57 protein-coding genes and 1 tRNA gene (1 of these 58 running past the window's edge) are annotated in these 55385 nt (G+C 68.7%); 37 read left to right on the top strand and 21 right to left on the bottom strand.

The window, feature by feature from the left end; translation table 11 throughout:
- On the top strand, window positions 1-780 hold the 3' portion of the coding sequence (locus QZ258_RS04935; protein ID WP_294179578.1) for a hypothetical protein. The gene continues 699 nt to the left of window position 1, outside the view; the window shows 780 of its 1479 coding nt (coding positions 700-1479); its start codon lies beyond the left edge, outside the window; its stop codon occupies window positions 778-780.
- Here the strand turns inward: QZ258_RS04935 and QZ258_RS04930 are convergent.
- Window positions 777-1181: a phage holin family protein gene (locus QZ258_RS04930; protein ID WP_294179576.1), complete on the bottom strand. Its 405-nt coding sequence runs from the start codon at window positions 1179-1181 to the stop codon at window positions 777-779. The genes QZ258_RS04935 and QZ258_RS04930 overlap by 4 nt on opposite strands.
- Window positions 1182-1242: 61 nt before the next feature.
- On the opposite strand from QZ258_RS04930, the gene QZ258_RS04925 reads away from it, so the two are divergent.
- The 15 genes from QZ258_RS04925 (at window position 1243) to QZ258_RS04855 (ending at window position 15592) form a co-directional block, all read left to right on the top strand.
- On the top strand, window positions 1243-2328 hold the full coding sequence (locus QZ258_RS04925) for a histidinol-phosphate transaminase (RefSeq protein WP_294179574.1): 1086 nt from the start codon (window positions 1243-1245) through the stop codon (window positions 2326-2328).
- A gap of 4 nt (window positions 2329-2332) precedes the next feature.
- Complete coding sequence (locus QZ258_RS04920) at window positions 2333-3451, top strand: thiamine pyrophosphate-dependent enzyme (protein WP_294179571.1); 1119 nt, start codon at window positions 2333-2335, stop codon at window positions 3449-3451.
- Between the two features lie 11 nt (window positions 3452-3462).
- On the top strand, window positions 3463-4428 hold the full coding sequence (locus QZ258_RS04915) for an alpha-ketoacid dehydrogenase subunit beta (RefSeq protein WP_294179634.1): 966 nt from the start codon (window positions 3463-3465) through the stop codon (window positions 4426-4428).
- Between the two features lie 49 nt (window positions 4429-4477).
- On the top strand, window positions 4478-5866 hold the full coding sequence (locus tag QZ258_RS04910) for a dihydrolipoamide acetyltransferase family protein (RefSeq protein ID WP_294179569.1): 1389 nt from the start codon (window positions 4478-4480) through the stop codon (window positions 5864-5866).
- 794 nt (window positions 5867-6660) lie between these two features.
- Window positions 6661-7683 (top strand): metal ABC transporter solute-binding protein, Zn/Mn family, encoded by a 1023-nt coding sequence (locus QZ258_RS04905; protein WP_294179567.1) that lies wholly within the window; start codon window positions 6661-6663, stop codon window positions 7681-7683.
- A 7-nt stretch (window positions 7684-7690) separates the two neighbouring features.
- Window positions 7691-8494, top strand: a complete 804-nt coding sequence (locus QZ258_RS04900; protein WP_294179566.1) for a metal ABC transporter ATP-binding protein — start codon at window positions 7691-7693, stop codon at window positions 8492-8494.
- A complete protein-coding gene (locus QZ258_RS04895; RefSeq protein ID WP_294179564.1) occupies window positions 8491-9363 on the top strand; it encodes a metal ABC transporter permease in 873 nt (290 codons plus the stop codon). Before QZ258_RS04900 ends, QZ258_RS04895 begins: the two co-directional genes overlap by 4 nt.
- Window positions 9360-9743, top strand: coding sequence for a Fur family transcriptional regulator (locus QZ258_RS04890; protein WP_294179562.1), 384 nt, complete (start codon window positions 9360-9362; stop codon window positions 9741-9743). The genes QZ258_RS04895 and QZ258_RS04890 overlap by 4 nt, the downstream gene beginning before the upstream one ends.
- Before the next feature lie 215 nt (window positions 9744-9958).
- Window positions 9959-10195, top strand: a complete 237-nt coding sequence (gene rpmB / locus QZ258_RS04885) for a 50S ribosomal protein L28 (RefSeq protein ID WP_022903747.1) — start codon at window positions 9959-9961, stop codon at window positions 10193-10195.
- Window positions 10195-10365: a 50S ribosomal protein L33 gene (gene rpmG / locus QZ258_RS04880; RefSeq protein ID WP_029145259.1), complete on the top strand. Its 171-nt coding sequence runs from the start codon at window positions 10195-10197 to the stop codon at window positions 10363-10365. The genes rpmB and rpmG overlap by 1 nt, the downstream gene beginning before the upstream one ends.
- A gap of 2 nt (window positions 10366-10367) precedes the next feature.
- Entirely contained in the window at window positions 10368-10673 is a 306-nt protein-coding gene (gene rpsN / locus QZ258_RS04875; RefSeq protein ID WP_294179480.1) for a 30S ribosomal protein S14, read from the top strand.
- A 245-nt stretch (window positions 10674-10918) separates the two neighbouring features.
- The gene (locus tag QZ258_RS04870; protein ID WP_294179478.1) at window positions 10919-11203 is read left to right on the top strand and encodes an HU family DNA-binding protein; all 285 of its coding nucleotides are present in this window, start codon (window positions 10919-10921) and stop codon (window positions 11201-11203) included.
- Window positions 11204-11291: 88 nt separating this feature from the next.
- Complete coding sequence (locus QZ258_RS04865) at window positions 11292-13265, top strand: cytochrome c oxidase assembly protein (RefSeq protein ID WP_294179477.1); 1974 nt, start codon at window positions 11292-11294, stop codon at window positions 13263-13265.
- Window positions 13266-13332: 67 nt separating this feature from the next.
- Window positions 13333-13884, top strand: coding sequence for a PadR family transcriptional regulator (locus QZ258_RS04860; RefSeq protein WP_294179476.1), 552 nt, complete (start codon window positions 13333-13335; stop codon window positions 13882-13884).
- A 76-nt stretch (window positions 13885-13960) separates the two neighbouring features.
- Window positions 13961-15592, top strand: a complete 1632-nt coding sequence (locus QZ258_RS04855; protein ID WP_294179633.1) for an AarF/ABC1/UbiB kinase family protein — start codon at window positions 13961-13963, stop codon at window positions 15590-15592.
- Window positions 15593-15875: 283 nt separating this feature from the next.
- On the opposite strand, the gene QZ258_RS04850 is transcribed toward QZ258_RS04855, so the two are convergent.
- Window positions 15876-16898, bottom strand: a complete 1023-nt coding sequence (locus tag QZ258_RS04850; RefSeq protein WP_294179474.1) for a hypothetical protein — start codon at window positions 16896-16898, stop codon at window positions 15876-15878.
- A 40-nt stretch (window positions 16899-16938) separates the two neighbouring features.
- On the opposite strand from QZ258_RS04850, the gene QZ258_RS04845 reads away from it, so the two are divergent.
- Window positions 16939-18234: an ATP-dependent RecD-like DNA helicase gene (locus tag QZ258_RS04845; RefSeq protein ID WP_294179472.1), complete on the top strand. Its 1296-nt coding sequence runs from the start codon at window positions 16939-16941 to the stop codon at window positions 18232-18234.
- Window positions 18235-18288: 54 nt separating this feature from the next.
- Here QZ258_RS04845 and QZ258_RS04840 read toward each other — a convergent pair whose 3' ends face one another.
- The 3 genes from QZ258_RS04840 to QZ258_RS04830 all read right to left on the bottom strand — a co-directional run bounded on the left by QZ258_RS04840 (window position 18289) and on the right by QZ258_RS04830 (window position 19984).
- A complete protein-coding gene (locus QZ258_RS04840; protein WP_294179470.1) occupies window positions 18289-18936 on the bottom strand; it encodes a heme oxygenase (biliverdin-producing) in 648 nt (215 codons plus the stop codon).
- A gap of 73 nt (window positions 18937-19009) precedes the next feature.
- The gene (locus QZ258_RS04835; RefSeq protein ID WP_294179468.1) at window positions 19010-19318 is read right to left on the bottom strand and encodes a DUF2470 domain-containing protein; all 309 of its coding nucleotides are present in this window, start codon (window positions 19316-19318) and stop codon (window positions 19010-19012) included.
- An 18-nt stretch (window positions 19319-19336) separates the two neighbouring features.
- Window positions 19337-19984 carry a dienelactone hydrolase family protein gene (locus tag QZ258_RS04830; protein ID WP_294179466.1) on the bottom strand — a complete coding sequence of 216 codons (648 nt, stop codon included), beginning with the start codon at window positions 19982-19984 and terminating at the stop codon, window positions 19337-19339.
- A gap of 263 nt (window positions 19985-20247) precedes the next feature.
- Here QZ258_RS04830 and QZ258_RS12405 point away from each other — a divergent pair, with 263 nt between their 5' ends.
- On the top strand, window positions 20248-20505 hold the full coding sequence (locus QZ258_RS12405) for a leucine zipper domain-containing protein (protein ID WP_363182056.1): 258 nt from the start codon (window positions 20248-20250) through the stop codon (window positions 20503-20505).
- A gap of 76 nt (window positions 20506-20581) precedes the next feature.
- Here QZ258_RS12405 and QZ258_RS04825 read toward each other — a convergent pair whose 3' ends face one another.
- The 4 genes from QZ258_RS04825 to QZ258_RS04810 are packed head-to-tail and all read right to left on the bottom strand — an operon-like array spanning window position 20582 to window position 27120.
- Window positions 20582-21700: a Wadjet anti-phage system protein JetD domain-containing protein gene (locus tag QZ258_RS04825; protein WP_294179464.1), complete on the bottom strand. Its 1119-nt coding sequence runs from the start codon at window positions 21698-21700 to the stop codon at window positions 20582-20584.
- Window positions 21700-25008, bottom strand: a complete 3309-nt coding sequence (locus QZ258_RS04820) for an ATP-binding protein (RefSeq protein ID WP_294179462.1) — start codon at window positions 25006-25008, stop codon at window positions 21700-21702. The genes QZ258_RS04825 and QZ258_RS04820 overlap by 1 nt, the downstream gene beginning before the upstream one ends.
- On the bottom strand, window positions 24995-25627 hold the full coding sequence (locus QZ258_RS04815; protein WP_294179460.1) for a DUF4194 domain-containing protein: 633 nt from the start codon (window positions 25625-25627) through the stop codon (window positions 24995-24997). Before QZ258_RS04815 ends, QZ258_RS04820 begins: the two co-directional genes overlap by 14 nt.
- A 29-nt stretch (window positions 25628-25656) precedes the next feature.
- Window positions 25657-27120, bottom strand: a complete 1464-nt coding sequence (locus QZ258_RS04810; RefSeq protein WP_294179459.1) for a DUF3375 domain-containing protein — start codon at window positions 27118-27120, stop codon at window positions 25657-25659.
- Window positions 27121-27352: 232 nt separating this feature from the next.
- On the opposite strand from QZ258_RS04810, the gene QZ258_RS12400 reads away from it, so the two are divergent.
- Together QZ258_RS12400 and QZ258_RS04805 are read left to right on the top strand one after the other, a co-directional pair.
- A complete protein-coding gene (locus QZ258_RS12400; RefSeq protein ID WP_363182052.1) occupies window positions 27353-27565 on the top strand; it encodes a transposase in 213 nt (70 codons plus the stop codon).
- A gap of 83 nt (window positions 27566-27648) precedes the next feature.
- Window positions 27649-28143 carry a hypothetical protein gene (locus QZ258_RS04805; RefSeq protein ID WP_294179457.1) on the top strand — a complete coding sequence of 165 codons (495 nt, stop codon included), beginning with the start codon at window positions 27649-27651 and terminating at the stop codon, window positions 28141-28143.
- A 242-nt stretch (window positions 28144-28385) separates the two neighbouring features.
- Here QZ258_RS04805 and QZ258_RS04800 read toward each other — a convergent pair.
- Window positions 28386-28459: transfer RNA gene (locus QZ258_RS04800), tRNA-Gly, on the bottom strand.
- A gap of 64 nt (window positions 28460-28523) precedes the next feature.
- Between QZ258_RS04800 and dcd the strand changes: the two genes are divergently transcribed.
- Window positions 28524-29129, top strand: a complete 606-nt coding sequence (gene dcd / locus QZ258_RS04795) for a dCTP deaminase (protein ID WP_294179455.1) — start codon at window positions 28524-28526, stop codon at window positions 29127-29129.
- A gap of 35 nt (window positions 29130-29164) precedes the next feature.
- Here dcd and idi read toward each other — a convergent pair whose 3' ends face one another.
- Window positions 29165-29725, bottom strand: a complete 561-nt coding sequence (idi, locus tag QZ258_RS04790; RefSeq protein ID WP_294179453.1) for an isopentenyl-diphosphate Delta-isomerase — start codon at window positions 29723-29725, stop codon at window positions 29165-29167.
- A gap of 20 nt (window positions 29726-29745) precedes the next feature.
- Here idi and QZ258_RS04785 point away from each other — a divergent pair, with 20 nt between their 5' ends.
- Genes QZ258_RS04785 through QZ258_RS04760 form a run of 6 tightly spaced genes read left to right on the top strand, consistent with a single transcriptional unit; the run spans window position 29746 to window position 34879 of the window.
- Entirely contained in the window at window positions 29746-30816 is a 1071-nt protein-coding gene (locus tag QZ258_RS04785; protein ID WP_294179452.1) for a polyprenyl synthetase family protein, read from the top strand.
- Complete coding sequence (locus QZ258_RS04780) at window positions 30813-31724, top strand: squalene/phytoene synthase family protein (RefSeq protein WP_294179450.1); 912 nt, start codon at window positions 30813-30815, stop codon at window positions 31722-31724. Before QZ258_RS04785 ends, QZ258_RS04780 begins: the two co-directional genes overlap by 4 nt.
- Window positions 31721-33280 carry a phytoene desaturase family protein gene (crtI, locus tag QZ258_RS04775; RefSeq protein ID WP_294179449.1) on the top strand — a complete coding sequence of 520 codons (1560 nt, stop codon included), beginning with the start codon at window positions 31721-31723 and terminating at the stop codon, window positions 33278-33280. Before QZ258_RS04780 ends, crtI begins: the two co-directional genes overlap by 4 nt.
- Entirely contained in the window at window positions 33277-33606 is a 330-nt protein-coding gene (locus QZ258_RS04770) for a lycopene cyclase domain-containing protein (RefSeq protein WP_294179448.1), read from the top strand. The genes crtI and QZ258_RS04770 overlap by 4 nt, the downstream gene beginning before the upstream one ends.
- A gap of 2 nt (window positions 33607-33608) precedes the next feature.
- Complete coding sequence (locus QZ258_RS04765) at window positions 33609-34025, top strand: lycopene cyclase domain-containing protein (protein WP_294179447.1); 417 nt, start codon at window positions 33609-33611, stop codon at window positions 34023-34025.
- On the top strand, window positions 34022-34879 hold the full coding sequence (locus tag QZ258_RS04760; protein ID WP_294179446.1) for a prenyltransferase: 858 nt from the start codon (window positions 34022-34024) through the stop codon (window positions 34877-34879). The genes QZ258_RS04765 and QZ258_RS04760 overlap by 4 nt, the downstream gene beginning before the upstream one ends.
- Window positions 34880-34886: 7 nt before the next feature.
- Here the strand turns inward: QZ258_RS04760 and QZ258_RS04755 are convergent, their stop codons facing one another.
- A complete protein-coding gene (locus QZ258_RS04755) occupies window positions 34887-35348 on the bottom strand; it encodes a MarR family winged helix-turn-helix transcriptional regulator (RefSeq protein WP_294179445.1) in 462 nt (153 codons plus the stop codon).
- 79 nt (window positions 35349-35427) lie between these two features.
- Window positions 35428-36897 carry an MFS transporter gene (locus QZ258_RS04750; RefSeq protein WP_294179444.1) on the bottom strand — a complete coding sequence of 490 codons (1470 nt, stop codon included), beginning with the start codon at window positions 36895-36897 and terminating at the stop codon, window positions 35428-35430.
- Between the two features lie 191 nt (window positions 36898-37088).
- Between QZ258_RS04750 and dnaK the strand changes: the two genes are divergently transcribed.
- Genes dnaK through QZ258_RS04730 form a run of 4 tightly spaced genes read left to right on the top strand, consistent with a single transcriptional unit; the run spans window position 37089 to window position 41021 of the window.
- On the top strand, window positions 37089-38954 hold the full coding sequence (dnaK, locus tag QZ258_RS04745; RefSeq protein WP_294179443.1) for a molecular chaperone DnaK: 1866 nt from the start codon (window positions 37089-37091) through the stop codon (window positions 38952-38954).
- Between the two features lie 2 nt (window positions 38955-38956).
- Entirely contained in the window at window positions 38957-39565 is a 609-nt protein-coding gene (locus QZ258_RS04740; protein ID WP_294179442.1) for a nucleotide exchange factor GrpE, read from the top strand.
- Window positions 39566-39581: 16 nt separating this feature from the next.
- Window positions 39582-40583 (top strand): DnaJ C-terminal domain-containing protein, encoded by a 1002-nt coding sequence (locus tag QZ258_RS04735; protein WP_294179441.1) that lies wholly within the window; start codon window positions 39582-39584, stop codon window positions 40581-40583.
- A 15-nt stretch (window positions 40584-40598) separates the two neighbouring features.
- Window positions 40599-41021 (top strand): heat shock protein transcriptional repressor HspR, encoded by a 423-nt coding sequence (locus QZ258_RS04730; protein WP_294179440.1) that lies wholly within the window; start codon window positions 40599-40601, stop codon window positions 41019-41021.
- Between the two features lie 3 nt (window positions 41022-41024).
- On the opposite strand, the gene QZ258_RS04725 is transcribed toward QZ258_RS04730, so the two are convergent.
- On the bottom strand, window positions 41025-41684 hold the full coding sequence (locus tag QZ258_RS04725; RefSeq protein ID WP_294179438.1) for a helix-turn-helix domain-containing protein: 660 nt from the start codon (window positions 41682-41684) through the stop codon (window positions 41025-41027).
- A 63-nt stretch (window positions 41685-41747) separates the two neighbouring features.
- Here QZ258_RS04725 and QZ258_RS04720 point away from each other — a divergent pair, with 63 nt between their 5' ends.
- From QZ258_RS04720 to QZ258_RS04710, 3 genes are read left to right on the top strand one after another with little or no spacing between them, the layout of a single operon-like run.
- Window positions 41748-42797 carry an isopenicillin N synthase family oxygenase gene (locus QZ258_RS04720; protein WP_294179437.1) on the top strand — a complete coding sequence of 350 codons (1050 nt, stop codon included), beginning with the start codon at window positions 41748-41750 and terminating at the stop codon, window positions 42795-42797.
- Between the two features lie 43 nt (window positions 42798-42840).
- Window positions 42841-43920: a class I SAM-dependent methyltransferase gene (locus QZ258_RS04715; protein ID WP_294179436.1), complete on the top strand. Its 1080-nt coding sequence runs from the start codon at window positions 42841-42843 to the stop codon at window positions 43918-43920.
- 36 nt (window positions 43921-43956) lie between these two features.
- Window positions 43957-46113 carry an ATP-dependent Clp protease ATP-binding subunit gene (locus QZ258_RS04710; RefSeq protein ID WP_294179434.1) on the top strand — a complete coding sequence of 719 codons (2157 nt, stop codon included), beginning with the start codon at window positions 43957-43959 and terminating at the stop codon, window positions 46111-46113.
- A gap of 20 nt (window positions 46114-46133) precedes the next feature.
- Here the strand turns inward: QZ258_RS04710 and QZ258_RS04705 are convergent, their stop codons facing one another.
- The 6 genes from QZ258_RS04705 to QZ258_RS04680 all read right to left on the bottom strand — a co-directional run bounded on the left by QZ258_RS04705 (window position 46134) and on the right by QZ258_RS04680 (window position 52126).
- On the bottom strand, window positions 46134-47129 hold the full coding sequence (locus QZ258_RS04705) for an LLM class F420-dependent oxidoreductase (RefSeq protein ID WP_294179432.1): 996 nt from the start codon (window positions 47127-47129) through the stop codon (window positions 46134-46136).
- Window positions 47130-47138: 9 nt separating this feature from the next.
- The gene (locus QZ258_RS04700; RefSeq protein WP_294179430.1) at window positions 47139-48824 is read right to left on the bottom strand and encodes a long-chain-fatty-acid--CoA ligase; all 1686 of its coding nucleotides are present in this window, start codon (window positions 48822-48824) and stop codon (window positions 47139-47141) included.
- 9 nt (window positions 48825-48833) lie between these two features.
- A complete protein-coding gene (locus QZ258_RS04695; protein ID WP_294179427.1) occupies window positions 48834-49880 on the bottom strand; it encodes a low specificity L-threonine aldolase in 1047 nt (348 codons plus the stop codon).
- Between the two features lie 21 nt (window positions 49881-49901).
- Window positions 49902-50117: a DUF1232 domain-containing protein gene (locus QZ258_RS04690; protein WP_294179425.1), complete on the bottom strand. Its 216-nt coding sequence runs from the start codon at window positions 50115-50117 to the stop codon at window positions 49902-49904.
- Window positions 50114-51538, bottom strand: a complete 1425-nt coding sequence (locus QZ258_RS04685) for a DUF6421 family protein (RefSeq protein WP_294179423.1) — start codon at window positions 51536-51538, stop codon at window positions 50114-50116. Before QZ258_RS04685 ends, QZ258_RS04690 begins: the two co-directional genes overlap by 4 nt.
- A gap of 117 nt (window positions 51539-51655) precedes the next feature.
- Window positions 51656-52126, bottom strand: a complete 471-nt coding sequence (locus QZ258_RS04680; RefSeq protein WP_294179422.1) for a hypothetical protein — start codon at window positions 52124-52126, stop codon at window positions 51656-51658.
- 110 nt (window positions 52127-52236) lie between these two features.
- On the opposite strand from QZ258_RS04680, the gene QZ258_RS04675 reads away from it, so the two are divergent.
- On the top strand, window positions 52237-53160 hold the full coding sequence (locus QZ258_RS04675) for an AEC family transporter (RefSeq protein ID WP_294179632.1): 924 nt from the start codon (window positions 52237-52239) through the stop codon (window positions 53158-53160).
- 34 nt (window positions 53161-53194) lie between these two features.
- On the opposite strand, the gene QZ258_RS04670 is transcribed toward QZ258_RS04675, so the two are convergent.
- On the bottom strand, window positions 53195-54031 hold the full coding sequence (locus QZ258_RS04670) for an exodeoxyribonuclease III (protein WP_294179421.1): 837 nt from the start codon (window positions 54029-54031) through the stop codon (window positions 53195-53197).
- Between the two features lie 91 nt (window positions 54032-54122).
- On the opposite strand from QZ258_RS04670, the gene QZ258_RS04665 reads away from it, so the two are divergent.
- Entirely contained in the window at window positions 54123-54317 is a 195-nt protein-coding gene (locus tag QZ258_RS04665) for a hypothetical protein (protein WP_294179417.1), read from the top strand.
- A 9-nt stretch (window positions 54318-54326) separates the two neighbouring features.
- Window positions 54327-54875: an orotate phosphoribosyltransferase gene (gene pyrE, locus QZ258_RS04660; RefSeq protein ID WP_294179414.1), complete on the top strand. Its 549-nt coding sequence runs from the start codon at window positions 54327-54329 to the stop codon at window positions 54873-54875.
- The last annotated feature ends 510 nt before the right edge of the window (window positions 54876-55385 follow it).

Genomic DNA, 55385 nt, shown 5'->3' with positions numbered 1-55385 from the left:
CTCGGTGCGACGCGCGGCGTGCTCATCGAGACGCCGGTGCGGCTGACCCAGACCTCGGTGCGGTCGGGTGCCGAGGCGCAGGAGGGGGCGCCGAGCGGCAGCGCCGAGCGACTCGAGCGCATCCCCGACGAGGCCAACCAGATCCGGATCGAGCGCTACACCGCGCCGGGCGAGCCCGCGCGCTGGGCCGTGTACGTCTCGCCCACCGTCACCTTCGACGTGACCGGCAGCGAACCCTTCGACATGACGGCGAACATGGCGGGGGTGGCGGGCACGAGTCCGGCATCGCTGCGCGCGGTCGAGGCGGCGATGGCCGAGGCCGGAGTCGCCGCGACCGACCAGGTGCAGTTCATCGGGTATTCGCAAGGCGGCATCGTGGCGGCGCGCGCCGCCGAGTCGGGCGCCTGGAACACCGTCGGACTCGAGACCTACGGCGCCCCGATCGGCAACGTCGAGATTCCCGAAGGCGTACACGGGCTCACCGTGCGCCACACCGACGACCTGGTGCCGGCGACGGCGGGACCCGACGGCCGCGACGCGCTCGTGCACGTCGAGCGCCGGGCCTTCGCCCCCGGCGACGAGCTCCCGCACCTCGCGGTGCCGCCGCATCAGAAAGAGAGCTACGCCGCCACCGCGCGGATGATCGATGACGCCGAGTCAGCGCTCGTCCAGGATGAGGTGACCCGTCTCACCCGCTTCGGGCAGGACTACCTCGACCAGGGCGGCGAACTGACGGTATTCGAGTTCCGCGCCGAGCGCGTCGAGAACGGTGCCGGTTAGCGGCGCTTGCCCGTGAAGGGGCGCAACACGATCCCGATCAACCACGAGAACACCCCGAGCAGCAGCGCGCCGAGCACGCCCCACCAGAAGTTCTCGATCGTGAGACCGAAGCCGATGAGCGTGCTGATCCACGCCACCAGCAGAAGCATCAGGCCGTTGACCACGAGCGCGACGAGGCCGAGGGTGAGGATGTACAGCGGGAACGCGACAACCCGCACGATCCCCCCGACGATCCCGTTCACCAGGCCGAAGAGCACCGCCACCAGCACCAGCGTGAGGAAGTACGCAAAAGTGTCGTCCGGGGGACCGAAGGACGTCACTGAGACGTTGTCCACCAGAATCAGAGTTGTCAGCCACAGTGCGAGCGTGTTGATCAGCAGGCGGAGAAAGAGTCGTCCCATGCGTTCATTGTGGCAAAGGCGGGGCCGGGAAGACCAGGGCGCGCGGCTCTAGGCTGAACGCATGCCCGTTTCGCTTCGCCCCGCCATCGCCGCGCTGGCTCCGTATCGTCAGGGCCGACCCGCCGCCGAGGATGCCTTCAAGCTCTCCTCCAACGAGAACCCGTTCCCGACGCTGCCGAGCATCGCCGCGGCGATCGCGAACGCGAGCGTCAACCGCTACCCCGACGGCACCGCCCAGGCTCTGCGCGTCCGGCTCGCCGCGCGCCACGACGTCGAGCTCGACGCCGTGCACGCGGGCGCCGGCTCGGTGTCGATCCTGCACCAGCTCGTCACCGCGGCGGCAGGCCCGGGCGACGAGGTCATCTACGCCTGGCGGAGCTTCGAGGCCTACCCGGGCATTGTCACGGTGGCGGGTGCCACGAGCGTCACCGTGCCGGTGCGCGCCGACGGCTCCCACGACCTGGATGCGATGGCCGAGGCGATCACCGAGCGCACCCGCGTGATCATCGTCTGCACCCCGAACAATCCGACCTCGACGATCGTCGCGCGCGACGAATTCGAGACCTTCATGGCGCGGGTCCCCGAGGAGGTGCTCGTCATCCTCGACGAGGCCTACGCGGAGTTCGTCACCGATCCGGCGGCCGTCGACGGCCTCGAGGTGCGCGGCGATCACGAGAACCTCGTGGTGCTTCGCACCTTCTCCAAGGCCTACGGCCTCGCCGGGCTGCGGATCGGCTACGCGATCGGCGCGCCCTACATTCTGGATGCCGCGCGCTCCACCGCGATCGCCCTCTCGGTGACCGAGGCGGCGCAGCGCGGCGCGCTCGCGGCGCTCGACGCCGAACCCGAACTGCTCGGGCAGGTGGCGGAGCTCGTCAGCCTTCGCGAGCGGATCGCGGCGGCGCTCGCCAACCAGGGCATCCGGATCCCCGAGCCGCAGGGCAACTTCGTCTGGCTCGCCACGGGCGAGCACACGGTCGAGGCCGGAGAGGTGCTCATGGAGCACGGAATCGTCGCCCGCGTGTTCCCGGGAGACGGCATCCGGGTCTCCGTCGGCGAGCCGGAGTCTGTGGAGAAACTCCTAGATGCCACGGCCGAGCTTGTCAGGACCCTCCCACAGGCGCTTCCGAGCACCGGGCTAGGGTAGGCACATGTCCTATACCGAGGCGACTGTTCAACTGCTTTCGCCGGAGGGGACCCTCGTCGAAAACGACGCGACGGCCGAGTACCTGCCGATCGTCCAGGGGATCCCCGAGGAGCGACTTCTCGACTTCCACCGACACATGGTCGCCGTCCGGCACTTCGACATCGAGGCCGGCAACCTGCAGCGCCAGGGTCAGCTCGCGCTGTGGATTCCGAGCACCGGCCAGGAGGCGGCGCAGGTCGGCTCGGGCTTCGCCGCGAAGCCGCAGGATCACCTCTTTCCCGCCTACCGCGAGCACGCGGTCGGCCGCATCCGCGGGCTGGATCTGATGCGTCTCATCGAGATGTTGCGCGGCCTCAGCCACGGGGGTTGGGATCCGGCCGAGACCGGCAACTTCCACCTCTACACGCTCGTCATCGGCTCGCAGTCGTTGCACGCGACCGGCTACGCGATGGGCATGCAGTTCGACGGCGTCGTCGGCACCGGCGACCCCGAGAAGGATGCGGCGGTGCTCGTCTACTTCGGCGACGGCGCCACCAGCCAGGGCGACGTCAACGAGGCCTACGTGTTCGCGGCGAGCTACCAAACCCCGCAGGTGTTCTTCCTGCAGAACAACCACTGGGCGATCTCGGTGCCGGTCGAACGTCAGTCGCGCACGCCGCTGTATCAGCGGGCGGCCGGCTTCGGCATCCCGAGCGTGCAGATCGACGGCAACGACGTGCTCGCCAGCTACGCCGCGACGACGCTCGCCCTGGATGCGGCGCGCGGCGGCGAGGGACCGCGCTTCATCGAGGCGCTCACCTACCGCATGGGTGCCCACACCTCGAGCGATGACCCGACGAAGTATCGCGAACACGAAGACGTCGAGTTCTGGAGCCACCGCGACCCGATCACGCGCTTCGAGGCGTACCTGCGTGGTCGCGGCGTGGCCGACTCGTTCTTCGCCGAGGTCGCCGCCGAGGCGGAAGATCTCGCCGCCGACACGCGTGCCCGCGTCGCCGAGCTCACCGACCCGAGTTCGGAGAAGATCTTCGAGCACGTCTACACCGAGCCTCACCCCGGCGTGGATGCGCAGCGCGCCTGGCACGCCGCCTACGAGGCGTCGTTCGAGGGAGACGCCGAGTGAGCCTCGAGCAGATGACGATGGCGAAGGCCATCAATGAGGGCCTCCGCGACGCGCTCGCGGCCGACGACCGCGTGCTCCTGATGGGCGAAGACATCGGTCGACTCGGCGGCGTGTTCCGCGTCACCGAGGGGCTGCAGGCTCAGTTCGGCGAGTCGCGCGTGCTCGACACGCCGCTCGCCGAGTCGGGCATCGTTGGCACGGCGATCGGTCTCGCGATGCGCGGCTACCGACCGGTGTGCGAGATCCAGTTCGACGGCTTCATCTACCCGGGCTTCGACCAGATCACCTCGCAGCTGGCCAAGCTCACCTACCGCCACGAGGGAACGCAGGACTTCCCGGTCGTGATCCGCGTGCCCTACGGCGGGCACATCGGCGCCGTCGAGCACCACCAGGAAAGCCCGGAGGCGTACTTCGCGCACACGCCGGGTCTGCGCGTGGTGAGTCCGGCGACCGCCAACGACGGCTACTGGATGATCCGTCAGGCGATTGAAAGCCGCGACCCGGTGCTGTTCTTCGAGCCGAAGAGCCGCTACTGGCACAAGGGCGAGGTGGACCGCGGCACGCCCGCCGCACCGCTGCACGAGAGCCGCGTCGTGCGCACCGGCACCGACGTCACCGTCGTCGGGCATGGCGCCATGGTGACGGCGTTGCTGCAGGCCGCCGATATCGCCGTGGGCGAGGGCACCAGCATCGAGGTCGTCGACCTGCGGTCGCTGTCGCCGGTCGACTACGCGCCGCTGCTCGCATCCGTGCAAAAGACCGGCCGACTGGTCGTCGCCCAGGAGGCGCCCGGCCACGTCAGCGTCGGGTCGGAGGTCGCCGCGACGATCGCCGAGCGTGCGTTCTACTCGCTCGAAGCGCCGCCGTTGCGCGTCAGCGGGTACGACACCCCGTTCCCGCCCGCGAAGCTCGAGGGGGACTACCTTCCCGACGCCGACCGCATTCTCGAGGCCGTGGACCGCGCCCTCGCCTACTGACCCAACCGTCGTGGTCCCCGCGGGGACCTGAACCACCAGGGAGTCGACCGTGGCACATTCAGAGTTTCCGTTGCCGGACGTCGGCGAGGGCTTGACCGAAGCCGAAATCGTGGCGTGGAAGGTCAAGCCGGGCGACGTCGTCACCGTCAACCAGGTGCTCGTCGAGATCGAGACCGCGAAGTCGCTCGTCGAGCTGCCGTCGCCGTTCGCCGGCACCGTCACCGAACTGCTCGCCGAGGAGGGCGCGACCGTCGAGGTTGGGTCGCCGATCATCCGCGTCGACTCGAGCGGCGGCACGATCGAGCTGCAGGCCCCCGGAAACGAGGGGGATGCGCTCGGCACCATCGCCGATACCGCGACGACGATCGGCCCGGCCGAGAACGGCGACAACGAGCCCGCCGCCGACTCGGGCTCCGGCGCCGTGCTCGTCGGCTACGGCTCGAAGGGCGCGCACGCCACCACCCGGCGTCGTCGCGTGGGCACGACCGTCGCTCCCGACGGCGGGTCGGATGCGCCGCAGGAGGTCGCCGCCAAGTCGACCCCGGTGAAGCCGAGCTCCGTTCCCGCGGCCTCCGCCGGACCGGTGATCGCGAAGCCGCCGATCCGCAAGCTCGCCAAGGATCTCGAGGTCGACCTCGCGACGGTGACCGCGACCGGGCTCGCCGGGGAGATCACGCGTGACGACGTCATCCGTCAGGCGCAGCAGGCGAGCGTGTTCCGCAACCTCGAGACGCCCGAGTGGGGCGCCGAGCGCGAGGACCGCATCCCGGTGAAGGGCGTGCGCAAGGCGATCGCCACGGCGATGACGACGAGCGCGTTCACCGCGCCGCACGTGAGCGTCTTCACCGACGTGAACGCGACGCGCACGATGGAGTTCGTCAAGCGCCTCAAGAACAACCCCGAGTTCGCCGGGGTGAAGGTCTCGCCGCTGCTCATTGCCGCGAAGGCGCTCATGTGGGCGATCCGCCGCAACCCGACGGTGAACTCGACGTGGACCGACAAGGAGATCGTCGTCCACCACTTCGTGAACCTGGGGATCGCCGCCGCGACGCCGCGCGGGCTGATCGTGCCGAACATCAAGGACGCGCAGGATCTGTCGTTGCGCGAGCTTGCGGAGGCGCTCGAGCAGTTGACCCTCACCGCGCGCGACGGCAAGACGCCGCCGGCGGCGATGTCGGGCGGCACCATCACGATCACGAACCTCGGTTCGTTCGGCGTCGACACGGGAACGCCGATCCTGAACCCGGGCGAGGTGTCGATCCTGGTGCTCGGCGCGATCAAGCAGAAGCCGTGGGTGGTGGATGGCGAGGTGCGCCCCGCGTACGTCACCACCGTCGGCGGCAGCTTCGATCACCGCGTCGTGGACGGCGACGTCGTCAGCCGTTTCATCGCGGATGTGGCGAGCGTGCTCGAGGAACCGGCGCTCCTGCTCGACTAGGGGGTCGTTCCCCCGCGCGGGGGTTGAGCGCTGGCGTGGCTCGCGCGCTGCGTGGCTCGCGAGCTGCGTGGCGCGCGAGCTGCACCCGCAGAGCGCGCGTTTCCGCGTGCCCCGCCCCCCTGCCCACCCCGCCCCCCTGCCCACCCCGCACCTCTGCTCACCCCGCACCCCGCAAGCCCCGCCACACCCCTGCCGCATCCCGCGAGCGGTGCCAAAAGTGCGATCCGGGGTGCGCGCATCCCACGTTTTGCACCGCTCGCCGGGTGCGCGGTGCGGGGCGCTCGCGGTGACTCGAGCGCTGCCCGGCTCGCGCGATGCGGTGGTCGTGGGGTGTGATCCTGCGAATCCGTTCGCGAGCGGTGCGAAAGGTGCGATCCGGGGTGCGCGCATCCCACGTTTCGCACCGCTCGCCGCGTGCCGAGCGCTCAGCGGGACTCGCGCAGAGCGCGCGGTCTCCCGCACCCCTGCCCACCCCGCACCTCTGCTCACCCCGCACCCGCAAGCCCCGCCACACCCCTGCCGCATCCCGCGAGCGGTGCGAAAGGTGCGATCCGGGGTGCGCGCATCCCACGTTTCGCACCGCTCGCGAGGAGCGGGTGCGGGTGTGGGAGCGGGGCGCGCGGCGCGGGGTGCGGGTGCGGGAGCGGGGTGCGGGCGCGGGGGCGGGCGAGCAGCGCGGGAGCGCGCGCGGGCGGCCGGAGAGCGCGTTATTGATAACCGTTTTGACAACGGTTATCAATAAGGTCTAGCGTGGGCTCGTCGTCGATCGTCGGCGACTGGATCAAGGAGTCCCGTTGTCTGCTCGTCTTCCCCTCCTCGCCCTCGGCACGGCGAGCCTGCTCGCCCTCAGCGGATGCGCCACCGCCGAGCCCGCCGACGACGGCATCCTGCGCATCGTGACCTCGACGGACGTCTACGCGGACCTCGTGGCGAGCGTCGCTGGCAACGGCTTTGAGGTCGAGAGCATCATCGAGGGGACGGTCCAGGACCCGCACTCGTACGAGGCGACGGCGCGCGATCGCCTCGCGATCGAGAGCGCCGACCTTGTCGTGTCGAACGGCGGCGGCTACGACCCCTTCATCGACACCATCCTCGACGCGATGGATGACGCGCCGCACTCGCTCGTCGCCGTCGATGTTCTCGGGCTGACCGGTGACGACGAGCACGCTGAGGACGAGCACGCTGAGGACGAGCACGCTGAGGACGAGCACGCCGAGGACGAGCACGCGGACGACGAGCACGCTGAGGACGAGCACGCCGACCACGGCCACATCGAGGGCGTCAACGAGCACGTCTGGTACTCGCTCGACGGCATGATCGAGTTCGTCCACGCGATCGCGGAGGAACTGCAGGAGATCGACGAGGCCAACGCGAGCACCTACGGGGCGAACGCTGAAGCGCTCGAGGCCGAGCTCGAAGAACTGCACGAGCGAGTCGAGGCCCTCGGCGACGAGTACGCCGACGTTGCCGACGAAGTCGTCGTGACCGAGCCGGTCGCCGCCTACCTGCTCGCCGATGCCGGACTGACCGATGTGACGCCGGAGGGCTTCGCCGAGTCGATCGAAGAGGGAACTGACATCTCGCCGGCGATGCTGGCCGCGGTGCTCGAGGAGGTGGAGGGCGGACACCTCGCCTTCCTTGCCTACAACTCGCAGACCTCGGGCGCCGAGACCGAACTCGTCCGCACCGCCGCCGAGGAGGCGGGCGTCGCGATTGTCGACTTCTCCGAGTCGCTGCCGGAGGGGGAGAGCTTCGTCAGCTGGATGGCCTCCAACATCGACGCCATCGAAAGCGCGCTCGCCGCGAACGGGGCATGATCGACCTGTGACTGACACCGTGCCGCGCACGACGGACGCCGCCCTCCGCATCCGGGGGGCGTCGCTCCGTTTCGGCGAGAGAACACTCTGGGACGAGCTCGAGGTGACGATCGCACCCCGCGAGTTCGTTGCCGTGCTCGGTCCCAACGGGGCGGGCAAGTCGAGTCTGCTGCGCGCGATCCTCGGGTTGACCAGACTCGACGGCGGTTCGATTGAGCTGCCGAACGGGCGCGCCCGGGTCGGCTACATCCCGCAGCAGCGTCCCTTCGCCGCCGGCACGCCGCTGCGAGCCCGGGATCTCGTGCGTCTCGGTGTCGACGGCACCCGGTTTGGAATCCCGTGGCCCAACCGCGCCGCGCGTCGACGCGTCGACGAGCTGCTCGCCGAGGTCGGTGCGAGCGACTACGCGCGGGTTCCCGTTGGCTTGCTCTCCGGCGGCGAGCAGCAGCGCCTGCGCATCGCGGAGGCGCTCGCCGGCGACCCCGCCCTGGTGCTGGCGGATGAGCCGCTGCTCAGTCTGGACCTCCACCATCAGCGCACCGTCGCCGGGCTGCTCGAACGCGTCCGACACGAGCGGGGCGCGAGCGTGCTCATGGTGACGCACGACATCAACCCCATCCTCGGCATCGTCGATCGGGTGCTCTACCTCGCGGGCGGGTCGTTCCGCATCGGCACCCCCGACGAGGTGCTGCGTTCCGACGTTTTGAGCGAGTTGTACGGAACGCCGGTCGAGGTGATCCGCACGAAGGGCCGCATCCTCGTGGTCGGAACACCCGAGCTGCCCGGCCACCTTCACGGGGGGCTGGCATGAGCTTCGACCAGATCTTCGACTTCACCGACTACGGGGCGATCCTGGCGCTGGTGGCCAACTCGGTGCTCGCCGGGGCGGTGCTCGGCATCGTCGGCGGGTTGATCGGCGTCATGGTGATGCAGCGCGACATGGCGTTCGCGGTGCACGGCATCAGCGAGCTCTCGTTCGCCGGCGCGGCCGCGGCGCTCCTGATCGGCGTCGACGTCGTGCTCGGTTCGATCTTCGGTTCGGTGATCGCGGCGCTGCTGATCGGCGTGCTGGGTGCCCGCGCGCGGGAACGCAACTCGATCATCGGCGTGCTGATGCCCGCCGGTCTCGGCCTCGGCATCCTGTTCCTGGCGCTGTATTCGGGGCGCAGCGCCAATAAGTTCAGTCTGCTCACCGGGCAGATCATCGCGGTCGACGATCCGGCGGTCTGGCGTTTGATCGGGATCAGCGCGGTCGTGCTGGTGGCGCTGCTGATCATCTGGCGTCCGCTGAGTTTCGACAGCCTCGACCCGGAGGTCGCGGTGGCGCGCGGGGTGCCCGGCCGCACGCTGTCGATCGTCTTCATGCTGCTGCTCGGACTCGTGGTCGCCGTCTCGGTGCAGATCATCGGCGCGCTCCTCGTGCTCGCGCTGCTGGTCACCCCGGCGGCGGCGGCACTGCGCGTGAGCGCGTCACCGGTGCTGGTGCCGATTCTGAGCATGATCTTCGGATTCGTGTCGGCGGTGGGCGGGATCCTTCTGGCGATCGCCGGATCGCTTCCGATCAGCCCGTTCATCACCACCATCTCGTTCCTCATTTATGTCGTCTGCCGTGTGATCGAGGCGGCCCGCGCGCGCACCGCGGCGGGTCGTAAAGTGGAGGTCGAGGAGGCCGCCGCATGAGCACGAAGCGCAACACCTGGCAGCGCGAGGCCGTGCGCACCGCGCTCGGCACGACCGAGGGTTTCGTGAGCGCGCAGGCCTTGCACGCCTCGATGCGCGGCACCGGTTCGGAGGTGGGGCTCGCGACGGTTTACCGCGCGTTGGCGGATCTGGCAATCGAGGGCGAGGCGGATGCGCTGCAGCAGGACGGCGAGAGCCTCTACCGCGCGTGCACGCCCGGCACGCATCACCACCACCTGATTTGCCGCAACTGCGGCAAGACGGTGGAGATCAGGGCGGATGCGGTGGAGGTGTGGGCGCGCGAGGTGGCGGCCCAGCACGGCTTCCGCGATCCGCAGCACGTGGTCGACGTCTTCGGTCTCTGCGCCGACTGCGCCTGATCACCCGGTTGTGCGGGGATTCCCCGCCGGTTCGGAGATGACAAGGGCCGGAACCTCGGCTATCCTCGGAGAGTTGTGCGCGAAAGCGCGCTTCTTGTGTGCCGTCCGGCCGCTCGCGACCGGATCTCGGCATGCCGACAAGTGACCTTGGGTGGGGCGATCGTCCCACGGTAGATCAGGCGGAGTCCGCTTCGCCGCAACGATAAGGAAGAACCATGGCAGCAGTGTGCCAGGTGACTGGAGCCACTCCCGGCTTCGGACACAACATCTCGCACTCGCACCGCCGGACGAAGCGTCGCTTCGACCCGAACGTGCAGAAGAAGACCTATTACGTCCCGTCGCTTCGGCGCAACGTGACCTTGACGCTCTCCGCTAAGGGCATCAAGGTCATCGACGCTCGCGGCATCGAGTCGGTCGTCAAGGACCTGCTCGCCCGAGGGGAGAAGATCTAATGGCGAAGAAGGCCCAGGACGTTCGTCCGATCATCAAGCTCCGCTCGACCGCCGGTACCGGGTACACCTACGTGACCCGCAAGAACCGTCGCAACAACCCCGACCGCATCGTGCTCAAGAAGTACGACCCCGTGGTCCGCAAGCACGTCGAATTCCGCGAGGAGCGCTAAGCATGGCCAAGAAGAGCAAGATCGCGCGCAACAACCAGCGCGCCGTCATCGTGGAGCGGTACGCCGCGAAGCGCCTCGAGCTGAAGAAGCAGCTCGTCAGCCCCACGTCCACGGACGAGCAGCGCGAGGAGGCCCGCCTGGGTCTGCAGAAGCTGCCGCGCAACGCGAGCCCGGTGCGCCTGCGCAACCGCGACGCGATCGACGGCCGCCCGCGCGGTGTCCTCAGCAAGTACGGCATCTCGCGTGTCCGCTTCCGCGACATGGCTCACCGTGGTGAGCTGCCGGGCGTGACGAAGTCGAGCTGGTAACCAGCCCAGATCACACCGCGAGGGGCGAAAACGTGAGTTTTCGCCCCTTTCGTGTTCCCGGGCGCCGAAACACCCAGGAAATCCGGATGTGGAACACCGGTCAACATCCCCAGAAAGACGGGCCTTCGGTGCTAGTTTCACTGTGGTTCTGGGGCTATCGCGCCGGAACCGATACCGCGAAAGTTCTGTCGATCTGACGAACTCTTCGTGCCACATGAAATGCATTGAGTCCGAGGAGGACACCCATGGCTGACACCCTTAACAAGAGCGATCTCGTCGCAAAGATCGCGGCCGAGACCAACCAGAGCCAGGCCACCGTTGCCAGCGTCGTCGACTCGTTCTTCAACGTCGTCGCCGAGTCGGTCGGTTCGGGCACCAAGGTCGCGATCCCGGGTTGGATCTCCTTCGAGCAGATCAGCCGCGCCGCGCGCGCCGGACGCAACCCCGCGACGGGCGAGACCATCCAGATCGCCGCCAGCAAGGGCGTGAAGGTCTCGGCCGGCAGCAAGCTCAAGGCCGCCGCCAAGTAGTTCAGGCTTCCCGCGAGGGGATCACGGCGCACCGCGCCGCGGTCCCCTTTCGGCTTTTTCGGGAGCCCGGGACGCCTACGCTGGAGGGGTGCCGCGCTTCGTCGGGGTCCTCGGACCCGCCGCCCTTGTTGTCTTCGCCCTCGCGGCGACGGTGGCGGCACTCCTGGTCGGCGGCGGTGCGGACGCCCCGCTGATCATCGATCCGGGCCCGGTCGTCCGCTGGGGCTTGCCGATCGCCAAGCTCGTGTTCAACCTCGGTGTCGCGGCGACGCTCGGCTCGCTCGTGCTCGCCGTGTTCGCCCTGTCGTCCTCGAAGCCGGAGTTCGACCGCGCGCTCGATGTCGCCGCCGCGGGGGCCGCGGTGTGGACGGTTGCGGCGGCGGCATCCGCGTTCTTCTCGTTCACGACCGTGTTCAACACGGCGCCGAGCCTGGACGAGCGCTACGGGGAAGCGCTCGGCACGTTCCTCACCGAGATCGAGCTCGGTCAGGCGTGGCTTGTCACGATGCTCGTCGGCGCCGCGCTGACGGTGCTGTGCTTTGCGGTGCGAAACGTCACCGCGCTCGGCATCATCACGGCCGCCACCGCGATCGGTCTCGCGCCGCTCGCGGAGCAGGGCCACGCGGGTGGGGCGGCCGACCACAATCTTGCCGTCACGGCGCTGTGGCTGCACCTGATCTTCGCGGCGGTCTGGGTGGGCGGGCTGCTGCTGCTGGTGGTGCTGAGGGCGACCAGCGGGCCGGAGCGTCTCGCGGCGATCCTGCCCCGCTACTCGACGCTGGCGCTCGTGAGCTTCCTCGTGGTGGCGGCCTCCGGATACGTGAGCGCCGCGATCCGCGTCGGCAGTCTGCCGGAGCTGCTCACCCCCTACGGGCTGCTCGTGATCGCGAAGGTGGCGGCGCTCGTCGTGCTCGGTCTGCTCGGCGCGCTGCAGCGCCGCGTGCTCGTCGGGCGCGTTCTCGCCGGCTCTGGCCACCGGATGTTCGCCGTGTTCGTCGCCGTGGAACTCGCCTTCATGGGGGTGGCGAGCGGAGTCGCGGCGGCCCTCGCGCGCACGGCACCTCCCGTGGTCGAAATTCCGGCCGCCGATCTGGCCGACCCGACGCCGGCCGAGTATCTGACCGGCTCGCCGTTGCCGCCCGAGCTGACGCCCATCCGGTATTTGACGACCTGGGATCTCGACCTGCTGTGGGCGCTCGTCGTCGGCTTCGGGCTGTTCTTCTACCTCGCCGCCGTGGAGCGGCTTCGCCGCCGCGGCGACCGGTGGCCGTGGTATCGCGCGGCGTTCTGGGTGATCGGCATGCTGACGCTGTTCTGGTCGACGAGCGGCTCGCTCGGCGCGTACCAGGAGTACCTGTTCAGCATCCACATGCTCGAGCACATGCTGCTGACGATGGTGATTCCGATCTTCCTGGTGCTGTCGGCGCCGGTGACGCTCGCCCTGCGCACCATCCGCAAACGCGACGACGGCAGCCGCGGGCCGCGCGAGTGGATCCTGGTGCTGGTGCACTCGGGCTTCTCGAAGGTGCTGACGAATCCGATCGTCGCGGCGGTGCTGTTCGCCGCCTCGCTCTGGGTGTTCTACTACTCGCCGCTGTTCCGCTGGGCGACCGAGCAGCACGCCGGGCACATCTGGATGGTGGCGCACTTCCTCATCACCGGGTACCTGTTCGCGCAGGTGCTGATCGGGGTCGACCCGATCGGCGGGCGTCCGCCGTACGCCTTGCGTCTGCTGCTATTGCTGGCGACGATGGCCTTCCACGCCTTCTTCGGGCTCGCGATCATGTCGCAGCAGGCGCTGTTTTTGGCCGACTGGTACGGCGCGATGGGCCGCACCTGGGGGCTGCCGCCGCTGGAGGATCAGGTCTGGGGCGGCGGCATCGCCTGGAGCGTGGGCGAGATCCCGACGGTGGCGCTCGCGATCATTGTCGCGATCATGTGGGCGCGCAGTGACGACCGTGAGGCGACGAGGCGCGACCGCGCCGCCGACCGTGATGGGGATGCCGAACTCGCCGCCTACAACGCCGCGCTGGCCGAGCGCGCGAGTCGCTCCGCGCGCTGACAAGTCTCGGCGTCATCCCAGCGTGGTGGCGTTGACTGGGAGTCTCACCGCGGTGAAAGGACCTCTCATGCGCACCTCGACCTCCTCCGGATTCGACCTCTGGGAGGCGCTGGACGATCTTCGCGACACCTTCGCGCCGCGGATGACCGGGCGCGCGGATCGACGTGACGTGCGATTCGACATCCTGAACGCCCTCGAGGGTGGCGCCAAGAACGGTCACGAGATCATGCAGGCGCTCGCCTCGAGGGGGCCGAGCGTCGACGGCCCGACCGCGAGCGTCGTCTACCCGACGCTCGAACTTCTCGTCGACGAGGGCTTGGTCAGCTCGGAGCACGTCGGGGAGCGCCGCGTGTTCTCGCTCACCGAGGCGGGGCGCGCCGCGGCGCGCGGGGCCGCCGGCGCCGACGAGCACACCACAGCTTCCGCGGGCGAGGACGGTTCCGGCTGGCGCGCGCCGCGCTTCGCCGAACACTCTGCGGCGGTGCCGAAGGCGGGGGCGAAGCTCGCGCAGGCCGCCGCGCAGGTCGCCCAGCACGGCACGACCGAGCAGAAGGAGCGCGCCGCCGCCCTGCTCGACGAGACCCGCCGCAAGATCTACGCCATCCTTGCCGAAGGCTGACGAGGTGCCGCCCGCCCGCGGCAGCAGCTCCGCCCCCGGCAACGATCGCGCCCTGCGCGCACGCTACCGCCGCATCATGCGGTTCGCGGCGCGTGCGCTCGCGCAGGCCTGGTGGTTCGAACTGGTGCTGCCGCGGTTCGGGCTGGCCCGGTTCGCGGCCGCCGGACGCATCCCCCGGTTGCAGCGGCTGGCCCGGCGCTTTCACGTGCTCGCCGCGGATCTCGGCGGGCTGATGATCAAGGTGGGGCAGTTCCTCTCCTCGCGGCTCGACGTGCTGCCGCCCGAGATCACGCGCGAGTTGGAGGGTCTGCAGGACGAGGTCGCGGCCGAGCCGATCGAGCGCATCATCGAGCAGGCGGAGCGCGAGCTGGGCATGCCGCTCGCGATCGCGTTCGCCGCGTTCGAGAGCGAGCCGATCGCGGCCGCCTCCCTCGGGCAGGCGCACCGGGCGCGGCTCTCGCCGGCGCTCGCCGCCGATCTGGGTTTCGCCGACGTGGTCGTCAAGGTGCTGCGCCCCGGAATCGAGGAGGTCGTCGAGGTGGATCTCGCGGCGCTGCGCCGCGTCGCGCGCTGGCTGTCGCGCGTGCGCCTGGTGTCGCGACGCACCGACGCCCCCGCGCTCGTCGAGGAGTTCGCGGCGACGAGTCTGGAAGAGATCGATTACGTGCACGAGGCCGTCAGCGCCGAGCGGTTCGCCGCCGACTTCGCCGACGATCCGCGCGTCGCCGCCCCGGCCGTTGTTTGGGAGCGCAGCGCCCTGCGGGTGCTCACCCTCGCCGACGTCACCGCCATCAAGATCACGGACGTCGACGCGCTGCGGGCGGCCGGCATCGATCCGGCGGCGGTGGCGCAGGAGCTCGCCCGCTCGGCGTTCCAGCAGATCTTCGTCGCCGGTTTCTTCCACGCCGACCCGCACCCGGGCAACATTTTCGTGACTCCGGGCGCCTCGGGCGAGCCGGATGATTGGCGCCTCACCTACATCGACTTCGGGATGATGGGCGAGATTTCGGACGAGCTGCGCGAGGGCCTGCAGCAGTTCATCTTCGCCGTGGTCGGTCGTGACGCCCGGGCGCTGGTCGCCGCCATCCAGCGTCTCGGGGTGCTCCTGCCGACGGCCGACACGGTCGAGTTGGAGCGCGCCATGTCGGCCCTGTTCGATCGCTTCGGCGGGATGGGCGTCGCCGAGCTGCAGCGCATCGACCCGCGCGAGGTGCAGGAGTTCGCCGCCCAGTTCGGCGAAACCATCCGCGCCCTGCCGTTCCAACTGCCCGAGAGCTTCCTGTTGCTGCTGCGCACGATCTCGCTCACCTCCGGGGTCACGAGCGCGCTGAACCGCGACTTCAACATGTGGGATGCGGTGGACCCGTTCGCGCGCACCCTGCTGCGCGGCGGCGGGGCGGGCGCGGTGCGCGGGCTGGGGCGCGAGGCGCTCGCGATCCTGTCGGCGCTGGCACGCCTGCCGCAGCGCACCGATGCGCTCATCTCGCGGCTCGATCGTGGCGAACTCGCGGTGCGCTCACCCGAGGTCGAACAGCGCCTGCGCACGGTCGACCGCTCGGTGCGGCGCACCACCTCGGCGATCGTGTTCGCGGCGCTACTGATCGCGGGGGTGCTACTGCGGCCCACCGACGAGGTGTTCGGCTGGGTGCTGATGGGCGCATCCGCGGTTCCGCTGTTGCACGCGGTGCTGCCCCGGCGCTTGCCCTGAGCCGGCTCGCCGTTCACCCCGTCCGCCGCTGGCGCCTCCTGTCCCCGTCCGTCGCCGACCCCGTCCGTCGCCGGCCCCTCCCGCAAAGTCGGAGAACCGGCGGGACGGTCCACGTCTCGTGGACGAGGTGCCCGAATCTCCGACTTTGCGCGGCGCGGGCCGGCGGCGCGGGCCGGCGGGCGCGCGGGCATGCGGACCGGGATGGCGCGTGCGGACGGGCGGGCATGCGGACCGGGACGGAGCCGGCGGTGCGCGGCGAGCACATCCGCTGCGCGGAGGCGGCTCAGTCGGCGAAGGGGTCGACGGTGACGAGGGTGAGGCGGTCGCCGCGTGAGATCTGGATGTCGAACTCCAGCGGGAACAGCACGTTGCGTTCGAGGGCTTCGACGCTGCCGTCGAAGATCGACTGCACCTCGACGGTGACCTGGGCGGTGCCCTGGTCGGGCCCCGAGCGCCAGCGCGGCTCGCCACTCGTGCCGCTGATGGTGATCGCCGGGTAGTCGAGGATCACCCAGGCGGGTTCGCCGACGACGCGGTTGTTGATCGTCTCGCCGAAGGGGCAGCCGGGCGGAAACAGCACCGGTTGCGCCGCGCAGTCGTCGAGGAACTCGCGGGCCGTCTGGTCGACCTCGGCGAGGAGACGATCGTTGGCGACGACTTCGACGGAGGCGTCGAGCGAGGTGCCGACGCCCGTCGCGGTGACGGTGACGGGTTCGCTCGTGAGCCACCGGCTGTCGTGTTGCACGGTGTAGCGCCCGGGCACGAACACGGCGAGGCGGTGCGGGGCGGCGGTGATGCTCGACGTGGTCAGGTCGAGGTCGTTGACCCGCACGCGGTCGTCGTGTTCGAGGGTCAGCTCGAGCGTGGCGAGCGGGCTATCGGCGAACGCCCAGTTCGCGAAGAGACCGGCGGTGGTGCCGACGCGCTCGACGGTGAAGCGGGTGTCGAAGGTCTCGTCACCGACCGACCAGGAGGCGGTCACCCGGTGGATGCCCTCCGTGCGCCCCGTCTCGCGTACCTCCCCGACGGTGATCTCCGCGATCGCGGCGCTCGCCAGCAGGGTGGTGTCCGCTCCCGCGGCGCCGAGCCCCGCATCCACGCCCGGGAGCGCGAGCGCTTCCGCCGCGTCGCCGCGGGCGAGGGCGTCGAGGTAGACGCGCACGAAGGAGGCGGCACCGAAGACGGTCGCGTTGGCGGCGAACACCGCGCCCGTGCCGGCGAGGGTGAAGACGAGTGCCGCCGCCAGCCAGATCAGCGCGCGGCGGCGCACCCCGGTCGGGGCGGCAACCTCGGGAGCGGTGAGCACAGTCGCATCCTACGGTCGGTTGAATCGGTAGCCTTGAGGGATGCCGCTGCCCGAGCTTTCTCCCGAGCAGCAGGCCGTGTTCGACGCGATCGAGTCGACGCGGCAGAACATCTTCGTCACCGGTCGCGCCGGCACCGGCAAGTCGACGCTGCTGGAGCACCTATCGTGGCGCACCTCGAAGCAGGTGGTGATCTGCGCGCCGACCGGGGTGGCGGCGCTGAATGTCGGCGGGCAGACGATCCACTCGTTGTTCCGGCTGCCGATCGGGGTGATCGCCGACCACGACATCGAGCAGTCGGGCGAGTTGCGCAAGCTGCTGGGCGCGATCGACACCCTGGTGATCGACGAGGTCTCGATGTTGAACGCCGACCTGCTGGACGCGATCGACCGGTCGCTGCGGCAGGCGCGCGCTAAGCCGAACGATGCCTTCGGCGGCGTGCAGGTGGTCATGTTCGGTGACCCGTACCAGCTGGCTCCGGTGCCGGGCGATCCGGAGGAGCGCGCCTACTTCGCCGACCGCTACCGCTCGATGTGGTTCTTCGATGCGCGGGTGTGGGACGAGACCGAGCTCACGATCTACGAACTCGCCACCATCCACCGCCAGCACGAGTTGGAGTTCAAGACCCTGCTCACCGCGGTGCGGCACGGCGTGGTGACGGCCGAGATGGCGGGACGGTTGAACGAGGTGGGCGCGCGCCCGGCGCCCGACGACGGCACGATCACGCTGGCCACCACGAACGCGACGGTGACCCGCATCAACGGCAGCGCCCTGGCGCGACTTCCCGGGGCCGCCAAGACGGCGGTCGCCGAGGTGAACGGTGAGTTCGGCGGGCGCGCGTATCCGGCCGATGAGCGCTTGGAGCTGAAGCTCGGCGCGCAGGTGATGTTCCTCCGCAACGACACCGGCGGCGACGGGCGCTGGGTGAACGGCACCATCGGTGAGGTGGTGAAGATCGCCGACACCGTCACGGTCGAGGTCGCCGGCGAGGACTTCGAGGTGCAGCCGAGCACCTGGGAGCGCTACCGCTACACCTACTCTTCGGCGACGAAGACGCTGTCGAAGGATGTGGTGGCCGAGTTCACGCAGTTCCCGTTGCGGCTGGCGTGGGCGGTCACCATTCACAAGTCGCAAGGCAAGAGCTACGACCGCGCGATCGTGGATTTGGGCCCGCGCTCGTTCGCGCCCGGCCAGACCTACGTGGCGCTCAGCCGGATCACGGCGCTCGAGGGCCTGTATCTGACGCGTCCGCTGCGGCCGAGCGACATCATCGTCGACGAGCGGGTGAAGGACTTCATGTCGCGCGCCGAAGCGATCCCGGGCATCGCCGCGATCTGAACGGGGTCACGCGCCGGGCGGGTCGAGGAGCCGCGACGTGGCGTACTCAGACCGCTACGCGGCGGCCTTCGCGCGCGAGAGGTCCTCGAAGAGCTTGGTGTTGAACTCGTAGGCGCGCAGCACCTCGTCGATCACGCGCTCCTGCTCGGCCTCGTCCCAGGGGGCCGCGTCGAGCTGCTCGCGGTAGGCCTCCTTGAATTCTTTCGGGTTGGCGATCTGGTCGAAGATGTAGAACCCGATCCCGTTGGTCTCGAAGCCGAAGTGGCGCTGCATGAGGCGCCCGATCGCCTGGCCGCCGGAGAGGTCGCCAAGATACCGGGTGTAATGGTGGGCGACGAATCCGCCCGCCCAGCCTTCGGCGGCGATCTGGCGGATGCGCGCGACGTACGCCTCGGTGGTCGGCAGCGGAGTGATCCGCTCTGCCCAGTCGGGGCCGAGCAGGAAGGCGAGGTCGGATTCGAGTGCGGGCATGCGGCTGAGCTGTTCGCTGAGGAACGGGGTCGCGACCGGGTCGTTGGCGAAGCTCGGGGCGACTCCTTCGAGCGCGTCGTAGATGAAGTAGTGCTGGGCGACCAGGGCGATGTAGTCCTCGCGGGTGCCCTCGCCCTTCATCAGGTCGGACATGAAGCCGGCGCCCTCGCTCTCGCCGTGGCGCGACCAGCTGCGGGCGCGAAGTGCTTCCGAGAACGGGATGACAGACACGAGTCGGCTCCTTGAAGTGAGGTGACCCTTACCTTAGCGCGGCAGGGCGTCGACGACGAGGGGTGCTCAGCACCTACTCGTGCGGGCGCGGGGTTTCGCCCAGCTTCGCGCAGGCGGCGTCGTAGAGGGCCACCACCTCTCGGCGGATCTCGGGCCGCTCGCTGATCGCCCCGTTCGGCCACGGCACCCGCACGGTGTGCTCGGTGCCGTCGATCGTGGTGCTCCACTCGCCGCCGGTCTCGTCGAGCGAGATCATCGTGGCGGCGGTGGCGCGTGTGACCTCGGCGGGGCCGAAGGCGCGCACGATCAGCAGGTTGTCGCCGCGGTGGTCGTCGTTCATGTGGTGCAGCACGGCGGCGACGATCTCGGGCGCAAAGGTCATGCGGTCAACGCTAGTAGCTCAGTCGCCGAGGTATTCGAGCAGGAACGTTGCGGTGCGCGCGAAGGCGAGGCCGGCCGCGCGCGGGTCGACCGAGTCGGCGAGGGTTGCGTTGGCGAAGGAGTGCGTGGTGCCGGGGTAGTCGTGCCGGGTCACGGGGGTTTCGTCGTCTTGCAGTCGGGCGATGAAGGTTTCGGGTTCGGCGCCGGGGGCCCACTCGTCGGTGTCGGCGAAGTGCAGCAGCACCGGGCAGGGCACGATGCCGTCTTCGCTGTCGGCGAGGGTGGCGGTGTAGGCGACCACGGCATCCACGTCTCCGGCTTGTGCGGTGAGCAGGGCGAGGCCGCCGCCGAGGGCGAAGCCGATGAGGCCGACCCGGTCGCTGCCTTCGTCGCGGCCGCGCTCGATCGCATCCTCGACCATCATCAGGGCGGCGGATCGCTCCAGGCCGCTCGCCAGCCGTTCGGCTTGGCCTTCGTCGATCGTCGCGACCCCGTCGTAGAGGTCGAGCACGACGACGCGCAGCCCGCGATGGGCGAGCGCCTCCGCGTACGGGGCCAGCCACGGCAGGCGGCCGAACCAGTCGGGGATGATGACGACGAGCGGATCGCCGGGTTCGCCGAACTCGAGGTTGCTGCCCGGCGAGGGGATGCGGACCAATGCGGACATGCTGCTCGTCTCGTGGAGGTGGGTTCTCAGGCTAGTCGAGGCTGACTGGTTGGCCGCGGTGCGCCTTGCGCGGTCGGGCTCGGGATCGTTGTATTACGTCACGCGAAACGGTAGATTTGGGGTTGCCTCCCGTTGCGACGGGAAGGAAGAAGGCCTTAGAACCCCAGCCGGACGACTGGATCTAGGGCCTTACGCATGTCCTGGGGCGTGTACCCGGTGAGCGGGTTGGCGATACAAAATTGAGCAGAAGCTCTTCATTTTAAGTGGTATCGAGATCGCTCGAAGATGGAAGCCTGCCCTTGGTCCACCGTACTGCGAGGCTGGCGCCGGCTGGCCGAATAATTCTGGTTCAGCGGGTTTTGCAGGCGCGCCCGATCTCGCACGTCACGAAGGAGCTCGGCGTCCCACGGCAGTGCGCCCGCCGCTGGATCGGTCGTGACGAGATGGCTCGACGGGTTGGCGTGAGTCCTTCGACCGCGGCGCGGAGCGTCGCCCGCGCAGGCTTGCCGGCATCGACGTGATGCGGGTCGATGTCGTCCTCAGCGCGAGGCAGGCCGTCGAGGACGCGCAGGTCGCGCCGTTCCGCTGACGAACCGATCAGAGCACCTTGCCGAGTTGGTCGAGGACGTGGTCCCAACCGATGCGCTCTTGTTCAAGCCGAACATGCCCGTTTTCGCGGAGCGTATCGAGGGACTCCGCCTCGTCGACTGTGAGCTCTGAGACGGCGCCAAGGTGAGGGCTGGGCTCTGGTACCCAGAGGTCACGGTGTGCCAGAAGTGTGTCCACGTCCATCAAGCATGAATCCACGTCAAGGCCTGCGAGCCGGACCTGGCTGAGGATGCGCAGCCCATGCGAGTCCAGGTCGCCCCAATAGATGATCCTGGCCGCCTTCATCCAGCCGATCTGAGCCAGCCCCGGCGCGCTGTTCCCTCGTCCGTCCGCGGCGACGACGCCCGGCCAGTCGGGCAGTGCCAGAAACGTCTGCAGGTTCTCCACGACGAGAACGCGTGACGGAGCGAGGTTGAGCCGATCCCAGTCGGCGTGGGGCGCGGTGACATCTCGCATGCCGGCGGGGGCAAACCGGGGGTCCAAGAAGCGAAGGCGCACCAAAGCGTCCGGCTTTCGCAGCGGTAGGCGGTCCCCGGCGAGCGCTTCGATTGCTTCCCGGTGCCTCTCTAGCCACTTGGAGTCGATACCGCGTATGGGAAGGGTGCGGATGAAGACGTCCTTGGGGGGATTCGATCGAAGCCAGCGCGCCGTGTCGCGGAATCTGGCGAAGTCGCTGGGGTCGAGCTCGCCAATATGTCGGATGTGGGCGGTGAGTGCAGCTGACAAGTTCGTCGATTCGCCGAGGGCTTCGCGGAGTTCTGCTGCTCGGTCGTGCCATTGCCGCCATTGCACGTGAGCGCCGGCCAGGGCCGCGATGTCGTCGGGGCCGTCCACGCGTGCTCGGACGGGGACCCGATTGGTGCCGACTCGCCCCCACCTTCGGAGTTCCCAAGTGAGGTGGATCGGGTTGCCGCCGGTCTCTCGCCAGGACTCGGTCCACCGTCGCGCTCCGTCGTAGTCGGCGAGGACGGCCGACTCGGTGGGCGGGTGCAGGGGTATGTCGATGTGGGCGGTCGAGTGGTCTCCGGCGGCCCATCGTCGGCCGTGTCGTGCCCAGAGGGACTGGGCTCGAGTTTGGAGCTCTTTGAGGGTGACTGAGGCGGGCATCAGCCGTAGGAGACGTTCGAGAGGTGGGAGTGCTGACGCTCGGGGTTGTTGACGACAGTTACGGCGTCCAGGTATGGCTCCAATACCTGCAGCAGTTTGCCGGGGGTGGCGAGGATCATCTGGAATCCGAACGAGACGAACACGTCCATTGCCATTCGGGTGTATTCCGCATCGGCCTTGTCGAACGCTTCGTCGAGCACGACGGTTCCGAACTGGGGTTCTGCGGCGTCGGGCTCGGCCAGCTGGTAGCGGAGGGCTGCTGCGAGGCAGAACACGACGAGCTTCTGCCGTTGGCCTCCGGAAAGACCAGCACTCGACTCGTAGACGTTGTGAACTGCGCCCGCACGATCTACTTCTTCGGCGATGAAGGAGACGTGTTCGCGCGTATCAAGCACCCTGGCCTTCCAGTCGCGGTCGGTTCGGTCGCTGGAACCAAGCCTGGTCATGATGCTGGAGAGGTGAATGAATCGGCGCTCGGCTGCCGGGAGGTCATCTTCGGCCCAGTTGCCGTCGACGATGCTGCGGAGGGTGTCGAGGAACTCGGCGACTTCTGTCGTTCGTCGCAGCTTCACCCTGATGCGAAGGTAGCGGTCGCGGTCGAAAGGTGAGCGCCCCAGTGATTCGTTCACGGGAGAGATTCTGTTTTCGATGTGGCGTTGCGCGCTCAACAGGTCGTCCCGGAGGAAGGTGATGCTTTCGCGCGAGCGGCGCTCGAGGAGCTGTCGGAAGTTGGCCTCATGCTCCGGCAAGCCGCGGGCTTGGATCGCGAGAAGGACCTCCCGATAGCCGCCGCGGTCTTCGATGCTGGTGGTGAGGTTGGCGTTTGCGGCGGCGGATTGCCATCTACTCTCGAAGTGGGTTGCTTCTTTCGTGAACCCGGTAAGGGCGGTTTGTTTCTGCTCCCGCGCGATGTCCGTGTGCGCTCGAAGTTCGGTGAGAACCCGGGATGTGACGCTGTCGACCTGGTCAAACTTGATGGTTTGCTGGTGTGCGCGGAATCGCTCGGTCAGCGCCGTTCGTTGGTCCTCTTCGAGGTGGGCGGTAGCGTCGCCGGTGATCTCCCGGACGAGAGACCGGATCCGGTCCACTTCGTCTGCGGCACGCGTGCGCTTGTCACGGGAGTGATCAGCCCGGTCCTGGAGTCTGCGCCGTTCAGCGAGCGCCCGCTGTTCCGCATCGTTGGCTTGTCCGAGATCGCTGGACGGATCGATGAGCGACGCAAGCTGTTCGGTCATCTGATCGACCTTGGCTTGGGCGCGCTGGGTGTCGATGTCGGTCCATGGCGTGTCCAGGACCTGATCGAGAATGTCGCGCCGCCGCATGATGGCATCACGGCGAGCCGATTGCTGTTGTACCTGTTCGTCTGCTTCGGCCAGCTCTGCGTTCTTCGACGCAAGCCGCGCCTCCAGCTCGATCCTCAGCGATGTGACGTCTGCTCCAAGGACCCATCGGGATCGATCATTGATGTTGTGCCGGTCGGCTTTGGCATAGCTGTTTCCGGAGCGCTTGACGAGCCCTGTGACCGTGACGCCACGAGGGACGCCCTCAAGGTCTTCGGGGCTGTCGACGCAGTCGAAGTCGAAGTCAGTGCTTAGGCGACGGCCTAGGTACTTCTCGAACACGCCGACGGAGACGTCGACCCTGTAGACCAGTGACCTCTCTCCTCTGGGGCGAACTTGGTTGAGTGTGTTGCTGGGCACGGACTCGAACCGAAGATCCACGCCGAGATGACGGGCGTTGATCACTCCGCGCACGGCTCGAAGTTCCTGCTCGCGCACGAGGAGCGTCGTTGCCAGCGGTCGAAGGACTCGCTCGATCGCTCCGGTCCATCCCGCGTGTTCCTCTCGCACGCTGATGAGTTCTCCGGCGAAGGGCATGAGATCTGCGGGAATCCCGAGCTCGGCGACGAGCGCGTCGCGAACGGCAAGGAGTCGGTAGTCGATCTTGCTGTTGTGGGAGTCCAGGGCGGCAAGGGCCGCCTTCAGTCGGGATGCCTCTTGCCGTGCATGCGCGGCCTGCTCGAACGTGGCGTGGTCCAGGGCTGGCGGTGGCGGCGCGCTCAGTTCCTGCTGGGCAGCGACGAATAGCTGCTCGTATTCACTCTCGGTTGCCGGTGGCTGAACCCCTGCTTTCGCGAGCCGCGACCCCAATGCAGCCCGGCGGTCGACTGCGGCCGCATGCGCCTTGGCAGCATCCTCAATGCGGTGTCGATGTGCGGCGACATCGGCGCCACCGAGCTCCAAAGTGCGCGCATTCGCTGTCGCCCAACGTTCCGTCGCCATCTCGAGCTCATCGAGGTGCGCTTGTCGTCGACGCTCCGCGGCCGCCAGGTTTCCCTCGGCCTCCGTGAGGGCGTCCCGAGAGAGGTCGAGCTTGAGTTGGGCAGCGTAGGCATTCAGGGACTGGGTCAGAGCGGAGAGATTCATAGCTGTGCCATGCGCAGCCTCGTAGGCGTCGGCGGCTTGCGTTACCCTCACCAGCACGTCACGTTGCCCGCGGAGGTCGACGACATGGTTGTACGCGTCTCGAAGCTCCGAGAACTGCTCGACGGCGCTGTCTGCGCGTTTGAACGTCGCGGGCTCATCGAGCATGAAGCGCCGAAAGAGGGTGTCGAGCGTGCCCAGGTTCTTTGCCGCTTGGGTCTTGTGGAGCAGCTGGAGCGCGGTGTCGGTTCGGATACCGAGCAGTCGCTGAAGGCGTTGGAAATATCCGCTGTGCTTTCCTGTCGTCGTGACGATGACTGGAGCGTGGTCGGCCTGAAGCCTGCGGGCGTCGATGCCGTTTTGAGCGTAGGCGGCGTAGTAAGCGAGCCCGTGGTCGTCGCGCGCAATGAAGTTCATCTCCCGCACGTCGCCCAGATCGGTGCTGGAGCCGCGAAGGTGGAAAACTTTGAACAGGGAGATGGGTGCGTCTCGCTGGTTTTCGAACCGGAGCATGATCCCGCTCCAGGTGGTGGAGGTGCGCAGGTAGCGGGACTGCGTGCGGTTCTCCTGCTCGTCTGCTTCCTTGCTCCAAGCCCCTCGTATGTAGCTGACCCAGTTGCGGTCGGTTTCGCGTGCGCCTGACTCCTGCGCGGCGGCGTTGAAGGTCACCGAGCCTTTTGGGGTGAGTACGGCGGCGATCGCATCTAGCAGGGACGACTTTCCAGAGCCTGAAGGCCCCGTGAAGAGGTGGCCGCGTCGTCCAACCTCGACGGAGTGGGCGCCGTCGAACGTGCCCCAGTTGATCACTTCTACGCGGCTCAGTCGCCACTGGCCGGCATGGACGAGCATGTCTTCTTCGCGCGGGTCTAGATCAAGGAGCGTCATCGTTCACCTCCGCGGCTTCACCGGAACCGTTCCTCTGTGGCGCGTTGTCGGCCAGACGCTCGTAGGTTGCCTGGATAGTGGCAACCCGTGGACCGTCGATCAGGTAGCGAACGATGGGGGAGATCTCGGCACGTTCGGTGTCGGTCTGGTGCAGCAGCCCTAGCTTCAGCATGGTGGCCCAGGAGGCGTTGACTCTTTTTCGGAAGTCTGGCTCGTCGCGGGACTTGCGGTAGACGGCGAGATGCTCGGCTACCTCTTCGAGGCCGATGAGGACACGGCCGCGCCCTTCGTCGAGAAGCAGTGCTTGGCGGAGGACGAGAAGCGTAGCGGTGTCCAAGAACGTTAGGGTTCGGGTCCGAACAACTTCCGGTGCGTCGTCAAGTTCCGCCGGCTTCACGAACGCGAGTTCTTGCTCGAGGTCGATGATCAGGTCGAGGAACATGTCGTTCAGTCGCGAGCGGATACTTTCCTGGTCTGCCAGCAACGCTTCCCACAGTTCTCTGCGCTGTGACCGCGCGAGGTAGGGCCCTTTCACCAGGCTCACGAGCGCGCGCCGCGACTGATGCGCCAGGACCCCGGCGTCGCCCGGCCAGAGGCCCGGTTCGCTCTGATCCAGCACCTCGGCGGCGAGAATCTGTGCTTCGAATGTCACTGGATGCTCCCTGTGAATCGATGGGTTCGAACCTCGGCCGCGCGTTCGCTGCCGTCGACGCCCACCCACTTCAGATGTTCCGCTGACTGTTCAACCGTCCCGTGACGGACGGCCAGCGACAGCAGGCCAACCACGCTGGCAAGCCCTTGAGATGCTGGATACGCGGTCAGCACTTCACTCACGGATGCGGACGGGCTCTCGTCGAGGACGGAGTTGATGTTGCTGATCAGCTCGCCGAAGTCGATCTCCGACAGGCGGGCCGACGCGATCAGAGCCGCAAGGTCCGCCTCTGAGGTCTCGTGAACGATGACGGGAGTTGCCGATTCGAACTCCGCCGGGTCATGTAGCCGGAGCATGCCGACGCTGGTGAGGGGGACGCTGGTCAGCGCAAGCTCGAGCCCGACTCGCTCATATGGTTTGAGGACCTCTGCGGCGGCGACCGCGGAGTGCAGAGCATCCTGAATCGATCGTCGGAGGACCCGGTCGCGACGGTAGTCCTGGGACTCCACGTAGCGCCTGAGGCCGCGCGCGAACTCCACGGCGACCTGTTGGATTTCAGCGGTGTGCTCCTTCAGTGTGTAGATGAACTGCCTCAGCGATCTGCGCTGTGCTGGTGTCATGTCGACGGCGAAGTCTCGATTGAGAACCTGCTCGACGTCGTCCTCGAATGCGCCGCCGATGGAGGGGTCGAGGACCAGGTCTGTGAAGGCTCGAAAGCTGCGGCCGGCGTCACTCTGAGCGATCAGGTCGATGTCGCGGAAGATGTCCTCGAGGACTCGGGCCTGGGAGCTGCCGGACTCGAGGATCTGCTCGCGAAGCAGGGAGTTCAGTGCTTCGAACTCGGAGCGGACGCGAGCAAAGTCGTCGGGCACGACCGAGGCCTGGTTGAGCAAGTCGCGCAGTCTCTCTGCGGCCCGTTCCTTCGCAAGCGGCGCATCCGCCCCGGACTCGATGGCGGCGATCTCGGCATCGAGGCGTGACCGCTCGCTGATGAGCCGCTCAAGCCGCCGCCCCGACTGGGGATCTGTGTCGATGGCAAGCTGACGCAGCTGGGCGGCAAGGCTACTGAGCCGCGATTCGGTCGCCGTCTGCTTCGGAGTCTCCGCCTCGTCGAGGAATCGGATGGACGCGAGCGCGCCGCTACTGAGCTCGTAGGTCTCCCCGCGCGACTCCGGGCTTGGCCGCCTGATGAGATATCCCGCCGTCCGCCACTGGCTCAGGTACGCAAGTGCGCTGCCCTTGAGCTCGAAGCCTGCGCCGCGTAGTTGCTCGAGGTCTGCCTCGAGGCGCGCTTGTAGCTCGTCTGCGCCGATCCGTCGCTCCTCGCCTCCGAGGTGCTCCCAAAGCAGGGCCATAATCGCAGCTGCGCTCTGCGAGCTGTCCCCAGCGCGCAGTAGTCGAAGGGCTGGGTTGTCCTCAACGAGGCGACGTAGCTGCTGGGCTCGCGTGGTTGCGGTCATGGTTCGCTCATTCTCGAGGAATCCACCGTCATTCGCGATCGCCGCTCCGGTGAGCGGTTCTCGAATCGCGACGGTCCGCGCTCGAATTGAAGCGCGTGAGGCCTCAGGACGCGATCCAAGCCCACCCGTTCGCAGACCTGTTCCCGATGATGAGTCCCGCGGCGCTCTGACCTGCCCCACGGAGTAGCTACCATTCTTGCTGTGGTGATCGGGCCCTCTCCGAAAGGCTCTGGTGGTGCCCGGGCCCTACCCTGCTGAGTTTCGAGTGCGGGCCGTCGCGCTCGTGCGGTCCGGTCGTCGTGTTGCCGAGGTCGCTTACGACCTCGGCCTCAGTGCTGGTGGTCTGAGCAACTGGGTCCGCCAGGATCGCATCGACCGCGGTGGGCTTGCTGGTCGGTCGACGACTGAGCGTGCTGAACCGCGGGCTGCGAGGGAACGCATCTGAGATCTCGACGAGCAGTTGGCGGGCGTGAAGGCAGCCTCGAACTTGCTTGGGGAGGACAAACCCCACCAAAAGGAGTTCACCCGGTGATCGACGTGGTCGTCGCCACCGGGCATCCGGTCTTGACCTGCTGTCGGGTGGTCGGAGTGAGTTTGCCCTGGTACTACCGATACAAGCACCGGTCGCTCGCGCCGGCGACGATGCGCCACCAGTGGCTCATCGGCCTGACGCAGGAGGTTCACACTGCCTCGCGCGAAACGTACGGCTATCGGCTAGTGCACGCCGAGCTGTCGATGGGCATGGGCGTGAGCGTCAGTAGCCGCTTGACGTTCTTGCTCATGCGTGATGCTGGCAGCTACGGTCTCCCGGGCCCGACCCGCATCAAGCGCCTCCGCGCGGACCGTCCCTCCCCGATCAAGAACCAGGAAGAACTCCCTCTTCTGCTGGCCCGTGTATTTCTTCTTCGCCACCGCGACATCTCTCCTGTAGGTGTTGCGACGACTGCTGGAGTCCAAGCTGGTAGCCAGACCCTGGATCACGTCAGTGCCTCGCCAGATGGCATAAGTACCGCCAAACCGTGACCATTGTCGGCTCTCGAACGGCTGTCTGCTCTGCCCGACGAGCGAGCGCATCCTCGCTCAGCAAGCGCCCTACTAGGGACAGGCCCATCCGAAGGCACCGAGCTTGCTCGGTGCCTCTCATTTACGACCAGCTGGCTTTGTCTCAGCTAGATTGAGGAACACCTCGGCGAGCGCACTCACGTCGCCCAACAATTCGGTCAGCCTCAAATGGCGTGGAGTCTCAACTACATTGAGACTCACAATGGAGGGGATGACGGGAATCGAACCCGCGCTATCAGCTTGGGAAGCTGAAGTTCTGCCATTGAACTACATCCCCGCGGTGCGTTGTCGAGTGTAGCCCAACGGCCTTCGCTGATGCGCTCTGCCGATAGTCTCGACCCATGCTGCTGAGCGATCGCGACATCCGTGCCGAGCTGTCGTCGGGCCGAATCGGACTCGACCCGCTCGACCTGGGAATGGTTCAACCGTCGAGTGTCGACGTGCGCCTCGACCGCTACTTCCGGTTGTTCGACAACCACAAGTACCCGTTCATCGACCCGGCCGAGGAGCAGCCCGAGCTGACCCGCCTGGTCGAGGCGAAGCCGGGCGAGCCGTTCATCCTGCACCCGGGCGAGTTCGTGCTCGGTTCCACCTTCGAGTTGGTGACGCTTCCGGATGACGTGGCGGCTCGCCTCGAAGGCAAGAGCTCGCTCGGCCGGCTGGGCCTTCTCACGCACTCGACCGCCGGATTCGTCGACCCCGGCTTCTCGGGTCACGTCACCCTCGAACTCAGCAACGTCGCGACCCTGCCGATCAAGCTCTGGCCGGGGATGAAGATCGGGCAGCTGTGCTTCATCCGCACCAGCTCGCCGGTGGAGAACCCCTACGGCTCGGGGCCGTACGCGAACCGGTACCAGGGGCAGCGCGGGCCGACCGCGAGCCGCAGCTTCCAGAACTTCCACCGCACCGACGTCAGTGCGACGGATGCGGGGGCGGCCGGAAACTAGGGGCTTCGACCCGCGGTTTCGATACGCCCTGCGGGCTACTCAACCGGCGGGGAAGCGGGCCAGGCGGCGAGCTGCCAGCCGAGCCACGGGCTGAACGCGAACGGCGTGGCGGCGACCGCGGCACGCAACTCCCCCGGATCGACCCAGGCCCACTCGGCGACCTCCTCGGCCACCGGAACCGGGTCGGCATCCGCCACCGCCGTGAAGACCGGGCAGATCTCGTTCTCGACGATGCCGGAGGCATCCACGGCCCGGTAGCGGAACTCGGGAAGCGCCACCTCGATCGACCCGAGCTCAAGTCCGAGCTCCTGCCGGGCGCGCCGACGAATCGCCTCGATCATGTCTTCGTCCGGCCCCGGGTGGCCGCAAAACGAGTTCGTCCACACCCCCGGCCAGGTCTTCTTGCCGAGCGCGCGACGGGTCACCAGCACTCGACCGGAGGCATTCGAGACGTGGCAGGAGAACGCCAGATGCAGCGGCGTGTTCTCGTCGTGCACGCTCGCCTTGTCGGCCGTGCCGATCGCCTGGCCCTGCTCATCGAGCAGGACGACGCGCTCGTCCTCAACAGGGCCGAAGGTCTCTGGGTGTGGGCTCATCCTGAAGGTAGTCTGCCGGAATGGAGCATCATTCGTCAGGCGTGGTCGCCGAGGACCGGCAAACGGTCGTCGACAACGTGTTGGCGCAGTTCTTTCGCGCGGCCCTCTCGCGTGCGCGCACCCTCGACCCCAGCTACCTCGAGCTGTGGCGCGAGCTGGAGGCCAACACGGTCGGCGGCAAGCGGTTCCGGCCGCGCATGGTCGCGATCGCCTACGACGCGCTCGGCGGCATCGAGACCGAGCCGCCCGCCTATGTCGGCGCCGCGTTCGAGCTCCTGCACACCGCGCTGATCATCCACGACGACGTCATCGACCGCGACTTCGTGCGGCGCGGGGTGCCGAACATCGCCGGCTCGTATCGTGATCGCGCGCTCGAGCGCGGAATGGATGCGGCGGTCGCCGAACACCGCGGCGTCAGCGCGGCGGTCATCGCCGGCGATCTCGCGCTCTTCAACGCCTACCGACTGATCGACCGCAGCGGCGCCAACGACGTGGTGCGCGACCGCCTGCTGGAGGTGCTCGACGAGGCGCTGTTCGCGAGCGCCGCCGGCGAGCTCATCGACATCGAGTACTCGGGCGACCTCGAACCGCCGACGGTGCACGACATCCTGCGGATGGCCCGGCTGAAGACCGCCGTCTACACCTTCGAGTGTCCCCTCCAGGCGGGCGCGATCCTCGCCGGCGCCTCGGATGCCGTCGTCGCCACCCTCGGCGACTTCGGCCGCCAAATCGGCATCGCCTTCCAGCTCGTCGACGACCTGCTCGGCGTTTTCGGTTCCGCGTCCCTCACCGGCAAGACCACGCTCGGTGACCTGCGCGAAGGGAAGCGCACCGTTCTGGTCGCCTACGCGCGGATGCGCGACGGCTGGTCGGCGATCGAGAAAGACTTCGGCAATCCGGAACTCGACGAGGAGGGGGCCGAGCGCATCCGCGCCTTTTTGACCGACTGCGGGGCCCGCCGCTACCTGGAGTCGCTGGCCCAGGATTACGCGCGCCGCGCCCTGGAGCGCCTCTCGGCGCCGCACGTGCCGAGCGCATTGCGTGATGTACTGATCCCGGTGGCGGACGAGGTCTTGGAGCGCGTGAAGTGAGTCGACGACAGCGGCGTGCCGAGAAGCGCGCCGACGACGGCAGCCCGCGCCTGGAGCTGTACTCGTCGCTCGCGGAGGAGACCGCGAGCCTGGTGATCGCGCGGTACTCCACCTCGTTCGGGATGGCCTCGCGGCTGCTGGGTGCCGGGGTGCGTCAGCCGATCGAGAACCTCTACGCGCTGGTGCGCGTCGCCGATGAGGTCGTCGACGGCGGGGCCGAGCAGGCGGGGCTCGACACCGTGGTGGCGGCGCGGCTGCTCAACGAGTTGGAGCGCGAGACCGAGCGGGCGATCGACGAGGGCTACAGCGCGAACCTCGTCGTGCACGCCTTCGCGCGGACGGCGCGCTGGGCCGGTTTCGGCTCGGAGCTGACGGCACCGTTCTTCGAGTCGATGCGGATGGATCTCTCGATGACCCGGCACGACCAGGACAGCTTCGAGCGCTACGTCTACGGTTCGGCCGAGGTGGTGGGGCTGATGTGTCTCGCCGTGTTCCTCGCCGACGATGGGGCCGAGCGCAGCGCGGAGGACCGCGAGACGCTCGTCGCGGGCGCGCGTGCCCTCGGTTCGGCCTTCCAGAAGGTCAACTTCTTGCGGGATCTCTCGGCCGACGTCGAGGCGCTTGGGCGCAGCTACTTTCCCGGCCTCGACCCGCAGCACTTCACGGAGGAGGACAAGGTGCGACTGCTCGACGACATCGATGCGGAGCTCGCCATCGCGGCGCACTCGGTTCCGCTTCTTCCGGGCAACGCCCGCCGGGGCGTGAGCCTTGCGCACGCTCTGTTTGGCGAGTTGTCGACGCGGCTGCGGGCGACTCCCGCCGAGCGGCTGCTCACCACCCGCATCCGCGTTCCGGATGCGGTGAAGCTGCGTCTCGCGCTCGCCGCGGGTGTTCGGACCGCCCGATGAGCCGCACGATCATCATCGGCGGCGGCATCGCGGGACTTGCGACCGCGGCGCTGCTGGCGCGCGACGGGCACGAGGTCACGGTGCTCGAACAGCGCGAGGCGGTCGGCGGGCGCGCCGGGTCGTGGGAGCAGGACGGCTTCCGCTTCGACACCGGACCCTCCTGGTATCTCATGCCGGAGGTTTTCGACCACTTCTTCCGACTGCTCGGCACGACGGCCGCCGAGCAGTTCGAGCTGACCAAGCTCGACCCCGGCTACCGCGTCTTCGGCGAGGGTCACCCCGAGCCGCTCGACATCGCCGCGACGCGCGAGGCCAACATCGCCCTGTTCGAGAGCGTCGAACCGGGCGCCGGCGCGAAGCTCGCTCGCTACCTCGACAAGGCGAAAGAGATCACGCACCTCGCGATCGATCACTTCCTCTACTCCACCTTCGACAAGCTGGGCCCGGTGTTCTCGCGACGGGTGATCGCGCGCGGCGGGCGCCTCACCCGGCTGCTCACCGAGTCGCTGCATTCGCTCGCGGCGCGCACGGTGACCGAGAACCGGCTGCGGCAGATCCTCGGCTACCCGGCCGTGTTCCTCGGCTCGGCCCCGCGCCTCGCGCCGAGCATGTATTCGCTGATGAGCCACCTCGACCTGGAGGAGGGTGTCTTCTACCCGCAGGGCGGCTTCACGGTCGTCATCCAGCGGATCGCGGCGCTCGCCGCGGCGGAGGGCGCCGAGGTCCGCACCGGCGCGGTCGTGCAGCGCATCGTGGTCGACAACGGTCGCGCGGTGGGGGTGGAGGTGGCCGCCGCGAACGGCGGCACCGAGCGCCTGGATGCCGACCTCGTCGTCTCCGCCGCCGACCTGCACCACACCGAGACGCGCCTGCTCGACCGTGCCGAGGATCGCACCTTCCCCGAGTCGTACTGGGCCAAGCGCACCGCGGGCCCGAGTGCCCTGCTGCTGCTGCTGGGGGTGCGCGGCGAACTGCCGAATCTCGAACACCACACCCTGCTGTTCTCGAAAGACTGGGACGAGAATTTCGGCGCGATCTTCGACAGCCCTTCCCGCATCCCGGGCACTCCGTCGCTGTATGTCTGCAAGCCGAGCGGAGTGGATGCCTCGGTCGCCCCGGCCGGCCACGAGAACCTGTTCGTGCTGGTGCCGCTCCCCGCCGATCCGACGATCGGCGCGGGCGGCGTGGGTGGCGCGGGCGATGCCGAGGTGGAGGCGCTCGCCGATCGGGTGATCGCGCAGATCGCCGAGTGGACGGGCACCCCCGACCTCGCCGAGCGCGTCGTGGTGCGCCGCACGATTGCGCCGCGCGACTTCGAGACCGACCTGAACGCCTGGAAGGGCACCGCGCTCGGCCCGGCCCACACGCTCAGCCAGAGCGCGTTCTTCCGCGCCGGCAACCAGAGCAAGAAGGTCGACGGGCTGCTCTACGTCGGCGGCTCGACGATCCCCGGGATCGGGCTGCCGATGTGCCTGATCAGCGCCGAGCTGATCGTGAAGCGTCTGCGCGGCGACACGAGCGCGGGGCCGATGCCGGAGCCCTTGGAGCGCGCGTGAATCTCCTCTACCTTGCGGGGTTGCTGGTGTCGCTCAGCGGCATGGTCGTGCTCGACGTGCGCTTCCGGTTGTTCTTCGCGCACTCCTGGTGGCGCGCCGCGATCGTGATGGCGGTCGGGATCGCGTACTTCCTCGTCTGGGATCTGGCAGGCATCGCCGCGGGCATCTTCTTCCGTGGCAACCCGGAGCTCTTGACCGGGGTGCTGCTGGCGCCCGAACTGCCGCTCGAGGAGTTCTTCTTCCTCGCCCTGCTCTGCTACACGGTGATGAACACCTACGGGGCGGTCGTCGGCGTGCTGGCTCGCCGTCGCGAGGCGCGAGGCTGACGATGCTCACCTATTGGCTGCTCAACCTGCAGTTTTTGGCCGTCGCGATGCTGGTGGTGCTGGTGTCGCTGCTCGCCCGGCGCGCCCCGAGCGGCCGCGCGGTCGCCGGCGCCGCCGTGGTCACGCTCGTGCTGACCGCGATCTTCGACAACATGCTGGTCGGCACCGGCATCGTCGCCTACGACGTCGCGCTGACGACCGGGCGCACGATCGGGGTCGCTCCGATCGAAGACTTCGCCTACACGTTCGGCGCGCTCGCGCTGCTGCCCGCGCTCTGGGCGATGCTCGGCGGCCCCGGCGCCTCCGTGCACGTTTCTCCGGAGGATTCGCCGCGCGGTGCGGCCCGCTCGCGCGCGGCCCGCGCATCCGACCGAAAACTCCGGAAAAACGACACACTGATGCGGGAGGGGGAGGCGTGATCCGCGCCCTGTTTCTGACCAGCCGGCCGCTCAGCTGGGTCAACACCGCCTACCCGTTCGCCGCCGCGTACGTGCTCGTGACGGGCCGCGTCGACGCGACGCTCATCGTCGGCACGCTGTTCTTCCTGGTGCCCTACAACCTGGCGATGTACGGCATCAACGACGTCTTCGACTACGAGTCCGACCTCCGCAACCCGCGCAAGGGCGGCGTCGAGGGCGCACTGCTGCCGCCGCGCTACCACCGGTTGACGCTCTGGCTCTCGGGGCTGCTTGCCCTGCCGTTCGTCGTCTTCCTGGTCATCGTCGGCGACCCGCTCAGCTGGCTGGTGCTGGCGGTGAGCCTGTTCGCGGTGGTCGCTTACTCGGCCAAGGGCCTCCGCTTCAAGGAGCGGCCGTTCCTGGATTCGGTCACCTCGAGCACCCACTTCGTCTCGCCGGCCGTCTACGCGCTCGTGCTCGTCGACGCCGAATGGATGCCCGCCACGATCGCGGTGATCGTCGCCTTCTTCCTGTGGGGCGTCGCCTCGCACGCCTTCGGCGCCGTGCAGGACGTGCTGCCCGACCGGGCGGCGGGGATCGGTTCGATCGCCACGGTGATCGGCCCGCGTGCCACCACCCGGCTCGCGATTGGGGCCTACCTGGTGGCGGGGGCGCTGCTGCTCCTGCTGCCGTGGCCGGGCATCCTGGCCGCGGCGCTCGCCGTGCCGTACGCGGTGAACGCCGCGCCGTGGTGGAACGTCACCGAGGCCGAGTCGGAGACGGCCAACCGCGGTTGGCGCCGCTTTTTGTGGCTCAACTTCGCCACCGGATTCCTCGTCACGATGCTGCTGATCGCGGGCGCGCTGCTGCGCTGAGCGCTCGCTACGGGATGTCGCCCTCGGGGCCGTCCGACCAGCCGAGGTTGCGCGCCACCCGTTCCAGCGCCGCGAGGGTCTGCGCGTACTGCTCTTCGCTCAGCCCGGCGCCGAGCGAGGTGAGGTGTTCGGTGACGACGGCACTCAGGCGCTCGAACACGTTGGTGCCGGATTCGGTGAGTTTGTAGCGCCCGCCGTGAAGCGCCAGCCAGTCGCTGTCGACGAGCTCGGCCAGGTGCTCCGCGCTCGACTCCGGGTCGTCCGGGTTGTCGGCGAGATACGGCGAGATGGTCGCATCGAGCGTCGGCAGGTCGGCCGGTCCGCGCGAGAGCACGGTGAGCAACTGCCACTGTCGATGCGTGACGCCGTGCTCGATGAGCATTTCGTCGAGCTTCTCGTCGAGAAGTCGATCGACCAGGTTGATCCAGAATCCGAGCGGGCGCGCGGCGCCTTCGGGCGTGCCGTTCATGCCTCCACGCTACGCGGGCGCGGCGCCTCGGGCCAGGCCCTTCAGCGCCTGCCCAGGTGCGGCGCCGCACCCCGCGCCGCTACTCGATCTGCGACTGCTTCGCCTTGACCGGCAGCATGAGTGCCAGGCCCGCCAGGAGCACGAGCACGATGCCGATGATGCCGAAGCGGGTGTCGCCGGTGAACCCGACGAACATCGTGAACAGGCCCGGCGCGAGGAAGCTCACGGCGCGACCGGTGGTGGCGTACAGGCCGAAGATCTCGCCTTCGCGGCCGGGGGGCGTGATCCGCGCCAGGAAGCTGCGGCTGGCCGCCTGCACGGGGCCGACGAAGAGCGTCAGGAAGAGCCCCGCGATCCAGAAGCCGGTCTTCGCGTCGCCGATGAACAGGACGGCGAGTCCGGCGCCGACGAGTCCGATGAGCGAGCCGATGATGACGTTCTTGGCGCCGAGCTTGTCGTCGACCCACCCGCCGATGAAGGTGCCGATGCCGGCGACGACGTTCGCCGCGACGGCGAAGTAGATGACCTCGGTCGAGCTGAAGCCGAAGACCTGCGCGGCGATGATGGCGCCGAAGGTGAACACGGCCGCCAGTCCGTCGCGGAACACGGCGCTCGCCAGCAGGAACATGAGCACCTGCGGGCTCTTGCGCGCGAGGGCCGCGATGGTGCGGAACAGCTGGCGGTAGCTGCCGAGGATGCTGACCCGGTTCTCGCGGGCCTTCTTCGGGATTTCGGGAACGCTGATCAACACCGGGAGGGCGAACACGGCGAACCAGAGCGCCGAGACCAGGATGGCGAAGCGGATGTCGAGGGCGCCGCCCTCGGTGCCGAACGGCACGTTGAGCAGTCCGTTGCCGGTGTCGCTGCCGAAGTTCTGGATGAACAGCACGAGCAACATGATGAGCAGCACGATGCCGCCGACGTAGCCCATGCCCCAGCCGAATCCGGAGACGCGTCCGACGGTCTTCGGCGTCGAGACCTGCACGAGCATCGCGTTGTAGTTGACGCTCGCGAACTCGAAGAACAGGTTGCCGGCGGCGAGCAGCGCGGCGCCGAGGTAGATGTAGCTCGGCACGGGCGCGACGAAGAACATTGCGGCCATGGCGAGCACCACGAGGCCGGTGTTGATGCCGAGCCAGAGCTTGCGACGACCGGATCCGTCGGAGCGCTGGCCGAGGATCGGGGCGAGCAGCGCGACGAGCACGCCCGCGATGGTGAGCGCGCCCGAGATCACGGTCGCGTTGTTCGCCTCGGCGAGCACGAGCGCCGGGTCGTTGTCGTTGCCCGCCGCCGCGGCGACGATCTCGGGGTCGACGAAGAGGCTGCTCGCGAGATAGGTCGAGAACACGAACGTGGTGACGACGGCGTTGAATGACGCCGACCCCCAGTCCCAGAGCGCCCAGGCGCGCACGCGCGACTTGGGGATCGGCTGGTCTTCGATGAGGCCTTGCCCCACCGTCCCGATCGCGCGGGTGTTGCCGAAGATCGGCGGGGTGGGGGGTGCGGTGGTGTCGTCAGCGTCGTCGGCACCGGGCGTGGTCTCGGTCATGCACGCACGCTACTGCCGCCGGGTGAACTCTCGGTAACGTCGCCCCCGGCGCGGCGCGACTTGAGTCGAGAAGGCTCAAGATTCCCTGTGTCAACTTGACGCGGGCTTCCGCCGCCCTAAACTTGATAGCGCACGACTCAAGGTGATCCTCGCCCCGTCGTGAACCACAGACTCACAAGGAGATACCCCACATGGCACGAGCAGTCGGAATCGACCTCGGAACGACCAACTCGGTCGTCGCCGTTCTCGAAGGTGGCGAACCCACCGTCATCGCCAACGCGGAGGGATTCCGCACCACGCCGTCGATCGTCGCGTTCACCAAGGACGGCGAGGTCCTCGTCGGAGAGACCGCCAAGCGTCAGGCCGTCACCAACGTCGACCGCACCATCGCGAGCGTCAAGCGCCACATGGGCACCGACTGGAACACCGAGATCGACGGCAAGAAGTACACGCCGCAGGAGCTCTCGGCCCGCATCCTCGGCAAGCTCAAGCGCGACGCCGAGCAGTACCTCGGCGAGGATGTCACCGACGCCGTGATCACCGTTCCCGCCTACTTCAACGACGCCGAGCGCCAGGCCACCAAGGAGGCCGGCGAGATCGCGGGCCTCAACGTGCTGCGCATCATCAACGAGCCGACCGCGGCCGCGCTCGCCTACGGCCTCGACAAGGGCAAGGAAGACGAGCTCATCCTGGTCTTCGACCTCGGTGGCGGAACCTTCGACGTCTCCCTCCTCGAGGTGGGCAAGGACGACGACTTCTCGACCATTCAGGTGCGTGCCACCGCCGGTGACAACCGCCTCGGCGGTGACGACTGGGATCAGCGTGTCGTCGAGCACCTGATCAAGAAGTTCAAGGAGACCACGGGTGTCGACGTCTCCAAGGACAAGATCGCGCTCCAGCGTCTGAAGGAAGCGGCCGAACAGGCCAAGAAGGAGCTGTCGAGCTCGACCAGCACCAACATCCAGCTTCCCTACCTCTCGCTCACCGAGAACGGCCCGGCCAACCTCGACGAGTCGCTCACCCGCGCGCAGTTCGAGCAGATGACCTCCGACCTTCTCGACCGCACCAAGAAGCCGTTCCAGGACGTCATCAAGGAGGCGGGGATCAAGGTCGCCGACATCGCGCACGTCGTGCTCGTCGGCGGGTCGACCCGCATGCCCGCCGTCGCGGAGCTCGTCAAGAAGGAGCTCGGCGGCAAGGACCCGAACAAGGGCGTCAATCCGGACGAGGTCGTCGCCGTCGGCGCCGCGCTCCAGGCCGGCGTGCTGAAGGGTGAGCGCAAGGACGTGCTGCTCATCGACGTCACCCCCCTGAGCCTCGGTATCGAGACCAAGGGCGGCATCATGACCAAGCTCATCGAGCGCAACACGGCCATCCCGACCAAGCGCAGCGAGACGTTCACGACCGCCGACGACAACCAGCCGTCGGTCGCGATCCAGGTGTACCAGGGCGAGCGCGAGTTCACTCGCGACAACAAGCCGCTCGGCACCTTCGAGCTGACCGGCATCGCCCCCGCGCCGCGCGGCGTGCCGCAGGTCGAGGTCACCTTCGACATCGACGCGAACGGCATCGTGCACGTGTCCGCCAAGGACAAGGGCACCGGCAAGGAGCAGTCGATGACCATCACCGGTGGTTCCTCGCTTCCCAAGGAAGACATCGAGCGCATGGTGCGCGAGGCCGAGGAGCACGCCTCCGAGGACAAGGCGCGTCGCGAATCCGCCGAGACCCGCAACGCCGCCGAGCAGCTCGCCTACTCGATCGAGAAGCTCATCGCCGACAACGCCGAGAAGCTCCCCGAGGACGTCAAGACCGAGGTCCAGGGCGACGTGGATGCGCTGAAGACCGCGCTCCAGGGCGAGGACGACGCGGCCGTGAAGACCGCGTTCGACAAGCTCAGCGAGAGCCAGACGAAGCTCGGCGAGGCGATCTACGCCGCCGGTGCCGCCGATGCCGAAGCGGCCGAGTCGGCCGCGTCGGAGTCGGGCTCGACCGAGCAGCCCGGTGAGGACGACATCGTCGACGCGGAGATCGTCGACGACGAGGAGCCCAAGAAGTAGTCATGTCGGACGAGCGAAGCAACAACGACGAGCACACGACGCCCGATGAGGCGCCCGACGAGTCGACCGAGGAGGTGGCGTCGGAGGACGGCGCCACCGCCGAGGTGGACGGGGTCGAGGATCTGATCGCGGCCGAGGACGCCGATGTCGAGCTGAGCGACGCCGACCTTGAGTTGCTGGCCGAGGCCGAGCGGGACCTGGTCGCGGAGTACCGCGAGCGGGCCGCTCGGGCCGAGGCCGAACTCAAGAACTTCCGCACCCGGGTGGAGCGCGATCGCCAGGCGAACCGCGAGGCGGTCATCGCTGAGGTGATCCGCTCGCTGCTCCCGGCGATCGATGACCTCGATCGCGCGGACGCGCACGGAGACCTGGTCGAGGGCAGCCCGCTCACGATCGTCTCCCAGAAGATCCGGGCGGGTTTCGAGAAGTACGGCCTGCGGCGCGTCGGTGAGAAGGGCGAACCCTTCGACCCGAAGCTTCACGAGGCCCTCGTGCAGTTGCCGAGCGCGGAGGTGACGGTCAACACCGTCGCCGACGTGATCGAGCCCGGATACGCTCTGGGCGAGCGGCTGATCCGTGCCGCCAAGGTCGCCGTCAGCGTCCCCGAATAGAACGAGCGGAGCTCCGATGGCCAGTCAGGACTGGTTCGACAAGGACTTCTACGCCGTGCTGGGCGCGTCGAAGGAGGCCTCCGACGCCGAACTGAAGAAGGTGTACCGCAAGCTGGCGCGGCAGTATCACCCGGACTCGAACCCGGGCGATGCCAAGGCCGAGGCGCGGTTCAAGGAGATCAGCGAGGCGTACTCGGTGCTCTCCGATCCGGAGCAGCGCGCCGAGTACGACCAGTTGCGCGCGATGGGCGCCGGTGGCGCCCGCTTCACGGCGGGCGGTCCGCAGGGCGGGTTCGACGACGTGTTCAGTGGGCTGTTCGGTCAGCCGGGCGGTCCGCGTGGCTCTCGTCGCGCGAACGCCCGGCAGTCCGAATTCGAGGACCTGCTGGGCGGGATGTTCGGCGGCGCGAGCGGCGGCGGATTCGGAACCTCCAGTGGTGGTTACCGCGGCTTCGGCGGCCCCTCCAAGGGCGCCGACGCGGTCGGGGCGACCACCATCGACTTCCTCGACGCCATTCACGGCACCACCGTGAGCATCCAGATGCAGAGCGGGCGCACCACCAAGGCGAAGATCCCGGCGGGGGTCGCCGACGGCCAGAAGATCCGCGTGCGCGGAGCCGGGTCGCCGAGCCCCGACGGCGGCCAGCCCGGCGATCTGGTGATCGCGGTGTCGGTGCGACCGCATCCGGTCTTCACCCGCGACGGACTGAACCTGCGGGTGGATGTTCCGGTCACCTTCGTGGAGGCGGTCGCGGGCGCGACGATCGAGGTTCCGACCCTCGACGGTGACCCGGTGCGCCTGCGGGTGGCGCCGGGAACGCCGAGCGGGCGCGTGCTGCGCGTCAAGGGGCGCGGCATCGCCACCGCGAAGGGCACCGGCGATCTGCTCGCCAGCGTCGTCGTCGCGGTGCCGAGTCACCTGCCCGACAAGGCGCGCGAGGCGCTCGACGCGTTTGCCGCGGCGATGCCGGCGGAGAATCCGCGAGATGATCTCTTGAGTCGAGCTCGGAACGCTTAAGGCACGGGGGACGCGATGACCGTTGACGAGAACAGCCCGCTGTTCGCGATCGCCGTCGCGGCCGAACTGAGCGGAATGCATCCCCAGACCCTGCGGCAGTACGACCGCATGGGGCTCGTCAGTCCGCGCCGCACGGCGGGGCAGTCGCGCCGCTACTCGATGCGCGACGTGGTGCAGCTGCGGGAGATCGCGCGCCTCAGCTCCGAGGGGCTCAACCTGGAGGGCATCCGCCGCATCCTCGAACTCGAGAACGAGGTGCAGGCGCTCGCCGAGCGGGTGCGCGAGCTGGAGGGCGCCCTCGCCGACGAGCTGCTCAACCGCCCCGGCCGCCGCGTGTTCGCGGCGGGTGCGCGTGGCGACGTGGTGAGTCTGCGCGCCGGCACCCGCATGAAGCGCAACCAGGTCGTCGTGTGGCGACCGATGCCGCCCACCGACTGAGGTTCAGTTCTCGACCTGCCGCCGGCCGGGATGCGCGCTGCCGATCTCGCGCGCGAGCGCCAGCAGCACGGTGGCCCCCTCGGGCCCGGGCTTCCACCGGTGCGGGTGCTCGGCGGGATGCGTGATCGCATCCCCCGCGGTGAGCGTCCAGTTTCGGACCTGCTCGCCCTCGGTCTCGATGTCGACCTCGAGCGATCCCTCGACGAGGTAGACGGTCATCTCGCCGGTCGATTCGAACCAGCCGCCGAGATCCTCGCCGGGGCGGATGCGGTACTCGACGACCTCGAGCCGGTGGTCGGGCCCGGCGGCCAGCAGCCGTCCGACGGCCGCGTCGGGTCGGTCGCTCACGGGGAGCCGGGCGCCGTCGCCCGCGCGCACGACGAGCGTCTCGCTCTCGCCGCCGATCGCGGGCATGAGCGAACTGGGCGAGATCTCGAGCGCGCCGGCGATCCGGTACAAGGTCAGCAGCGAGGGAACGGTGCGCCCGCGCTCGACCTGGCTGAGGAAGGGCTGGCTGACCTTGGCGCGGCGGGCGAGTTCGCGCATCGAGAGCCCCGCGGCGGTGCGGGCCTCGGCGATCGCGGTGCCGATGACGCCGAGGACGCGGTCGTTCTCATCGATTTGTAACGCGTCGGAAACCTGCTCGCGCGGGGAATCGGACATGATGGTGATAACCAATACCTATCAGCCGCAATCCCTCGGATCGCGATCGTGAGGAGAGCCTACATGTCTGCATTCACCGTCCCCGCCATCGACATCAGCGCCTACATCGGTGACGGCACCGAGGAGGAGCGCCGCGAGATCGCCCGCCAAATCGATGAGGCCGCCCGCACGGTCGGCTTCATGCAGATCACCGGCCACGGCATCCCGCTCGAGACCTGGCAGCGCCTCGGCCGCGCGATCGACCGCTTCTTCGCCCTGCCGCTGGAGGAGAAGAAGCAGTACTGCGCGCCGAAGGGCATCAACCGCGGCTACTCGCCGCCCAAGTCGGAGCGCCTGAGCTACAGCCTCGGTGTGGAGAAGGCCGAGCGCATGAACGACTTCTTCGAGGCCTTCAACACCGGCGCCACGCAGGCCGACTACCCGCACGTCGAACTCGACCCGATCGACTACGCCGCCAACATCTGGCCCGAGGTTGACGAGTTCCAGTCCGACGTCGAGAACTGGATGGCGCACGCCGGCTCGGTCGCGCACGTCATGATCCGCATCTTCGAAGACGCCCTCCACCTGCCGACCGGCACGCTCTCGGCGATGGCCGACCACTCGCTCGACGTGCTGCGCATGAACAACTACGCGCTGCCCGACGGCGCGAAGGTCGAACTCGACGGCGACCTGATCGGCATGGGCGAGCACACCGACTTCGGCATCGTGACCCTGCTCTGGGCCGACGACGTCAAGGGGCTCCAGGTGCTCGACGACCAGGGCGGCTGGAACGACGTCTCGCCGCTGCCCGGCGCGCTACTCGTGAACCTCGGCGACGTGACCGCCCGACTGACGAACGACCAGTGGCGTTCGACGCTGCACCGCGTCAAGCCCCCGGTGATCAACGGCACGATCCGCCGCCGCCGTTCGGCCGCGTACTTCTTCGACGGTGACGTCGACGCCGTCATCACGACCCTTCCCGGCATCCTCGCCGAGGGTGAGGAGCCGTTGTACAAGCCGATCACCGTCGGCGAGCACATCGCGGCCAAGCTGCGTGGCTCGCGAGATCTCGTCAACAACACCGACGACACCGAGCGCGAGGCCACGCGCGTGCTCTCGGCGACGGCGGGGTAGGCCGCGGGGGGCGTGGGCGCGGCGCCTCTAGACTGGGCGCCTCATGTTCTCGTTCGACGACCTGCGTCGATGGCCCGACTTCGAGGCGCCCGAGCTTCGTGCCTGGGATGCCGCCGATGCGCTGCTGCTCGATCACGCTGGCCCGATGCTGGCGAGCTCGAACCTCGCGATCATCGGCGACACCCACGGCGCGCTGACCCTCGGGGCGCTGGATCGTGGCGCGACCCGCGCGCGCGTGCATCAGGATGCGCTGCTCGGCGAGCAGGCGCTCCGCGCGAACGGTACGGGCGCGTATGAGCAGCTTCCCCTCGCGCCGGAACTCGTCGCGGGGGCGACCCTCGTGCTCGTGCGGTTGCCGCGCTCGCTCGAGGCGCTCGAGCAGATCGCGGCACTCATCGCGCGGGAGGCGGATCCCTCCGTCGTCGTGATCGCGGGCGGGCGGCTCAAGCACATGACCCCGCGCATGAACGAGGTGCTGCTGCGGCATTTCGACACGCTCGACGTTTCGCTCGCGCGGCAGAAGTCGCGCCTGCTCATCGCGCGCGGTCCGCGGCCGAACGAGCTCGTCGAACCGCGCCGCGAGTTCCACGATGACCTCGGGCTCTGGGTGGTCGCCACCGGCGGCGTGTTCGCCGGCACCTCCGTCGACATCGGCACGCGGGCGCTGCTCGACGTGTTCGGCCAGTTGCCGCCGTTTCAGCGGGCGATCGATCTGGGCTGTGGCACGGGCATCCTCGCCGCATCGTTGGCGAGACGGCGCCCCGAGGCGGATGTGCTGGCGAGCGACCAGTCGGCGGCCGCGGTCGAGTCGGCGCGCCTCACGATGGCGGCCAATGGACTCCAGGTGGAGGTCGAGCGCGACGCGGCGCTCGCCGCCCGCCCGCCCGAGAGCGCCGACCTGATCGTGCTGAATCCGCCCTTTCACAGCGGGGCCGCGGTGCATGCCGGCGTCTCGCGCGAGATCTTCGCGGGCGCGGCCCGCGTGCTGCGACGCGGTGGCGAGCTCTGGACGGTCTTCAACTCGCACCTCGGGCATCGCGCGGTGCTCGAGCGCGTGGTGGGGCCGACGCGGCAGGTCAGCCGTACCAGCAAGTTCACAGTGACGGCGTCGCGCCGCCGGTGATAAAGTTGAGTCGCAAGCACTCAAGTTTGGAGCACCATGGCGAACATGCAAGGCGCCCCCTCCACCCAGGAGGAGCAGAAGAGCGCCCTCGAGCAGTACGGCGTCAACCTCACCGAGATCGCCAAGAGCGGCAAGCTCGATCCCGTCATCGGTCGTGACGCCGAGATCCGTCGCATCAGCCAGGTGCTCACCCGCCGCACCAAGAACAACCCCGTCCTGATCGGCGAGCCCGGCGTCGGCAAGACCGCCGTCGTCGAAGGACTCGCCCAGCGCATCGTCGCGGGAGACGTCGCCGACTCGCTGAAAGACAAGCAGCTCGTCTCGCTCGACCTGGCGGCGCTCGTCGCCGGCGCCAAGTACCGCGGCGAGTTCGAGGAGCGGCTGAAGGCCGTGCTCAAGGAGATCAACGACTCCGACGGCCAGGTCATCACCTTCATCGACGAACTGCACACCCTCATGGGCGCGGGCGGCGGCGAGGGCAGCGTCGCCGCGGCCAATATGCTGAAGCCGATGCTCGCCCGGGGGGAGCTACGCCTCATCGGGGCGACCACCCTCAACGAGTACCGCGAGTTCATTGAGAAAGACGCCGCCCTCGAGCGCCGCTTCCAGCAGGTCTACGTCGGCGAGCCGAGCGTCGAAGACACCGTCGCCATTCTGCGCGGCCTCAAGGAGCGCTATGAAGCGCACCACAAGGTGACGATCGCCGACAGTGCGCTCGTCGCCGCCGCATCCCTCTCCAACCGCTACATCACCGCACGTCAGCTCCCCGACAAGGCCATCGACCTGATTGACGAGGCGGCGAGCCGGCTCAAGATGGAGATCGACTCCAGTCCCGTCGAGATCGACGAACTCAAGCGCGCGGTCGACCGTTTGCGCATCGAAGAGCTGGCCCTCAAGAAAGAGAAGGACGCCGCATCCAAGGAGCGCCTCGAGAAGCTGCGCGAAGACCTGGGCGTCAAAGAGAAAGAACTCGACGCGCTGCAGATGCGCTGGAACGCCGAGAAGAGCACCCTGCACTCGGTCGGTGACCTGAAGAGCATGCTCAACGACACGCGCATCGAGCTCGATCGAGCCATGCGCGAAGGCGACTACCAGAAGGCCTCCAAGCTCAACTACGAGACCATCCCCGGAATCGAGAAGCGCCTCGAGGCGGCCGAGCAGGCCGAGCAGAGCGGCCCGCGCATGGTCAACGACCAGGTGACCGACGAAGACATCGCGGCGGTCGTCGCCGCCTGGACGGGCATCCCGGTCGCCAAGCTGCAGCAGGGCGAGACCGAGAAGCTTTTGGGTCTTGAGGGCGAACTCGGCAAGCGCCTCATCGGCCAGAAGGATGCGGTGCGCGCCGTGAGCGAGGCCGTCCGCCGCACGCGGGCCGGTATCTCCGACCCCGACCGTCCGACCGGCTCGTTCCTGTTCCTCGGGCCGACCGGTGTCGGCAAGACGGAGCTCGCGAAGGCGCTCGCCGAGTACCTCTTCGATGACGAGAAGGCGCTCGTGCGCGTCGACATGAGCGAGTACGGCGAGAAGTTCTCCGTCTCGCGTCTCGTCGGGGCCCCTCCCGGCTACATCGGCTACGAGCAGGGCGGGCAGCTGACCGAGGCGGTGCGGCGACGCCCGTACTCGGTGATCCTGCTCGACGAGGTGGAGAAGGCGCATCCCGAGGTCTTCGACGTGCTGCTGCAGGTGCTCGACGACGGGCGCCTCACCGACGGGCAGGGTCGCACGGTCGACTTCCGCAACACGATCCTGATCCTCACGTCCAACCTCGGCAGCCACTTCCTCACCGACCAGGCACTCGACTGGTCGACGAAGGTCGAGGCGGTCAACGAGCTGGTGCGCACCTCGTTCAAGCCCGAGTTCGTGAACCGGCTCGACGACATCGTCGTGTTCGCCCCGCTCAGCAAGGACGACCTCGGTCAGATCGTGTCGCTCTACATCGACCGGCTCGAGCGCCGCCTGAGCGAGCGCCGGCTGCAACTGGCCGTCACACCGGATGCCCGGGCCTGGCTTGCCGAGCGCGGCTACGACCCGGTGTACGGAGCCCGGCCGCTGCGCCGCCTCATGCAGCACGAGATCGACGACAACCTGGCGCGCGCGCTGCTCTCGGGCGAGGTGCGCGACGGCGACACCGTGCGCGTCGACCTGCACGGCGACGCCCTCCAGGTCACCCACGCCCCCCGCACCGACCCCTAGCCCCCGCGCGGGGCGCGGGGCTACGGGAGGGCGGAGATCACCTCGCGCTCGAAGAGCTCGATGCCGGAGCGGTCGTAGGCCGCGTCGGGGAAGTAGTGGATGGCGTAGCCGAGCCCGAGCGCCTCGCGCTCGCGCAACACCTCGATGACCTGCTCGGGGGTGCCGGCAAGCCCTCCCGCGCTGCGGTCACGGTACTGCGCGACGACCTCGGCGGCCTTGTCGACCGAGATGAAGCGACCGAGGCGCGCCTGGTAGTCGTCGAGCTTTGTCTGCACCTCCGCATCCGTCTCGCCGATTACGGTGTTGAAGTTGCTGGAGCGCGTGATCGCCGAGAAGTCGGTGCCGAGGCGCTCGCAGTGCGCGCGCAGCAGCTCGCTCTTGTGCGCAAACACCTCGGGGCTGCCGTTGAAGTTCGTGTAGCTCGCGTACTGTGCCGCGATGCGCAGCGTGACCTTCTCGCCGCCGCCCGCGATCCAGAGCGGGATGCCGCCCTCCTGCACCGGGAGCGGCCGTACGATCGCGCCGTCCACCTGGAAGAACTCGCCGTCGAGAGTGGCGAGGCCCTCGCTCCACGCCTGGCGCATGATCTGCACGCCCTCGTCAAGCATCCGCAGTCGCTCGGGGGCGGTCGGGAACCCGTAGCCATAGGCGCGCCACTCGTGCTCGTACCACCCGGCACCAATCCCCATCTCGGCGCGCCCGCCCGAGATGTGGTCGACGGTCGCGGCCACCTTCGCCAGGTAGGCGGGATTCCGGTACCCCATGCAGGTGCACATCTGGCCGAGACGGATACGGTCGGTGACCGCGCCGAACGCCGACATGAGCGTCCACGCCTCGTGCGTCGCCTCCTCGGTCGGCTCCGGCACCGTGTGGAAGTGGTCGTAGACCCACAGCGACTCCCACGGCCCCTGATCTGCGGCGATGGCGAGCGACTTCATCGTCGCCCAGTGATCCTTCGGGTCGATCTCAACGAGGTCGTGACGCCAGCCTTGGGGGATGAAGATTCCGAATCGCATGACTCCAGGCTAGGGGCGCGTGAGGAGCTCGTCGCGCACCCGCTTGCGCAGCACCTTGCCGATGAGCGACTTCGGCAACTCGTCGACGAACTCCACCCGCCGCGGCACCTTGTAGGCGGCGAGACGTTCGCGCGCGAACGCACGCAGCGCTTCGGGATCGACCGTCGCACCCTCGGCCGCTACCACGGCCGCGACGACGTGTTCTCCGTCGCGCTCATCCGGGATGCCCACGATCGCCACATCGGCAACGCCGGGGAAGGCGCGCAACGCCTCCTCGACCTCGCTCGGGGCGACATTGAAGCCGCCGGTGATCACGAGCTCCTTGATGCGGTCGACGATCGTCACGAATCCTTCGGCGTCGACCCGGACGATGTCGCCGGTGCGGAACCAGTCGTCGACGAACACGACGGCGGTCTCTTCGGAGCGCTTCCAGTAGCCGGAGAACACCTGCGGTCCGCGCACCAGCAGTTCGCCCGGCTCGCCCGCCGGCACCTCGACGGTGGGGTTCTCGGGATCGACGACGCGGATCTCGGTGTTCGGCAGGGGCAGGCCGACGGTGCCCGCCTTGCGGGTGTCGGCGACCGGGTTCGCCATCAGCACGGGGCTCGTCTCGCTGAGCCCGTAGCCCTCGACGAGGTACCCGCCGGTCGCGGCCTCCCAGGGCTCGACGACGGCGGCCGACAGCGGCATGGCACCGGAGATCGCGATGCTGATCCCCTTCAGCGAGATGCCCCGCTCGGCGGCGGCCGCGGTCAGTCGTTCATAGATCGGCGGCACGGCGGGCAGGAAGGTCGGCGGGCGCTTGCGGATGACCGACAGCACCAGATCCGGGTCGAAACGCGGGAAGAGCACGAGCCGTGCGCCCATGCTCATCGCGAAGGTGAGGCAGAGTGTCAGCCCGTAGGCGTGGAAGAGCGGCAGCACGGCGTGCACGCTCGCGCTGCCGCGCGGCACCTCGGGCACCCAGGCGCGCGCCTGCGCGGCGTTGATGAGCAGGTTGCCGTGGCTGAGGGTCGCGCCCTTCGGATGCCCGGTCGTTCCGCTCGTGTACTGAATGAGCGCGACGTCGCCGACGGCCGGGCTCGGCACCTCGGCCGCGATCGGCTCGTGGCGCAGCAGCGCCTCCCACGGGGTGGTGCCGGAGACGGAGGTGGTGAGCGCCGCGCGCGCCTCCCGGGCCTTGCGGATCGGCAGGCGGAGCGCGGCGCGGGTCGCGAACGGCATCGACTGCGTGATGTCGACCGAGACGATGTGGTCGACGCGCACGTCGGCGGGGAAGGCCTGCACGGTCTCTACGACCTTGTCCCAGGCGATGATGACGCGCGCGCCGTGGTCTTCGAACTGGTGGCGCAGTTCGCGCGCGGTGTACAGCGGGTTGTGCTCGATGACGATCGCTCCGAGCCGCAGCACCGCGTAGAACGCGACGACGTGCTGCGGGCAGTTCGGCAGCGAGATCGCGACCGGATCTCCGGCGCGCACCCCGAGCGCGCGCAGGCCCTCCGCCGCGCGGGCGATCTGGTCGCCGAGCTCGGCATAGGTCGTCTCGCGGCGGAAGAACTCCAGCGCGACGTGGTCGGGGTAGGTCGCCACCGACTCCGCCATCAGATCGACAAGCGATCCGGTGGGAGCGGGGAGTTCGTGCGGAACCCCCGGGGCGTAGGAGTCGAGCCAGGGCTTGGTGGGATCCGTCGTCACTCCGACAGCCTACAAGCTGCGGCGGATGAGGTGCACGAACGCGTCGATGTCGGCCTCCGTGGTGTCCCAGGAGGTCATCCAGCGCACCTGACCGGCGGCGCGATCCCAGTCGTAGAAGCGCGCGTGCTCGCGAATCCGGTCGGCGACCTCGTTCGGCAGCACCGCGAACACCGCGTTCGCCTGCGTGTCCTGCGAGAAGGAGAGGCCGGGGATGCGCGCCTCCTCGAGCGCCGACCGCAGCCGGGCCGCCATCGCGTTTGCGTGCCCCGCCGAGGCGAGCCCGAGCCCACCCTCAAACAGCGCGAGCAGCTGTGCCGAGAGGAACCGCATCTTGCTGCCGAGCTGCATGCTGAGCTTGCGCAGGTAGATGAGCCCGTCGGCGCGCTCGGGGTTCAGCACCACGATCGCCTCGGCACCGAGGAGTCCGTTCTTGGTGCCGCCGAGGCTCAGGATGTCGACCCCGGCATCCGTCGTGAACTCGGCGAACGGCACGCCGAGGGCGGCGGCCGCGTTCCAGAGCCGCGCGCCGTCCATGTGCAGGGCCATGCCGTGCTCGTGCGCGAAGTCGGCGATCGCGCGCACCTCCGCGGGTGTGTAGAGGGTGCCGAGCTCGGTGGTCTGGGTGATGCTGACCGCGAGCGGTTGCGGGCGGTGCTCGTCGCCCCAGCCCCACGCCTCGGTCGCGATCAGTTCGGGCGTCAGTTTGCCGTCGGGCGTCGCGACGGTGAGTAGCTTGAGCCCGGAGACGCGCTCGGGCGCACCCGCCTCGTCGGTGTGGATGTGTGCGGTGTCGGTCGCGATGACGGCACCCCAGCGCGGCAGCACGCTCGTGAGCGCGACGACGTTCGCCCCGGTGCCGTTGAAGACCGGGAAGGTCTCGGCGCGCTCACCGAAGTGTTCGCGGACAACCTCGGAGAGCCGGGCCGTGTAGTCGTCTTCCCCGTAGGCGATCTGGTGGCCGCCGTTGGCATCCGCGAGCGCGTGCAGCACCTCGGGGTGCACGCCCGCGTAGTTGTCGCTCGCGAAGGCGCGGGAGTTCTCGTCGTGGATCCGCACGTGCTCAGTCTCGCATTCGGGTCAGTTCTCCGACGCCGGAGCGGCACCCGCGTCGCCGCGACCGGCGCGGTTGCGCAGGATGCGCCAGATGGCGACGCCCGCCGCGACGAGCACGACCGCGTCGTCGCCGAAACCGAGGGGCCCGGCGAGGAGCTCGGGCACCAGATCCACCGGGGAGGCCCCGTAGACGAGGGCGCCGAGCCCGATCAGAACGGAGGTGAGAACGGGTCGCTTCATGGCTCCAGGCTAGGGGCAACGTCGGCGGTTTCCGCCGTGATCCCGCTCGTCGAGTCGATCACGTCGCGGAGCTTCTTCCCGAGCGCCTCGTAGAACATCGACAGCGGGAACTCGTCGTCCAGCACCGCATCGGTGTAGCCCTTCGGCGGGCCCGCGAGCACCTCGTCGCTCAGACCGCGCGCCCACAGCGACGCCGGATGCGGGGCGAGGGTTCCGCGCACCAGCTCGTAGGCGGCCAGCCAGTGCGCGGGCTTCGGCCGGTCGATGCTCTTCCAGTACAGCTCGTTGATCTGGTCGGAGAGCGCGATCACGACCTCGGGAAGCTCGGCCCAGTCGATCGCCAGCTGCGTGTCGGTCCAGTGCAGCACGTGGTGCTGGTGGAGCCAGGCGAACAGCAGCTGCCCGCCGAGCCCGTCGTAGTTGCGCGTGCGCGTGCCGGTCAGCGGAAAGCGGAAGATCCGGTCGAACAGGATCGCGTACTGCACGTGACGGGCATGGGCGCGCGTCTCCTCGGAGGTTGCGGCCTCGCGTTCGATGCGCACCGACTCGCGGAAGGCGGTCAGATCGCAGCGCAACTCCTCGAGCGAGTAGAGGAAGTAGGGCATCCGCTGTTTGATCATGAACGGATCGAACGGCAGGTCGCCGCGCATGTGACTGCGGTCGTGAATCAGATCCCACATCACGAAGGTGTGCTCGGTCATCGCCTGGTCGTCGAGCAGTTCGGCGGCCTCGACGGGAAGCTCGAGCTTGGTGGTCTCGACGGCCGCGCGGACGACGCGACGGAACCGCGCCGCCTCACGGTCGGCGAAGATCGCGCCCCAGGTGAACGGCGGCACCGGGTGGTCGGCGATCGACACCGTCTCGGGGAACAGCACCGCCGAGTTGGTGTCGTAGCCGGCCGTGAAGTCGAGGAACCGCACCGGGATGAACATCGCGTTTGAGTAGGCGTCCGCTTCCAGCGCGGCGACGAAGTCGGGCCAGATCACCTCGATGAGCACGGCCTCCAGGAGGCGCTCGCTCTGGCCGTTCTGGGTGTACATCGGAAACAGCACCACGTGCCGGACTCCGTCGGCCCGCGTGTGCTCCGGGTGGAAGGCCACAAGGCTGTCGAAGAAGTCGGGAACGGGGAAGCCGTCCTCCACCCAGCGCGTCAGGTCGGCGTCAACGGCGGCCAGATAAGCGGCGTCGTGCGGAACAGCGGGGGAGATGGCCCGCAGCGACGCCGCGGCCCTGGCGACGAGCTCGGCAGCGGCCGCGTGCGAAGCGGCGTCGGGGATGCTGCCGTCGGCCGCCTGCAACGTGCGCAGTTCGCTCACGCAGGCTTTCAGTTCGTGCCAGGACGTCGAATCGGCAAGGAGTGCGCCGTCCTCCACGACCTCCGGTTCTCCGACGATTGACGAGTGAGCAGTGAGCGATGACATGGCGCCTCCTTCCTCTTTCGAGCGTAGGCATCCGCGTCTCTGCTTTTGTTGCGACGAACGCAGAAAACCGGCGCCGAAGCGCCGGTTTTCGCGACTAATCGTCGTTGCGTGCGGGACCTACTCGGATTCCTTCTCCGAGATGCCGTACTGGAGGCCGTTCCCCGTGTCGCCCTCGCCCGGAACGTAGGACAGCGTGATGAAGTAGGTGTCGTTCTCGTAGCCCGCGGAGAGCAGCCCGCCGAAGTCGGCCTCGGAGACGAGCTCGTATCCGGCCGACTGAAGCTGGGCGCCCAGGTTGAGGAAGGCGCTGTCGTCGCTCACCTCGAACTGCGCGGAGTACGTGCCGCCGGCGGCGATCGAGAACAGGAGCTCGCCATCGGGCAGCGGCAACTCGGAGGGCCAGCTGTCAGGCAACGAAACGCCCGAACCGTTGACGTCGATGTCGACCCCGGTCTGGCCTTCGATGAGCTCTTCGACGCCGTTTTCGACGAGGCCTTCGGTGATGCTCTCGAGCGGGTTGGCGAAGCACCCGCTGAGGGCGAGGGACAGGCCGGCTCCGAGAGCGAGGACGGGAACGATGCGTCGCATGTGGGTCTCCTAGGTGCGGGCGCGGGCGCGCCAGGTCTGTGGTTCTCCTATGCTCGTCCGGTCCCGTGCGGCGCGCCATGAGCAGTCCCTACCTACGCCAGGATGGGGGGATGGTCGGGGTGCTGGTGGGGTTCGCGATCATCGCCGTCATTATCGGCGTCGGCTATCTGATCGGGCGGATGCGTCTGCTCGGCGAGCACGCCGACTACGCGCTCAGCCGGCTGGCTTTCTTCGTGCTGTCACCCGCACTGCTGTTCACGGTGCTGGCCGAGGCGGACGTGGCGCGGCTGTTCTCCGACGTGCTGCCCATCTCGACCATCTCGGCCTTGGTGCCGATGCTCGTGTTCCTGCTGGTGGCGCGCCTGCTGTGGCGCCGTTCGGCCTCCGACGCGACGATCGGGGCGCTCGGCTCCGGCTACGTCAACGCCAACAACATCGGGATTCCGGTGGCGGTCTACGTGCTCGGCGACGCCTCCGCCTCCGCGCCCGTCATCCTGCTGCAACTGCTCGTCTTCGCGCCGCTCGCTCTCACGGTGCTGGACGTCAGTGCGCACGGTCGCCGGTCGTGGGGTCGCATCTTCCTGCAGCCGGTGACGAACCCGCTCATCCTCGGCTCCGCCGCCGGGCTCCTTGTTGCGCTCCTCGGGGTCGAACTCCCGGCGTTCGTGATGGAGCCGTTCGTGCTGGTGGGGTCGGCGGCGGTGCCCGTGATTCTGCTGACCTTCGGGATGTCGCTGCACGGTCGGCGGGTGCTCGCGGCGGGCACCGCACGGCGCGACGTCGTGCTCGCGTCCGCGCTCAAGCTCGTCGTGATGCCGCTCGTCGCCTGGTTCGTGGGTCACGTGTTGTGGGGGCTGACCGGGCACGAGCTGTTCGTCGTGGTCGTGCTCGCGGCGCTGCCCTCGGCGCAGAACGTGTTCAACTACGCGCAGCGCTACGGGCGCGGGGTGGTGCTCGCGCGCGACACCGTGCTGATCACGACGGTGCTGTCGCTCCCGGTGCTGGTCGTCGTCGCGGCGATCCTGGCGGCCTGAGCCGGGTCGGCCGTGGCCGAGACCTGGCCGAGGCCTAGAAGATCATCGGACGGTCGTCGTCCTCGCCGTCGGCCGTCAGCTCCACGAGCACCGGGACGTGGTCGCTCGGCCCATCGCCCTTGCGTTCGTCGCGATGGATTTCGGCGCCCGCGACGCGATCCGCGAACGCCGCCGAGCCGAGCACGAAGTCGATCCGCATGCCCTCGTTGCGCGGGAATCGCAGCTGCTGGTAGTCCCAGAAGGTGAAGCCCTCCGGCACGAGCGGGCGCACGACGTCGGTGAGTCCCGCATCCTCGAAGGCGCGGAATGCTGCGCGTTCGGGCTCGGAGACGTGGGTCGACTGGCCGGGGACGAAGCTCGGGTCGCCCATGTCGGCGTCGAACGGCGCGATGTTGAAGTCGCCGGTGAGTGCGAGCGGCAGCTCGGGGTCGGCGCGGAGCCAGCCCTCGGTCGCCGTGCGCAGCGCGGCAAGCCAGTCGAGCTTGTAGGCGTAATGCGGGTCGGCGAGGCCGCGACCGTTGGGGACGTAGAGGCTCCAGATGCGCAGCCCGTCGACCGTGGCGCCGAGCGCGCGCGCTTCGCGCGGGAGGTCCGGGCCTTCGGCGCCCTTCAGGAATCCGGGCATTCCCGGGAACTCGGTCGCGACATCATCGAGGGGCAGACGACTGGCGAGCGCGACGCCGTTCCACTGGTTCAGACCGTGGACGGCGACGTCGTAGCCGGCGGCCTCGAAGGCGGCGTGCGGGAACTGCTCCGGCTTGCATTTGATCTCCTGCATCGCCAGCACATCGACGTCGGCCCGCTCGAGCCAGTCGACGACGCGACCGACGCGGGTCCGGATCGAGTTGACGTTCCAGGTGGCGATGCGCATGGCTCCAAAGTACCGGGGAGCGGCGCCGACGTGCGTTGCCCCCCAAAGGGGTGACTACTCGTGCGCGCCCCACTCTCATACGGTGATCGCAGTGACCACCGATCCCGACGCCCACCTCCGTGCCCCGCGGCTTTCTCGGCGCGCCACCGTGGTGCTGGTCGTGGCACTCGTCGTCGCGTCCGTCGCGGTCGCGTGGCTGGGCGCGACCTCCGCGTCGGCGGGTCCCGCCGACGGATCGGAGGCGGGTGCCGCCGTCGCCTCGTGGCGAGTCGACGTCCTGCCCTAATCTTGACGGGTGAGCGCCCGCCAGAAGCTGATCGATGCCATCTCGAAGGATGCCGTGTTCCACGGCGACTTCACCCTCACCAGCGGGAAGAAGGCGAGCTACTACATCGACCTGCGCAAGGTCAGTCTCGACGGTCGCGTCGCGCCCCTCATCGGGCAGGTGATGGTGGACCTGATCGCCGACATTCCGGATGTGGATGCGGTGGGCGGCCTGACGATGGGCGCCGACCCGATTGCCGCCGCCGTGCTGCATCAGGGCGCCGCGCAAGGTCGGCCCTACGACGCGTTCGTGGTGCGGAAGGAGCCCAAGGATCACGGCCGCGGCCGCCAGGTCGAGGGCCCGGAGCTCGCGGGCAAGCGTGTTGTCGTGTTGGAGGACACCTCGACGACGGGTGGCTCCCCGCTGAAGGCGATCGAAGCGCTGCTCAAGGTCGGGGCCGAGATCGCGGCCGTCGCGGTGGTCGTGGATCGTGACACCGGGGCGAAAGAGGTTATCGAGGCCGCGGGCTACCCGTACTATGCGGCGATCGGATTGGCCGATCTCGGACTGGCACCGTGACGGGTCGGGACGACGAGTCCGCCGACTCGGGCGCCGACTGGTTCGCGGCGCAGTTCGGGGCGAAGTTCGGGGCGGATGACGAGGACGACGCGCCGCCGGTGACGCCCGCGGCGCCGACACCGCCCTCCCCGCCGGCACCGCCCTCCCCGCCGGCACCGCCCGCCTCGCCGCCGGCCGCACCGCCTCCTGCACCGCCGACGCTCGTCAATCCCTTCGGCTCGGCGCCGGGGTCTCCGCCCGTGTCGCCGCCACCTCCTCCGGTGGCCCCGCCGCCCGCCGCGCGACCGCACGCGGCGCCCCCCGCGAGTCCACTCGGGGCGCCTTTCGCGCAGCCTCCGGGGGTGCCCGCGACGCCACCGTCAGCCGCGACGCCGCCGCCGGCGACGCCATCGCCTGCCGCCGGGGGCGGCTTCAATTGGGGTCTGCGCCCGAGCGGGGACGACTCCGCGCCCCCGACTCCGCCGGCGCAGCCTGCTCCGCCCGCGCAGCAGTTCTCGCCGCCGCCCGCGC

Source organism: uncultured Schumannella sp. (assembly GCF_905479755.1).
In the GTDB taxonomy this organism is placed as follows: domain Bacteria; phylum Actinomycetota; class Actinomycetes; order Actinomycetales; family Microbacteriaceae; genus DCRR01.
This window is presented reverse-complemented; position numbering and strand designations above follow the sequence as displayed.

Bases quoted from the DNA above. Each gene is read 5' to 3' on its own strand.
- QZ258_RS04930 (WP_294179576.1), bottom strand. From the start codon at position 1,181: ATGGGACGACTCTTTCTCCGCCTGCTGATCAACACGCTCGCACTGTGG.
- QZ258_RS04735 (WP_294179441.1), top strand. From the start codon at position 39,582: ATGGCCAGTCAGGACTGGTTCGACAAGGACTTCTACGCCGTGCTGGGC.
- QZ258_RS04820 (WP_294179462.1), bottom strand. From the start codon at position 25,008: ATGACGCTCCTTGATCTAGACCCGCGCGAAGAAGACATGCTCGTCCAT.
- crtI (WP_294179449.1), top strand. From the start codon at position 31,721: ATGAGCCGCACGATCATCATCGGCGGCGGCATCGCGGGACTTGCGACC.
- QZ258_RS04830 (WP_294179466.1), bottom strand. From the start codon at position 19,984: ATGTCCGCATTGGTCCGCATCCCCTCGCCGGGCAGCAACCTCGAGTTC.
- rpmB (WP_022903747.1), top strand. From the start codon at position 9,959: ATGGCAGCAGTGTGCCAGGTGACTGGAGCCACTCCCGGCTTCGGACAC.
- QZ258_RS04725 (WP_294179438.1), bottom strand. From the start codon at position 41,684: ATGTCCGATTCCCCGCGCGAGCAGGTTTCCGACGCGTTACAAATCGAT.
- QZ258_RS04785 (WP_294179452.1), top strand. From the start codon at position 29,746: ATGGAGCATCATTCGTCAGGCGTGGTCGCCGAGGACCGGCAAACGGTC.
- QZ258_RS04890 (WP_294179562.1), top strand. From the start codon at position 9,360: ATGAGCACGAAGCGCAACACCTGGCAGCGCGAGGCCGTGCGCACCGCG.
- QZ258_RS04740 (WP_294179442.1), top strand. From the start codon at position 38,957: ATGTCGGACGAGCGAAGCAACAACGACGAGCACACGACGCCCGATGAG.
- QZ258_RS04750 (WP_294179444.1), bottom strand. From the start codon at position 36,897: ATGACCGAGACCACGCCCGGTGCCGACGACGCTGACGACACCACCGCA.
- QZ258_RS04870 (WP_294179478.1), top strand. From the start codon at position 10,919: ATGGCTGACACCCTTAACAAGAGCGATCTCGTCGCAAAGATCGCGGCC.
- QZ258_RS04895 (WP_294179564.1), top strand. From the start codon at position 8,491: ATGAGCTTCGACCAGATCTTCGACTTCACCGACTACGGGGCGATCCTG.
- QZ258_RS04810 (WP_294179459.1), bottom strand. From the start codon at position 27,120: ATGACCGCAACCACGCGAGCCCAGCAGCTACGTCGCCTCGTTGAGGAC.
- QZ258_RS04825 (WP_294179464.1), bottom strand. From the start codon at position 21,700: ATGCCCGCCTCAGTCACCCTCAAAGAGCTCCAAACTCGAGCCCAGTCC.
- QZ258_RS04690 (WP_294179425.1), bottom strand. From the start codon at position 50,117: ATGAAGCGACCCGTTCTCACCTCCGTTCTGATCGGGCTCGGCGCCCTC.
- QZ258_RS04925 (WP_294179574.1), top strand. From the start codon at position 1,243: ATGCCCGTTTCGCTTCGCCCCGCCATCGCCGCGCTGGCTCCGTATCGT.
- QZ258_RS04835 (WP_294179468.1), bottom strand. From the start codon at position 19,318: ATGACCTTTGCGCCCGAGATCGTCGCCGCCGTGCTGCACCACATGAAC.
- QZ258_RS04755 (WP_294179445.1), bottom strand. From the start codon at position 35,348: ATGAACGGCACGCCCGAAGGCGCCGCGCGCCCGCTCGGATTCTGGATC.
- QZ258_RS04860 (WP_294179476.1), top strand. From the start codon at position 13,333: ATGCGCACCTCGACCTCCTCCGGATTCGACCTCTGGGAGGCGCTGGAC.
- QZ258_RS04920 (WP_294179571.1), top strand. From the start codon at position 2,333: ATGTCCTATACCGAGGCGACTGTTCAACTGCTTTCGCCGGAGGGGACC.
- rpsN (WP_294179480.1), top strand. From the start codon at position 10,368: ATGGCCAAGAAGAGCAAGATCGCGCGCAACAACCAGCGCGCCGTCATC.
- dcd (WP_294179455.1), top strand. From the start codon at position 28,524: ATGCTGCTGAGCGATCGCGACATCCGTGCCGAGCTGTCGTCGGGCCGA.
- QZ258_RS04915 (WP_294179634.1), top strand. From the start codon at position 3,463: ATGACGATGGCGAAGGCCATCAATGAGGGCCTCCGCGACGCGCTCGCG.
- QZ258_RS04845 (WP_294179472.1), top strand. From the start codon at position 16,939: ATGCCGCTGCCCGAGCTTTCTCCCGAGCAGCAGGCCGTGTTCGACGCG.
- QZ258_RS04670 (WP_294179421.1), bottom strand. From the start codon at position 54,031: ATGCGCATCGCCACCTGGAACGTCAACTCGATCCGGACCCGCGTCGGT.
- QZ258_RS04685 (WP_294179423.1), bottom strand. From the start codon at position 51,538: ATGTCATCGCTCACTGCTCACTCGTCAATCGTCGGAGAACCGGAGGTC.
- QZ258_RS04675 (WP_294179632.1), top strand. From the start codon at position 52,237: ATGGTCGGGGTGCTGGTGGGGTTCGCGATCATCGCCGTCATTATCGGC.
- dnaK (WP_294179443.1), top strand. From the start codon at position 37,089: ATGGCACGAGCAGTCGGAATCGACCTCGGAACGACCAACTCGGTCGTC.
- rpmG (WP_029145259.1), top strand. From the start codon at position 10,195: ATGGCGAAGAAGGCCCAGGACGTTCGTCCGATCATCAAGCTCCGCTCG.
- QZ258_RS04710 (WP_294179434.1), top strand. From the start codon at position 43,957: ATGGCGAACATGCAAGGCGCCCCCTCCACCCAGGAGGAGCAGAAGAGC.
- QZ258_RS04765 (WP_294179447.1), top strand. From the start codon at position 33,609: ATGCTCACCTATTGGCTGCTCAACCTGCAGTTTTTGGCCGTCGCGATG.
- QZ258_RS04730 (WP_294179440.1), top strand. From the start codon at position 40,599: ATGACCGTTGACGAGAACAGCCCGCTGTTCGCGATCGCCGTCGCGGCC.
- QZ258_RS04855 (WP_294179633.1), top strand. From the start codon at position 13,961: ATGCGGTTCGCGGCGCGTGCGCTCGCGCAGGCCTGGTGGTTCGAACTG.
- idi (WP_294179453.1), bottom strand. From the start codon at position 29,725: ATGAGCCCACACCCAGAGACCTTCGGCCCTGTTGAGGACGAGCGCGTC.
- QZ258_RS04720 (WP_294179437.1), top strand. From the start codon at position 41,748: ATGTCTGCATTCACCGTCCCCGCCATCGACATCAGCGCCTACATCGGT.
- QZ258_RS04705 (WP_294179432.1), bottom strand. From the start codon at position 47,129: ATGCGATTCGGAATCTTCATCCCCCAAGGCTGGCGTCACGACCTCGTT.
- QZ258_RS04715 (WP_294179436.1), top strand. From the start codon at position 42,841: ATGTTCTCGTTCGACGACCTGCGTCGATGGCCCGACTTCGAGGCGCCC.
- QZ258_RS04680 (WP_294179422.1), bottom strand. From the start codon at position 52,126: ATGCGACGCATCGTTCCCGTCCTCGCTCTCGGAGCCGGCCTGTCCCTC.